Here is a 57671-nt window from a genome sequence, read left to right as displayed (position 1 = left end):
CCGGGTTCTGGTGCCATCCAGGCGCCCGTCATGCTCGAAGTACCGGTTCGCCGCGTGCCCGCCCCCGCAGAACGCGAAGTACTCACAGGAGGCCCGGCAGGCCTCCACGCCGCGCCACAGCTCCCCCAGCCACGGTGTGCGAGCCTCCGCCTCCGCCAGAAGGACGCCCAGGGGAGCGGTGAGGACGTTGCCGGTGGTGAAGTCGCCGAGCCGCTCATCGTGGTATCCGGCGAGCTCCGGGGAGAGCAGCACCACGGAGCCGTCGTAGGCGACGGTCGGCAGCGGGTCCCACGGGGCGGCGGCAGCGACACGGCCGCTGTCGTCGAGCACGGAGCGGGCGAAATCCAAGACGCGGGAGATCTCCCGCACTGGTGTGACCGGGTTGGCGGTCCAGGCCGAAGCGAGCGCCTCCCAGAACCGGGTGACTTGGCCGGCATCACGGTCCAGAGTGACGTTCTCGCCTTCCTGCTCCTCGATGTTGACGCCGACCGAGGTGACGCCCAGCTCCGCGAAGAACCCGTAGAAGTCCTCCGCGAGGGCGGGGTCCGGGTCCGAGACGACCGCGATGGCAGAGAAGGGGATGCCGTGGTGGCGCAACCGGTCGATGCCCCGCATGATCACCCTGAACGCCGAATGCCCCGCGCTGGTGACCCGGTGGATGTTCATGTGCTCGGGGCCGTCGATGCTCACGCCCACGGCCATGTCGTGCTCACGCAGGAACTTGCACCAGGCGTCATCGATGAGGACCGCGTTGGTCTGCACGGTGTGCTTCACCCCGCGGAAGGGCGCCATGAGCGCGGCCAAGTGCTCCCGGCCGACAGCAAGGGGCTCCCCGCCGTGCCAGACCACCTCGAACCCCGGATCCGAGGCCGCCCACCGGTTCACGACCGTGGCGACCGCCTCGGCAACGCGCACCGGCATCAGGTGAGCCACCTTGCGGAACGGCAGGTAGCAGTACGAGCAGTCCAGCGGCAGGCAACGCGTCCCCGGCTGCATGATCACGGAGCGGGGCCGGGCGGCCAGCCACGTCACTGGTGGTCCTGAATCCAGTGGGCCAGCTCGAAGGCCAACTCCGACGCACAGCCGCCGAGGTTCACGTACGGGATGCCGTCCGCGCTCTGCTCAGCGCGGATCGAGGGCAGGGCGATGCCGATCGAATCCAGTGCCGCGATCAGCTCCTTCGCCGCGTTCACGGAGATCGTGTCACCGCAGGGGAGGCCGGCTTCTGCTGTTTCTGCCACGCGAATCACCACCGTTCTAGAAGGGGGGCGTTGGGGGTGGTGACAGCATCGGGAAGATGAGGGCCCGGACTCAAGAAACTTGCAGTTGTTTGCAGGCGGTCAGACGATCATTCGAGGGCGTCGATCGCGGCGCTGATCAGAGCGCGTGCGGGCTTCCCGAAGCAGGCGAGGCCTGCCAGCTCGCGGAACACCCGTGCGTACGTGGCGATCTCGCTCGGCTGCTTCACCGTGACCTGCGCCGTGGCCAGTTCGATGATGACCTGATCGTCATCGAAGATCCAGAATCCCTCGTTCGGCCACATCAGCCGGTCCGCAGTCATGGGGATGATGCCGATGCTGACCTGCTGCAGGACGGACACGGTCAGCAGGTGCCCGAGCTGGGTGGCCATGGTCTCCGTGTCACCGAAACGGGACCGCAGTGCGGTCTCCTCCAGTAGGAAGCCGAACTGGCGGCCCGCATCGCGAAGGACCCGTTGCTTCTGCACGACCCGAACCTCGGCCGCCTCTTCGGCGTCGTCGGGGATGCCCCAGAAGCTGATGATCCGGCCCATGATGGCGCGCGCGTACGCGGGAGTCTGGAGGAGGCCCGGGATCACACCCGGCTCGTAGACGCGGAAGTGACGGGTGCGTTCGTACAGGGGCAGGTGCACCTCCTGGGCGGGGGTCAGCCCGTTCCCCTTCAGGCGCAGCCACTCCACGTACATGTCGTTGATGTTGCTCGCCGTCGCGAACAGATCCTCGTACAGCCGCGGATTGCCCGAGACCTCGGCGTAGCACCGCAGGTCATCCTCGTTGGGCGAGGTGTGCCCGTGTTCCAGGCGCGACACCCTCACCTCGCTCCAGCCGGCGCGGGCCGCGAACGCCCGCGCCGTCTGGAACCCGGCCTGCTTCCGGATCTCACGCAGTCGCATCCCGAGGGCCTGCTTGGCCTCCTCGACAGCGGGAAGAGATGACGCCACGTCGCCCTCGGTCAGGAAGGCTTGTACTCGGAGTGCGGAACCCCTCGATCCCACACCGCCTCGAAAGAGCTCGAGCACAGATCGACAATCCGGGGGTTGTCCGTGAACTCCCGGTATTCCGGCGCTGGTTCTCCATCGCCGGTGTGATGGAGAACCAGGACCTTCACGCTGTCGATGACCCAGAAGTCATTCCCAGGGAAAGCGATGTCCGTCGCCTGCGGACGCGGCAGCCAACGGATCTGCTCACCGGCCTCCACGTTGGCGTCGGAGATGAAGTGCTCCCACCGGATGTAGTCCGACTCGGGGACAGAGAAGACGCGGGCCCGCCGCACGACAACGCCACGGGCCGTGACCTCGCGGATCAGGCTGAGCCACTGCTGGAACTCGGGATCGTCAGCGAGAAGATCCTCCCTCGATCCGGCTCTCCACGCATCAAGTGCAGGCTCTGCCCCGTACCCGTCGCGCATCTCCAGATGGACAGCGGAGTGGCGCGCGGAGGAGAGCAGTTCCTCAAACGACGGTGCCCCCACGGTCCTCCTCCTCGAAGAACTGGACCATCCGCCGCGGAATCTCGACGACGGTCTCGTGGCCAGGCAGGTCGAGCTGGTTCAGCCGCTCGTCGTCCTCAACGATCCAGCCCTGGACGAGGTACGTGTCCTTCTCCTCGTCCAGGTAGACGGTCGGACTGCCCCCGGACTTGCTCTCGGGGTCCTTGCCAAGCTTGCGCAGAGCCATGGTGCCCTCCTCGCTCGGTGCATCGGGATTGACCTCGCCGAGATTTTTTCACCGAACGCCATCTGCCTGCACGGAACTTGCACTCGGCGGCAAATCGGATGAAGCGGGATGAACGGGCCCCGGCCTGTGGCAGCGGGACCCCGGAACGGCTGCGTCACTGAGCCACCAGAGTGGCTACGTCACGTGCCACGGCTTCGAGGCCCAGGGCGTTCGAGCCCTTCACCAGCACGACATCCCCCGGCATCAGCCAGCTGTTGATCTGATCGGCCAAAGGCATGCCGGCAGCGGCCATAGTGGCGCTGAGGCCAGCCCCGGCGATGACAGCAACCATCTGCTCGGCCCGCTCTCCGCCCACGCTGATGACGTGATCCGCACCCAGACTGATCACCTTCTGCGCGACATCCTCATGCCACTTCTCTGCCGCGTCGCCGAGCTCGGCCATCTCACCCAGGACCGCCAGCCTGCGCCGAGTCGTACCGGCGATGTCGTACAGCGCGGCGAGCGCGGCGAGCGCGGCGAGAACAGACTCGGGGCTCGCATTGAAGGCATCGTTGATGACCGTCACCCCGTCTGGGCGGGTGGTGACCTCCATACGGCCTCCGCTGGAAATAGTCGCCTCCCGCAGACCCTGAGAGACACGGTCCATAGGGACACCGGCGGACAGAGCTGTGGCAGCCGCCGCCAGTGCATTGAGCACGTTGTGCCGGCCGTGGACGCGCAGATCGATTCGCCTCCTCCCGGCGCCGTGGACGAGGACGAAGTGCGGGCGCCCGTCGAGCTGCATCCCCACCTGCTCCGCCCGCACATCGCACTTCTCGCCGAAGCCGAAGGTGATCACCGTGGCCTCGGTGTCACCGGCCATGGCCGCCACGAGCGGATCGTCTCCGTTGAGGACAGCGATGCCGTGCGCAGGCAGAGCCCGGACGATCTCGGCCTTCGCGTTGGCGATGACCTCCCGGGATCCGAACTCGCCGATGTGCGCGGAGCCCACCCCCAACACGGTGGCGATCGACGGCCGGGCGATGTCGCACAGGCTGTCGATGTGCCCCAGGCCTCGTGCGCCCATCTCCAGCAGCAGGTAGCGGCTGCCCGCCTCGACCCGGGAGACGGTGACGGGGAAGCCGATCTCGTTGTTGAACGATCGAGGTGTCGCCACGGTCCGGCCGTCCAGTTCCAGGATGGACTTCAGGAGGTCCTTGGTACTGGTCTTGCCCGCCGATCCGGTCAGCCCGATCACGGTGCCGGTGAACTCGGAGGCGACGCGCGCCGCGATCCGGCCCATTGCCTCCAGGACGTCGGGGACCACGAGGGCGGGGACGTCCACGGGCCGGGTCGCGAGCACGGCGACGGCCCCGGCTGCCACCGCCTGGGCGGCGAAGTCGTGTCCGTCGACGGACTTGCCGCGAAGGCAGCAGAACAGGCTTCCGGGTGTGATGTCGCGGGAGTCGAAGACCAACGGTCCGGTGATCAGGCTGTCGGGATCGGCGGCACCGGAGAGGTGGCCGTCGGTGGCGAGTGCGGCAGAGGCCAGGGAGAGGGGGATCACGTTGCCCTTACTGTGCGTGGCCCAGTACGACCCCCCGGCCGGCGAAGAACCGGGCGAGGTCCGCCCTGGGAACCTGATGGAACTGCTGTGACGATTCCGGGAACCCGGAGGGGTTGTGGATGGTGATGTGGTCGGGACCGGAGCCCACCGCGAGCACCAGGTGCCCGCCGCGCTGCTCCGGTCGGGGATCGAGGGTGCGGATCGTCTTGTGCACAGACATCAGCACCAGACGCCCACGGACGATCTCGGCGTCGACCTCCTCAACGGAGAGCTGCGGACGGGCTTCGGCGAACAGGCCCCACCGGGCCGCCACCCACGCGGCGAACGGCGCGTAGATCAGCCCCCGAACCTGGTCACCGTCGCGCACGTACGCCCCGGCGGCCAGAGCCTCACGGACCAGCGGCACCGACGCGGGCACAGGCTGCCCGAAGAAACCCAGCGCCATCCGCAGGCACGCCATACCGCACATGCGCGGCGCCCAGAAGGCGTACTCCTCTGCGCTGTCGGCACCGGAGGACTCCCACAGCGGATCGGCGGCTGCGGCCGTGGTGCCCGACACGAAGTCGGGCACCAGGCCGGAGGACTCCCACTGCGAGAAGTACGGGACATGGTGGGTGGTGGCAACGGTCATGCCCCTACTCTGCCGCCGCCCGGGCGCTCACGGACGTCAGGGCACGTACGAGTCCTTCGTGAACGCCGTGTCCAGCACCCGCTTGATCAGCTCCACGTACGAGACGCCCGCCGCGGCCGCCATCGTCGCCAGGTTCCCGTGCTCCGACAGACCCGGCACCGTGTTCACCTCTAACACCGGGCTGCGTCCGTCCGGACAGATCAGGAAGTCCACCCGGCTCACGCCGTGCGCCCCGATCAGCCGGTGCACCTTCAACGCGGTCTCCACCACCCGCTGCTCCACGTCCTCCGGCAGGTCGGCGGGGCAGCTCTCACGACGAAGACCTCGGTCGTGCTTGGCCTCGTAGTCGTAGAATTCGCGGTCCGTCTCACAGGTCAGGAGCGGCAGGACGACGGGGCGGCCCTGGTCCAGGATGCCCACGGTGCAGGGGATCCCGTCGATGTACTCCTCGACCATGTACTCGGCGTACTGCTCGTCGCGGCGGGCCCGCAGCAGCGCCGCCAGCTCCCCGGCGTCGCGGGCGATGCCGGCGCCGAGGCTGCCGCCGCCGCCCGCGGGCTTGACGAATACCGGGTAGCCGAGGTTCAGCTCCACCGTAGTCAGGGTGCTCTCCACGGAGTGCTCCGCCAGCACGGTGACCGATCGCGGGGTGTCACGTTCAGGGCGGCGAGCAGCGTCTTGAACGTCGGCTTGTGCATGCCGAGCGCGCTGGCCAGGACGCCCGAGCCCGTATAGGGGATCCCGAGCTGCTCCAGCAGTCCCTGAACCTTCCCGTCCTCACCGCCCGGCCCGTGGCAGGCGAGCAGGGCGACGTCGATGCGGTCCCGGAGGTTCGCCCCGACCTCGGCCAGGTCGATCATCTCCGCCCGCATCCCGGCGTTCGACAGCGCCTTGAACACGGCCTCGGCGCTCGCGACAGACCCCGGTCGTTCCGGGGAGTTCCCGCCGTACAGGACGCCGATTCGGCCCGTGAAGTGAAGGGAGTTGGACATGTACGCTCCTCGTGGTTGGAGTGCTGCTCCGATCGAAGGCGTCCCGGCCCGGTGCCGTGCCCGCGTACGCGGTCGAAGGCTGAGCGGGCCGCATACCCGCGCCGGGACGCCGTAGATGCCCTGCGAAGGGGCTGCTGCTAGTTGGTCTGCTTGTCTGCGCTGAGGTGCCCCATCGCCCACCCACGCTTGATCGCGTAGGCAGGCCTGTCTGCGGCATCGAGGGCGGCCAGCAGGTCGCCGTACGTCTCGCGCAAGCGCCACTGCGTCCATCCCACCTGCGCCTGCATGTCCACGACCGTCAGCCCGTCGGCCAGGTAGCCAAGTACCCGAACCTGTTCGTCGGTCAGGGACACCGGCGGTTCAGGGGCGGGCCTGGACAGCTGACCGGAGGCGTACGCCGCGTGGACCAAGGCGGTGGTACGTGCCGAGCCGGTCTTCAGCCGGGCGAACTTCAGCCTGGACTGCACCGCTCCGGCGCTGACGGACAGACGACGGGCTATCGCGTTGATCTTCAGTCCCTCGGCGGCCAGGCCCACCGTCTGGACTTCACGCTCCGTCAGCCCGATCTGCCCAGTAGGATGTGCTCTGCCCGTCATGCCGCCGTCCTGTCCAAACCGACAGGTCGCTGTGAGGCGATGACCGTACCGTCGGGCAGTAGCTGCCCGTTGTCCTCGAAGCTCAGGATGCCGTTACACCGAAGGTTCCAGCCCTGCTCGGGGTGCGCGGACACGATCCGCGCCTCCCCCCGGTCATGGTCCTCAGCCCCTGGGCACAAAGGAGAATGATCACAGGTCCGGGGCGGGAGCTGATCCAAAAAAACGCCTTTCATGTTGAAGGCTGCCTGGGGCAGCGGGGGATAGGGGCCGCCGGCGCAGGCACGTCGCACCCGCGTCGCCGGGCGCCATCAAGGGGCGAGGGGCAGCAGGCGCACGGCAACCCAGACGACTACGTACCCCGAGTAGAGGGCCATCGCGCACGAGATGCCTGGTCCGAAACCCGAACGGTCCAGAATCCGGAAGGGGTGTCGGACCGCGACTCGGAGCCGGGGAAGCCTCTTCACCGGTGAGCGCCGGGCTCCCTGAAGTCGAGAAGCGCCGTTGGAAGCAGAACGGTGACGCCGAGGCATGTCACGCCTCCGGGGCCAGTCCAGCTTCCGACCGCGGGCGCCGTCTGTAGGTAGACCACGGGCCGGACCCCCTGACCGGCCCTTCTCCTCCGGCTTGGGGCTGCTCATCCGGCTGCGTGAAGTGGGGCATGGGCTGGAGGGCCTGTGCCTGGGTCCACGCGTCCTGCGGGCGACGGATCTCAAGCTGATCTGAGGGCGCGAGGGCCGGTAAGCCGTCGTGGGGTATCTCAAACACGCTGTTTCTCCTCGGAGATGGGGAAGGTGCACCAGGTGGTAGTGCCGTCGCGGCTGAACCCCAGTTCTCCGCCGGCACTGCGGACCGCCTGGATGACGATCCGCATCCCCCGCCCCCTTTCGGACGAGGAGTCCGCCGTGCGGACGTAGGGCGGATGCGGATTGCCGTCGCCCACGGACAGCCGGAGCCGGTCACCGTCCATGCCGAGACCGAACGTGATGGTGGAACCCCATCCGTAGCGCAGTGCGTTCGTCACGAGCTCGGAGACCACCAGCTCAAGCCAGTCGACCAGGTCCTCTTGGTCGGCCAGCCGGAGCCACGCCTTGCACAGGCGCCGGGCGCGTCCGGGAAACATCGCGTCCGCGTCGTCCATGGCACCCGAACCCGTCCGCCTGCCACGGACTTTGAATTCGAGGTCCAGGGAGGTCGGGAACAGTCGTCCCCTGCCTGATGTCGGGGTCTCGTCGGGGGTCTTGTGAAACGGCATGCCGCACCTCGTCTTGGTCGGTCGCGGTTCCGAGCGGCATGCGGTCCTGGGGGTACTTGAGGCACACCACACGCCGAGGTCACGCTGAGTCGGATCACTCGAACCCAACGTGCTCAACGAGGACCAGCATGACAGCGCAACGACTACCGTGGAAGCACTCTCACAGAATTCTGCGAGACGAGTTTTGTCGTCGAACTTCCGTGCGCAGCGCCGGAGTTGCGTCATCTGCTCGAACGTTCTGCGAAAAGCCGCAATGTGCATTGCGCAGCTCGAATCTTCGCCGTCAAACTGTGGGGGACATGTAGGGGAGGGTGATCGTGAACGACCTCAGCCCGACGGCTGGTGCAGGGGGCTCGGAGGGGCCTGTCATCGAGTCCGCGTCCCCCGCGCTATGCCGTCTTCAGCTCGGCGTGGAACTACGCGCGGCCCGCGTCGCCGCCAATATGAAGGCGACCGAAGTCGCCCGGCACTTCTCGTGGGCCGGATCGAAGCTCACCCGGCTGGAGACGGCGGACAACGGGCAAGTCGAGCCCTCGGACGTCGCGGCCCTGTGCGCGCTCTACGGCGTCGACAAGGACAAGGCTGCTGAGCTGGGTGGCTACGCGACGGTCACCAAAACCAAGAAGGACTGGTGGCAGCGGCAGGACGTGCGAGACGTCAGCCAGCCCGGTTTCAAGGCGTACCTGGGCCTCGAAGGACTCGCGGACCAAGTCGTCAATCTGGAGCTCGAATTCGTTCCGGGGCTGCTTCAGACGGAAGAGTACGTCCGCGTCATCATGTCCCGAGCCAGCGAGGGTCTGCCCGCAGATCAGCTGGACCTTCGAGTAGCTGTCCGTATGACCCGGCAGGAGGTGCTGCGCCGGAATGAGCCGACAGAGTTTACGGCCTTCCTCAGCGAAGCCGTCCTGCGCCGGCAGGTGGGCGGGCCGAACGTGATGCGAGCTCAGCTCGCGCACATCGCCAAGGTGGCCGACGAACTGCCGAACGTGAAGGTCCAGGTGCTCCCCTTCGACCGCGGCGCCCACGCCGGGATGAACGGCTCGTTCACCTACCTGAAGTTGCCCCAGCCGCTGAAGCCCATCGTCTACCTGGAGAGCCTGGGTGGCGCGGGCGTATCGCGGCGAGATGAGGAGGTCCGGAAGTACGAGGCGGCCATCCGTGACTTGCAAGCCATAGCTCCGGGATACGAGGAATCCCTGGAGATGATCAGGAAAGCCAGTAAGGAGATTTGATGTCCCACCGAGCCAACCAGCTGCACGTCAACTGGTTCTCGTCCAGCTACAGCAACGACCAGGGCGGCCAGTGCGTGCAGGGAGCCCACTGCGACAACGGCGACATGGCCGTGAGGGACTCCAAGGTCCCAGACGGCGCTGCCTTCCGCTTCGGCCCCCAGGCCTGGCAGTCCTTCATCAGCAACGTGAAGCACGCCGGCTGATCTCCACGACCCGACCCGTGACCAGGGCCGTCCTCCTCAAAACAGGTGAGGAGGACGGCCCCGTTCAACTCTGTACCGCCTTCCGGCTCGCGGCAACTGTCCAATGACCTCCCGGCCACGACGACGCCCGGGATACCCAGAGGTGACACATGAAGATCGCGCTCATCGACTCCGGAATCGGGCTCCTCGCGGCAGCAGCGGCCATCCGACGGTTACGGCCCGACGCCGACCTGATCCTCTCCTCCGACCCGGACGGAATGCCCTGGGGACCGCGAAGCGCCCCAGACCTCCGGCAGCGGGTTATCGCAGCCGCCCAAGCAGCGGCCGCGTATGCCCCCGACGCCCTGACTATCGCCTGCAACACCGCCACGGTGCATGCGCTACCCACTGTCAAGGCCCTGCTTGAACCGGCGATCCCCGTCATCGGCACCGTCCCCGCGGTGAAGTGAACCGCCCCGGGTTCGGTAGAGATCTCAGATTGTGGTTTTGATCTGGGGTTTCGTGGTCGTCAGGTAGTGGTTGGTCTCGTATTCGACGGGCGGAATGTGCCCTATTTCACCGTGGAGTCGGCGGTGGCAGTACCAGTCGATCCATTCAGCGGTGGCGAGTTCGACCTGGGCGAGGGTTTTCCAGGGCCGCTGGGGCTTGATCAGTTCGGTCTTGTAGAGGCCGATCGTGGACTCCATCAGGGCGTTGTCCTATGCGTCGCCGACTGATCCGATCGAGGCCGCGATCTGAGCCGCGTCGAGGTGCTCGGCGAGTTTGAACGAGGTGTGGCTGCCGGCGTCGGAGTGGTGGATCAGCTCGCGCGGGTTGTGCGGGCGGCCTTCCCGGTCTCGCTGCCACAGGGCCATCTCCAGTGCGTCCAGCACGAGTTTGGTCTCCTTGCTGGTGGAGGCGGACCAGCCGACGATGCGGCGGGAGAAGGTGTCGACGACGAAGGCGACGTAGGCGACGCCGGCCCAGGTCGGGGGGCCCGGGGGCAGGCAGAAAGGCCTGTGGCGGTCGCCTTATGCGTTCATGAAACCGAGTTGCACATCTGTTGGAAGGGATTCGATAAGAAACTCATTTGTCCCTTCAGGAGTTCTACTTAGGATGCGATGCAGAGAGGCTCCAATTTGGAACCCTGCGATATCCAAGAGATCGTCATCGGTAGTTGCGGATATTAGAGCGGACAATGCGCGACGGTCGTTCCAGTATGCGATGTCAGTGATTGCGTCGATTCGAAGTTCGAAATCGGCGGCGGTGTCAGACAGTGTGGATTTCAGAATTTCTGCACGCCCATCCCAGCGTAGAATCGCTGGGGAAGTGATTGCCGATAGAAATGACGGAGGTGGGCGGTATCCGTGAGATTCGACATAGTGCGAGATCATTGCAGGCGTTGAATACGAAATGCCGCTGGGGCAGTAGTAGTGATATTCGCCGTTGCTGGTGAACTGCGGACCTCCGCGAGGGCAGAATTCGCAAACATGTTCCCCGAGGGTGAGTTTCGACAGGAACTTCGAAGTCGGAACGGGGAACTCGGTTTCGTGACGGCCTATCTCCGCGTAGCCGACGTCTTGAATTCCGAGGTTTAGTCCGAGCCATCCCACGTTAATCATTGGAATGATTGCCGCCGAATACGAGTATGGCGAAAGATCGGAATATTCCATTGATAAGCTCTTTTCGCTTAGGGTGACTCGAGGTGGGGTGGCCTACCCCTGGGTAGGCCACCCCGATTTTGGACTTGGCTAGTTTATCCTCGACAGGACCGGCAGGCAGCCCAATGTGTTATTCCCATGTTCTCCCCGAGTAGGCTACTGAGTTGAGTTCGCTGCTCTACTACTGTCGACCCGTTACGGAAAGTGAAGCCTGGCCCCAAAGGGGCGAGCGTGTAGTTCGGTATCATGTCACCGGGGTAGAACACTTCAAGAGGTTCCTTCCGGATGCCAGCCGGTCCGGAAATTATCATACCTGTCGTCTGTGAAATCGTCCTGCCGTGAGGGCCATAGAATGCGATTGCAGTTCCGTCCGGTACTGCAATGTCTCCATTTTTGCTGTGGTAGCTTCCGTGTCCATGGAATACGGTCTCACCGTCTCCACGAAATTTGGCACTGGATCTGATGGCCCCGCCTGAGGCTCGTATGCCGTCATCAGCGAGAAGTAGAGAGGTGAATCTCGTTGCTCCCGAAACTTCCGGAGCGACGGGGCCGAGCGGGACCGACGCCACGGCGCTTCCCGCGCTCCATCCCATATCGAACGCCGCGCTGCTGGGATCTACGCCGTATTCGCTGGAGGCTTCTTTCCTCATAGCGTCGCCAGCGCATTCGACCTCTCCGAAGAGTTTGAACCCATAGCAGGCGAAGGTCAGCGTGTCTACGACTCCAGTCACCGCGCCTGCTAGGAGGTCCCGGTCATTCCCGCGTGGTTGGTTGACCCACTTGGTCGTGCAGCTGGCTCGGTTGCATGAGCTCTTGAAATGGCCCTTGGGTGCCGGCGGAGCGCCTCCGCCCTGTGAGACCTTCTCCGGGCCTGGTTCGTTTCCTGGGGTGGTGTTTTCGTGGCTGGGTGAGGGCCTGGTGGGGCAGTCGACTTCCGCGCACATGCCGGTGGGGTCGGCAGTGGTGACCGGATTGTTGTTGGCGTATCCGTAGCCGTTCAGCGACTGCGGAGAATCAGGAACCAGGAGTGGGTCGACGCTGATGAATTGGCCGGTGTCGGGGTCGTATTCGCGTGCGCCGATGTGGGTGAAGTTGGTGGTTGTGTCGGTGTCTCCGCCGATGAATCCCTTCTGTCCGGGCCAGAAGGCCGGGGTGGCTCCGCGCTGGTTGCCGTAGGGGAGGGATTTGCGGCGGTTGTAGCTGAGGGTGGCGGCGCTGATGGAGAGGGTGTTGGTGCCGTGGTGGTCGGCGGTGAGGAAGCGGACGCGTCCGTCGGTGCTGGAGCGGATCGCGCTGCCGCCGGGGACGGCGTAGTAGCGGTTTCCGGTGACCGTGTTGGTGGTCTTGGTCAGGATGAGTTCCTGGCCGCCAGGCAGGTAGAGCGTGGTGGTGGCCGGTTCACGCTTGAGGATTCGGGTGCCGGCCGTGTCGTAGAGGAACGAGGTGGCGGCGCCGGAGACAGTTGAGGTGGCGAGTCTGCCCTCGTCATTCCAGGTCATGGTCTGGGTGCCGCCGACGGCCGGGTTCTTGATGGTCATGTTGCCGGTGGCGTCGTACGCGTAGGCGTCGATGCCTGCGGTGCCGCCGGTGGCGGTGACCTTCTGCAGCTCGTGGCCGGGGATGGTGCCGGCGGGGTAGGTGTGGGTGCGCAGGGTGTCCGCGGTGACCGGGCCGGCCTTGTGCTGCTTCTCTGTGGCGCGCTGCCCGGTGTCGTTGAACGTCCAGGACGTCCAGTACGGGTCGACAGTCCCCAGGTTGGGGGTGCCGGTGCCGTTCACGGGCTTGGTGGTGCAGTTGTCGCCGGAGGTCCAGGCCTCGGTCAGCCGACGCGCCCAGTCGTAGGTGAAGCACTGGTCGTCTTCGACCGCGGCATTGTCCTGCTGGTCGGTGATCCGGGTGATGTTTCCGGCCGGGTCGTAGGTGTAGGCGATGGACGAGAGGGTGCTGGGAGAGGCGTCGCGCCTGGTGGCCGAGATCGCCACCTGACGGGTGTGCTGGTCGTAGGTGAGTGTGCTGGTGATCGTGGTTCCGGGGGTGCCGAGCTCAGCCGAATCCAGTTCACCGTAGGGGGTGTAGATGGCGCCGAGGAGGTAGACCTGGTCGAGGGAGCCGTAGACGGTCCTCAGCTTGTCTTGCTTGCCATACTTGTTGGTGACGGTTTCGGCGGGCAGGGCGGCGGTGGCCTTGGCGTTGCTGGTGCTATAGGTAGTGGTCTCGGGGAGGCCGCTGACGGGCGTCGCGGTGCCGGTAACCGTGTACGTGCCGGCGAGTTCTTCCTCTCCGGTGACCGTCGGGACGGTGACCTTTGTGCCGGTTGCCTGTCCGCTGGCGTCGTAGCCGATGACGGTGCTGGTGTAGGCGGCGGTGCCGTCGTAGCGGGTGGTGGTCGCGGGGAGGCCCTTGCCGCCGGTGGCGGTGTCGTAGGTCCAGGCGGCGAGCCTGGTACCGGTGACGGTGCCCTTGCGCAGACTGGTCGTGCGGCCGAGCTCGTCGTAGGTCGTGGCGAGCGTGACACCCCGCGCATCGGTGACGCTCTCGGGGCGGCCGTCGGCGCCGTAGACGGTGGTGGACTTGCCCTTGTCGGGGTCGGTGCTCTCGGTCTGGCGTCCTGCCAGGTCGTAGCTGTAGGTCCAGGTGTTGCGACCGGAATTGTCGGCGATCTTCGAAAGCTTGCCGGCGCGGTCGAAGGTGTAGGTGTGCTTCTCGTACAGGGTGGCCGCGTCGGCGATGCCGGGGGTTCGGTCCTTGTAATCACGCCGCTCGATGACGCGCCCGCGGGCGTCGGAGACGGCCAGCGTGGCGGTCCCGCCTTGGGGCGGGACGACGGCCTGCCAGTTCGGTCCGTAGGTGGTGGTGGTGCGCCACTTCTCGGTGTTCTGGTGCAGTTGCACGGCAGCGGTGACGCGGCTGCGGTTGTCGTAGAGAGTTTCCGTGGCGCTGGGGATCCCGTTGGCGATGGGGGCGAACATCGCCGTGCTGACCGGGTTCTCGTTGTAGTAAGGAGCGTTCGTCCGCCGGACGCGGCCGTAGTTGTCGTAGAACGTGTCGGTGATGATCCGCCCGGTGGCGCTGGTGATGCCGATGGATTCGCTCTGGATCTGGCGGGGGCGCAGCAGGGAGTCGTAGAGCGTCACCGAGGTGCCCCAGGTGCCGTCCTCGTAGAGCTTTTTTGTGGTGACGGTCGAGGGGGCGGTGGCGGACAGCTTGTAGGTGTAGGTGACGTTGGGCTGCTCGCTGGTCGGGCGGCCGGCGGCCCACCCCTTGACCAGGCGGCCGAGCGAGTCGTGCTGCGAGGTGGTGGTGCGGTTATTCGCGTCGGTAGTGGTGAGGACCAGACCCCGCAGCCCGTCGAGGGCGCTGGAAGCCTTATAGCCCTTGGGGTCGGTGACGGTGATGGTGGTGGGCTGTGCGCCGGTGGCCGGGGTGTAGCCAGTGGTGGTGGTCTCACCGTCCTTGCCAGTGGCGGTCAGGACCCGGCCGTAGGGGTCGCGCGTGCCCTGGCTCTGGGTTTCCCAGACGAGCTGGCTGTTCGCGTCCAGTTTGGACGCCTGCTCGGTTTTGGTGACGTTGCTCAGACCCGGTTTGGGGGCCGTACCGACGGCCTGGCCGTCGTAGGACATCCGGCCGGCGCCGGTCACGGCCGGTGCCGAGACGGTCCGTGTGCACGGCTCGGCGGTCGTGGAGGTGACCTGACGTGGGTAGGCGATCAGCCAGTTCTCCGTGTCAGGGGTCACATACTCGGTGACCTGGCAGGTCGCCTCGGTGGTGTTCGCCCCGTCGTTGCCCTCGGTCAGGAGCAAACCGTACGTCCCATAAGCCCGGGTCGTGGTCGACTCCTGCCAGGTTCCGTCGGCGAGGAGCTTGCTGGCGACGGTGGTGGTGGTTCCGGAGTACCGGGCGACCTTGGAGACCAGAGTCGGTCCGGGTGTGCCCGGAGTCTTCGGATCGGTGATGCCCACGACGCTTTGAGAGGCGTTGGCAGGCGATATCCACGGGGTATGGGTGGTCTTTTCCACCACGGGGCCGGCTTCGCCGTCGAGGGTGCGGGTCTCGGAGACCATTCCGGCGAAGTCACGCCGGTCGGTGACACCGTTGATCGTCGCGCCCATGCCGAGGTAGTAGTCGTTCTCGGTTCTGAGCCGGTTGGGTGCGAGGCCGGTCAGAGTGCGGACCGTGCGGTAGCCGCGGAAGTCGTTCCAGGTGCGGTGCTCGTCGAGGGTGAATTCACTCTCGTCGCGGGCCCAGTTCGCGGCGCCGATGTAGATGTACTTGGTGAGTTTGGAGGGGGCTCCGGTGCCGGTGGTGGTGTCCGCTTCCTCGACGCTGAGGACGGGGTACTTGTGGAAGTAGTCCTTGACCGGATCCTGGCCGCCGTCGCGTGTCCACCAGGAGGGGTAGCAGCGTCTGGTGTTGGTGTCGTCGGCGGTGGGTAGGCTGGTGGGGGTGCAGTCCTTGTCGGTGTAGGTGACCAGCGTGTCGGAGCCGGTCTCGCCGGTGACCATTTTGATGCGCCGCTTGTTGATCGGCGGCCGGCCCTCGGCCGAGTCAACCCGGTTCGCCATGAGGTCGCTGTAGGTGAACGTGGTCGTGAGCGGGGTGCTGTCGCCCAACGCGCCGGCCTTGCCGGTGCGCGTGACCGAGTCCAGCCACAGCGCCGGCTTGGAGGTGTCGCCGGTGGGCGGGTAGGACTGGTTGAGCGTCCAGGTGTCCACGGGCACGTGGACACCTCCGGACAGGGCAACGGTGTCGATCGAGATCAGCCGCTTGGTCGACCAGAACGACGGAGAGCCCTGCAGGCACTGGGTCGCGGCTTTGCAGTCCAGGTAGACGGGGACGTCAGGCCATTCCGTGGCGTGGTCCTCATCCAGGGTGCAGGTGGCCACGTTGCAGCGGTTGGTGATGGTGAAGTTGACCTGGGCCGGAGCCAGGGCCGGGGTGTAGACCTGGCCGGCACGCAGGCCGTAGGAGATCTTCTTCAGAGTGCTGTCACGGGTGTAGATGGCGGGGGCGTCGATCTTCCCGTTCTTCGCGTAGTACGCGCCGTACTTCGTGTAGTACAGGGCCATTGCGTTGTTGTGCGGGTCGACGACGTAGTCGAGGTTCCACCGCCAGCCCTGATTGACGGCCGAGGACGCGAAGTCCGCCTGGTGGCCGATCTCGCCGGTGTGGTTGCCGTAGACGGGGACCCAGTTGACGGAGTTGGTGACCTCATCGTCGGTGGTCCAGCCGGGCAGGCGGTTCTTGCCGAACCAGTACTGCGTGCCGTCGCCGGTGGTGACCCGCCAGTACTCGGAGTCCGTGTCGCCAGAGGCATTGCCCACGGAGTCGTAGATCCGCTCGACACGGGAGCCGTCATCGTTGGACAGCTTCCATACGCCCTTGGCGGCGTCCCAGAGCAGCTCGGAGCTGGAGCCGTTCAGCGACAGCGTCGCGTTCTCCGACTTCCAGCACAGATCACCGGACTTGACGGTGCTGTTGTTGCCGCCCTGCTTGTCGTTCTCACACGAGGCGTACTTGCGCTCGATGAACCCAGGGCTGTACTCCCAGCCCTCGCCCACCCAGGACGCCTGGTTGTTGGTGGTACCGGTACGCCCGTCCACGGAGGAGGAGCTGTAATTGAGGCCAACCTTGGGGGCCAGGCCGCCGGGCGCCGGAGGCACGGCCACGGGGATGTTCCAGGCGAACGAGCCGGAGTTCCCGCCCGCCGACCACGAGCCCGACGGCGACAGGGAAGTCGCCTTGAAAGACCCCTCGGAGCTGTCCGGGCTTGCATCCACCAGCAATACCGCCGTACCACCCGCGGGCGCGGCCAGCGTGCCGGGCGCCGACTTCAGCAGAGCCGAGGGCACGCCGGTCGCAGGCAGGTCCACGGAGGCGGTCAGCGTGGAGACCTTCTCATCGTTACGCGTCGCCAGCGGGGTGCGCTGGAGGCACTCCGGCTTCGAGGGCGTGGTCAGCGCGCAGGCGGGTACCTGGCTGAGGCGCAGTGAGGAGGACCAAGTGGCGCCGTAGGCGTCCTTGATCTTCGCGTAGTCCACCTCGAGCTGGGTACTCGCGGCTGCGGCGGAGCCGTCAGTTCGCTGTACTGACAGCAGCAGGCCGGTGATACCGGCCCGCTGGGTGGCCTTGTGGTCGGCGACCGTGACCCTCACCCGCGACGGGCCCGCCTGAGTGCCCTTGCCGGCAGCGTCGGAACCGGCGCCTGCGGGCGACGCGGTCCACGCGGCTGGCGCGGGCTGTGCGACGCGGACGGGCAGGGAACCGGCCCGGATCGGCGCCGTGTTCTTTGCCTTCGCCAGCGGTGCGACGGTGGGCAGCGCGACCTCGGCGGAGCCGGCGGCAGGCCAGTTGACGGCCCCGGGCTTCCACGTCGGGGGCTTGGCCGCGGCCTTCTTCGCGCTCGTCTTGAGGTCCTTGCCCGGGACGGACGCGGTCTTCTGCACAGGGCGGGGCTTGGAGACGGTGGGGCCGGCCCAGGCGGGCCCGGTGAGGAGAGAAACAGTCAGCGCGGCTGATACCGCCCCGGCAATTCCCGTCCGAAGGCTACGTTTTCTACGAAAACGATCACCTCCAAACAATTCGGACATCAGGTCCGTTTTTTTAAACACAGCAAACCCCCCACGGGAATTAAGAGACAGATAAAACCGCAGCCAACACGCCCTGATCGCACGGCGCAAGACCCATCTTGACCGGGTTGACCTGCTAAAACACGCCGATGCGTACTGAAGTGGATCATTCTGGCCGTCGGGCTGGTGGGAGGCCTGATTCACAATCAGGTCGTGCTATGCCAATGCGAATCACTTCGCCTACTCTGCGGTGATCCATGACCCTGGCACACTCTCCAGAAAGACTGACATCTCCATGAACCAACGAAGAGCCGGTGCGCACCCACCCCGCTCGCTCGCAGCCCTCCTCGCTCTCGCACTCCCCTTTACCGCGGCGACCCTGCTCACTGAGCCCGCGGCGGTTGCGACCGCGGCAGACAGTTCGACTGTGGCCTCGGGTGCCCCGAAGTCTGCGTCGGAGGTGAAGGCCGTCGGCCTGGCCCGGGAGTCGGGCGAGCGGGTTGAGATCATCGACCGCCGTACCGAGACCTCTGAGACGTATGCGAATCCGGACGGGAGCCTGACGCAGAAGCAGTTCACGCTGCCCGTCTGGACTCGCCACGACGGCCTCTGGCGCAAGGCCGACGACACCGTCATCAAGCGCGAGGACGGCACGATCGGCCCGACGGCCGCGTTCGGCATCACGTTCTCTGCGGGCGGGGACGGACCGATGGTCGAGATGGACAAGGAAGGCAAGAAGCTGGCCCTGGGCTGGCCCGGCAAGCTTCCTGAGCCGGTGCTGGGGGAGAACACCGCGCTCTACGAGTCCGTGCTTCCCGACGTCGACCTCAAGCTGATCGCCAAGGTTAACGGCTTCGCCCAGCACCTCATCGTCAAAACCCCCGAAGCCGCCGCCAACCCGGCCCTGAAAACCATCAAGTTCGCCATCACCACCGTCGGCGTCACCCTCGACGACGACGCCAGCGACCAGCTGCTGGCCAAGGACGCCGGCGGACGCGTCGTCTTCAGCGCGCCGAAGCCTAAGATGTGGGAACAGCCCGAACCGGCCGCCACCGAAGCACCCGCCCCACTGGCCAAGTCCGCGGCCCCCAGCCTCCTTCTCGCGGAGGAACCCGAGCCGGCTCCCAAGGGGGCCCCGGTTGCGGCGGACGTCACCGCCAACACCCTCACGCTGACCCCCGACTCCACCCTGCTGGCCTCCGCCACACAGTTCCCGCTGGTCATCGACCCAGACTTTGACGGCGGCTGGCGGGAGAAGTGGGCCGTCGTGTACTCCGATACACCGAATGCGGACTACCCCAACGGCAGCGGCTGGAACTCCAGCAACCCGGCGGATGAGCCTCGCGTCGGCTACAACGGAGACGGTGACACCGAGTCCTTCTTCGCGATGAACACCAACGGACTCCAAGGCGCCACCATCCAGGATGCCACCTTCGCCGTGGAGCAGACCCACTCCTGGGGCTGTGACCCTGCCGCTGCCGGTTACACCCAGCTGTGGACCTCGAAGGACATCAGCACGACACCCACATGGAACACCCGAAACAACTACTGGGGCTACAAGGTCGCCGAAGGCAAGTTCGCCCACGGCAACCCCACCTACTGCCCCGGCGTAGAAGGCTTCGACTTCAAGTCCGCGAGTTTGACCGCCTACGTGCAGGAAGCCGCGACCAAGGACTGGGACCCGCTCGTCTTCGGCCTACGCGTCCCCGCCACCGGCAACGCCAACACCTTCAAGCGCCTGCGCAACAACCCCGTCCTCCAAGTCACGTACAACTTCCTGCCCGAGGTACTCAGCAGCGGGGCCTTCGAAGGCTTCTGGGCAGCCGGCGCCGACGGCCTCAAGTCCGTGCCCTGCGGCGGTTCCATCGGCAACAGCGGCCTCGCGATGACCGCCACCCTCCGCGACAGGGACAGTGGCTACGTCACCGGCATCTTCAAGGTCAAAAACTCGGCCGGCGGCGACGTGTCCTTCCCCTCCAATTACAAGACGGTGTGGACCGGAGGCACCGCCTTCGCGACCGTGGACACCGACATCCTGTCCAGCGGTACCTACAGCTGGCAGGTCTACGCCCTCGACGAGGAAAACACCAAGAGTTACCCACCCACCCCTTGGTGCTCGTTCACCGTCGACAAGACAGGCCCTCCCCTCCGCGTCACCGTCACGAGGGAGGACAAACAGGACCTCGACACCACTGACCACAAAGCGCGCACTCCACTGCGCCTCAAGCTCTACAACCCGGCCACCGACCTCGCCGGCTTCTGCTGGCGGCTGGACATCCCCATCTCCATCTCCAGCACCCCCTGCGAAGGGAGCAACTGGGTACCGCTCGCCACCGGCGTGAAGGAAGCCGTCATCGAGGTCGTCCCCACCGGCCGGCCCCAGAGCACCCTCTACATCATTGCCTTCGACAAGGCGGGCAACCGCTCACCGACCGACGGCACAAAAGGCGTCACCCTCCTGAAAACGATCTCAGGCGGTTTCGTCTATCCGAACGGCAAGAGCCCCCTGGACGGGAAAGCGATCGAAGACCTCAAGGGCGACCTCAACGGCGACGGCCACGTCGACATGCTCGCCACAGGACCTGACGGCCGCTTGCGCTACTACTCCGGCAACGGCACCGGACATGTCAGCGGATCCATCGTCGGATCAGGGGGATGGGAAAATGCGCTGATCGCACATGGCGGTGATTTCATGAACTTCATCAGCCCCACCGCCGCTCCCGACGGCTACGAGGACGCCATCGTCCGCCTCGGGACCGACCGCCTCTACCGCTACCCCGGCGACGGGCAAGGGTCCCTCTCGTACGCAGGCCGCCGACCGTTGGAGGCACCCTCCAGGCTGGGCGCCGAGGGCTGGGCACGGCTCCGGCAGATCGTCGCCCCTGGAGACATCGACCAGCGCCCAGATGGGCTCCATGCAAAGGGCAACGACCTACTCGCGCTCGAATGTACCTACATCGATGGCGCGTGCTCGGGGAACGTCGCTCTTCGCATCTATTCCGGGAACCGGATCCCGGGTGGCCTTGCGGATCAGGACGAGCCCTTCGACCTGGACAACCCCGCCACACTGGCCGGGCCCACCGGCGGCTGGGGCAGAATGACAGTCCTGGGCGTCGGCGACCAGAACAGCGACGGCATCAAGGACATCCTCGCCCGCGACACGCTCAACAACACACTCCACCTCTACCTCGGCAAGATGATCAACGGCGTCTACAGCCTCGAACGCGGAATCGACGGCCTCGGCGACACATACGGCGCCAGTGGCTGGGGCGACGACACGCGCCCCCTGCTCGCCACCAGCGGCAATGCCCAGGGCGTCGTCGTCGACAAGACCGCCAACGACGACGGCACCCTAATCCCGTACAAGCAATTCCAGGTCAAGGCCGGCGATGAGCCCGGAGACCTGTGGGCGACCACACCGAACAGTGCTGACTACCCAGTCAGATACGTCGACAGTGCAGGGAACTCCCAAACCGCCAGCTGCCCCACCGGCTGCCTCCTCTTCTACCCAGGCGGCCCCAGCAGCAACAAGTCACCCCTCCTCGTCGGATCGAGTGGCTGGTCCAGCAGCATCAACGGTCTTTTCTGACCCGCACGGCTCAACCACCACCTGTGGCCCCCAGCATTGCTGGGGGCCACAGGCCCCTCCCGAAGATCCCATCACCAGCGCCTCCTCGACCAGCGCCGTCGGCGACGCAGGCCGGGCAACCTCGCACCGCTGAGAAGAGGGCCGAGCCCCCAGTTCCCCGGGGGCTCGCCGTGATCAGTCGTCCACGATGGTCAGCTGTCCGCCGCCCTCGTCCGCCCTCGGCGGGGGATCACTGCGGTACAGCCAGTTCGGCAGCAGGTTGTGTACGACGGACAGGGCCATCACCCGGGTGACAGCTCCGGCCACCGCCAGGGCGACGGCGACACCCGCCGTCGTCTGCGGGATCCCGCTCGCGTCGATAATCAGCGGGAGACCCGCAGCCAGACCCAGGAGAGTCTGGAAGACCGTCCGGACAGTTCGCTGGTTCGCGTCGAACGCACTCTTCTTGGTCACTTCGGCACCTTCAGGGTCTGGCCGGGCTGGATGACGTACGGGGAGGCGATGTTGTTCTCGCGGGCCAGGGCCAGCCAGTTCACGCCGAGGCGCCCGCCGATCCCGGACAGGGTGTCCCCGGCGCGCACGGTGTAGGTGGCCGAGCCGCCGCCCGGCTTGCCGTTCAGACGGCCGGCGATCCGCTGGCGCAGCCCGGACATCGCGAAGCCCTTCGGGTCGACCTTCCCGGGCTGCCACTCCAGGTGACCGATGACGCTCGCCGCGCTCCACTTGTGGGCACGGCACAGTGCGGCGGAGACACGCTCGATCGCCTCCAGCTGAGCCGCCGGCCACGGGTCTCGGCCGTCGCCGAGGTTCTCGCACTCCCAGCCGTAGAAGTGCGGATTCCCGTCCTTGTCAGCCTCGTTGGCCGCAGGCAGGGCACGTTCCGCGATGACCGCGGCCAGGACGTCGGAGTCGCCGGCGCCCGCATGGTTCGCCCGACCGTAGCCGACGAGATGGACTGTGCCGTCTTTCGCGATCACGCCGTGGCACAGCGGACCGGGAAGTCCCGAGTAGCCGTTCTCGCAGATGCTCACGGTGCTCGCTGTGCCCGACGTCACCGTGTGGTGGACCATCACGCCATGCATGGGGCCCCAAGCCCCCTTGGAGTTCCGGTTGTGGGTGCGCCAGCCAGGGCGCTCGACGACCCGCACGCCTTCAGCGCGCAGGGCCGCCACAAGTGCGTCAGCACTCAGGGGTGTTGCCATTGTCGAATCTCGGATTTCTCCCGCGCCCAAGATCGAAAAAGGGTGGAGCTACTGCTAGGAGGTGCCGCGCGAAACCAGCCACAGCTGCACGGCCATCAGCACAAGCGGAGCGACGAAGGAACTCACCACCAGCCGCCGGGTGGCCGCAGCCTGAAGTTGGTCCTCCCGGCGCTGCTGATCGCCCCGCTCCGTGATCTGGTCGTGCTCCCCACGCAGTCCCGCGAGTGCAGCCTCCACTTGGCCGATGCGCTGCTCCGTCGCACGCTGATCAGCCCGGTACACGTCCTGGGTGACCACCTGATCGAGACGCGCGGCGAGGTGCACGAGGTCACCTCGAAGGTCCTCACGGAGCTGCGACACCGCACGGTGCAACTCCCACAACGTGGGCTCGGCGCTCGGCGGCACAGACAACTCTGATCACTCCCAGCAGCCCCACGCCTGATTCGATCGTACGTGCGCCAACCGGACGCAGGGGCAGCTACTTCACGTACGTCACCTTTAGCTGAGGCGGGTACTGCTGGCCGACGCCATGGGCCCGCCCGTAGTAGGTGCTGCTCGTCGTGTTGGGGTCGAGGGCGATGCCCTTCTTGGACGCGTCGAAGAGCGACGTGATGTCGATCCACTTGCCCTCGTTGCGGCGCCAGCTCACCGTCATCGACGCGCTGTCGCTGCCGAAGCTTCCCGGCCTGGAGGTGTGGCCGTGGGGCTTGATCACCGCCGAACCGCCGGCCGCGAAGTACCAGTGCTCGAAGTACAGGTACATCATGACCTTCTCGATCTTGGCCCCGCTGAGATCCGTGGTGAGAGCCGTCGGGAAGCCCACCAGCGATGCGGTCGTGCCGTTGGTTGAGGAGTAGTAGCCCTGAAGCATTTGGTTTCCGTGGTAGCTGCTGTATCCGCTCCGGTTGGTGTAGGTGCCCGACCAGGATGCCCCGTACGTCTTCTCGTACCGCTGAGTCGCAGGCTTCGTCGGGTCCGTGCCACCGCCGCTCGTGCCCCGGTTCAGTTCTCCCGTCGACGCGATCGCCTTCCCGACGTCCTCGACGTACATGACGGCCGGGTACTCCCCGCCGCCGAACATCGACACCGTTCCGCCGGCCGCGCCCCACCTCCACAGGAAGGTGCTCAGCAGCCGGTGGGTGCCCGCGCCGAGGGAGGCACCTGAGCACGTGTGCTCCAACCGGACGCGCTGCCAGCCTCCGCCGGCGGGCACGATGATGCTCTGGATCTGCCGGGACGTCACGGTCGGCTCGCCGGTGCCCCCATCCCGGAGGAAGAGGATGTGCTCGCCGTTTCCGGCGGACGGATCCAGGTAGGCGTCCACGACGATCCGGTACTGCCGGTCGGATTCGATCCTGACGGGCAGCTCGATGTAGCCGGTCTCCGCGCCCATCGCTGCCTCCACGCCCTGGGTGGTGGAGTGGATGGCCACCACCCCGCGGGCCAGGTCGACGAGCTGCGCTTCCAGACGCTCACCCTTGATCGTCAACTGCCCTGCGACCGAGAGGTCGTTGAAGGATGCGTGCCCGTTCTCGTTGATCGTTGCGACGGGAACACCGTCGTTGGTGATGGTCAAATACTGGGGCTTGCCGGTGACGAGAGAGATCGACTCCTCACCATCCGCGTCGAACAGGCGCACGCCTTCCGGAGAGATCTCGGCCCGACCCCCCGGAGCCCCAGATGTCACGACTGGCCGGACTACCACGTTGTCGAACGTCACGGTGCCTGCGGTCCCCGCATCCACGGCGAGGCGCATCCGGCCCGTCGCCGTCTGCGCGGGCGCCGGCTCCGGGGCGGTCCCCGACATGAACAACCAGCCTTTGCCCGCCGAACCGGTGGCGCTGACGACTCGGCTGTAGCCGAGCGTTCCGCCCTGCGCGTCCTCCCACCGGATGTACACCTGGGCCCGCTTGCCCACCCAATCGGCGCTGACCTGGTAGTCCGCTGCCATCCACACTCGTGTCCCCGGCGTCGCCGCGAAGATCCCCAGGGTGTGGACGCGGTCCGTGGCCGTCGAGGCAGTGCAATCGGCCCGCAACGCCTTCGCCGTATCCCGGCCCGGGCTCACGATGCTCCAGCCACCCGTCGCGGCGACGCGCTTCAACGCCACCTCGCCCTCAAAGCTGCTGTCCGCCACCATGTTGCCGTCAAGCCCCAGCGCGATCTTGTCCGCCGAGATCGAGCCCGCCTTGATGTGGATGGCCTCAATGGCGCCCGCCGCGATGGCCGACGCCGTCACCGAGTTCGCCGTCAGCTTCTCCGCCGTGATCGACAACGCCGCCACCTTGTCCGCCGTGATGGCTGCGGCCGCGATCTTGTCGGCGGTCACCGCCAACGCCGCGAGCTTGTCGGTGGTGATCGCACCCGCGTACACCTTCGGTGCGGTGATCGCCCCGTCCGCGATCTGCACGCCGGCCACGATCGGCCGGACGCAGGCGTTATCCCACCACAGCGTGCCCGCCGTCGAGTTGCCGGACTCGGCCCGAACGCGTCCGCGGACTGCCCCGTCCGGTGCCGTGGCCGTCGCGGACAGCCGGGCCCACTGCGCCCGTACAGGGCTCACCGTACGGGCCTTGCCGTAGCCGAGGATTTTTCCGTCCCCGGCCTCCCACCGGACGTGAAAGCTGATCTCCGCACCCACCCAGTCCTCGGAGACGTAGTAGTCCGCAGCCAGGTACAGCTGATCTCCGGGAGTCGCAGGCAGCAGGGTGAGATCCACTGCCCGGTAGACCGCAGTCGCAGACACGGCGTCGATCCGCAGAGAGGAAGGAGACCCGTTCCCGATGGTCTTGTCCTGGGTCGCCCAGGTAACGGCTGCCACCAGGGCGACCGTTGGTGCGCCCTCGAAGCTGGGGTCGGCCAGGACGTTCGCGGTGCCGACGACGGTCATCTTGTCCGTCGTGATCGCGCCCGCGACCACATGCCCGGCGGAGATCGAAGCCGCCTGGAGCTCCCGGCCGCTGATCGTGTCCGCTGCGACCTTGCCCGCGGTCACCGAATCGGTCGCCAGGGCGCCCGTGGTCACCGACCCGGACACGATGTTGCTGCTGTCCACGATGCCGGTCTTGAGGATCTCGACGGTGACCGCGTCCACCTGCACGACCCCGGTGGCGCTGGCCGTACCCGTCGGAGTGGACTCGTAGTTGAGGTAGAGGTACGGCACCAGGAACCGCACCTGATCGTGAAGCTTGCCCGGGGCCCGGGGGTCGGAGCAAACCCCTGCCGAGCCTGACGCGCCCGCCAGCGCCCGGCCCCGCAGGTAGCCGGTGAACACCTGCCATCCGGAGCCTGCGGGGAGTGGCGTGCGGGACGCGGCGCAGTAGTAGTGCGAGCTGATGGTGTTCACCCCCGCCCGGTTCACCATGGTCTTGCCGTCCGCACCGAACCCCAATACGCCCACGTAGATGCTGTCCGTGCCGGAGTCGGACGGAGCAAGGGTCCGCACGCGGGCCGAGATCCGGTAAAGGGTGTCGGGGTCGTACGGGATCGGCGTGGAGCCGCGCAGCACGGTGTACCCGGTGGCCTGGCCTACGGTCCGCCCGGTCGGGGCGTCCGCGATACCCGTCAGGTGAACCCACTTCGCCCCGGTGCCGACGACGGCCGTCGTCCAAGCAGCAGGGTCGGCGAGCGCATCCACGTAGTGCTGGGTGATCCCGTCCGCCAACACGCCACCGAGTGCGTTCAGGGTGACGGCGCCGGAGCCGATCTTGTCGCCGGTCACGGACGCCTTCGCGAGCTTGTCCGCGAGCACGGCGCCGTCAGCCAGCGCGGCCGTCCCCACGGCGCCGATGGCGATCTTCGCTTCCGTGACGGCCTTCTCGGCGAGCTTGATCTCCGACACGATTCCGTCGAGGAGGTCCTGCCCGACAGCCTGGCGCGCTGCCGCGATCACCGGGGCGGACCCCGGCCCCGGAATGCCGGCGGTGCTGAGCGCCACCAGGCGGACATGCCGGGGTACGTAGTCGCTGACCGCGATCGTCACCGTCGCCCCCGACGCGCCTTCGATCGTCGCCGCCGGGTTCCGGATGTCCAACGCCTCGTCCGCGGCGAGCAGCAGATGCACCTGCACCCGGCCGAGGTTCAGCGGCGGGGACGTCGCATCGGTGAAAGCGCCGTCCCAGCCGACCCGTAGGCCGCCCAGCACGGGCACGACCTGCGGCATCGTCGGCGTCGGTGGCGGGGGACCGTTGAACGTCGCGACACCGGTCGTCCCGTCGAACTGGACACCGACGGTGCCCGTCAGAACACCGTCCTCGTCGTACACCTCGATCGCCCCGGCCTCCACCGAGGAGTACGCCAAGCTCGCCGAGCGGGCCTGCCCCGTCAGCCGCCGCTCAACATCGGCGAGCCGGGCCGCGATCTGCGTCAGATGGCTCGCCACATCAGCCCCCGTAGACGAATCGGTCGGCCCGGGCCAGTGACAGCGTGACCCGCTCCCCGTCGTCGCCCTGAGGAGGACGGATCCGCCAGCCGGTGATCCGGCACCAGCCGACCCAGTTAGCCCACTGGCCGTGGATACGGACCCGCACGTCATCACCGACCTGCCACGATCCGACCGGCGCCGACGGATGGTCGATGACGTGGATCTCGCTGACCTCTCCGAGAACCTGCCGGGCGATGCGCTCACGGCGGGCCCGGGCCGCCAAACGGTCGTTGCCCTTCTCCCCGGCCACCTCAAGGACCCGCTCCATACGCAGACGCCCGTTCCGGACAGCGTCGACGGCACGCCGACGCCCCCGCCCTTCGCCGGCCCCGAGCGCGATGACGACCTGCGCGTACGCGTCCCCGTCGTACGTCACCGGAGCGTCTCCGACGATGTTGACGCCGGAGGCGAACATGATGTCGCCGCGGCGGGTCCCCAGACGCGGCCACCCGAGACGTATCTGCCCAGACGGCCGACCGGCCGAGTAGTCCGAATAGACCGTGTCCTCGGTCCACTCCGGGCCGCCCTCGACCTTCGTCATGTCGTCGACGATGTCGCCGAGAACGGGGGATTCCCACCACTCGACCTTGTACGGCTCGGCAGGCGTACCCACCTTGGTCCGGCTCGGCGCCCCGTCGACTGCCACGTTGAGATTGCCGTCGGGCTGGGCTTGTGCGTACGCCCACACATCGCGGATCACCTGGCAGGCGTCCGCGTGGACGTACGGGCCGCGCCCGTCGAGCTGCCCGTGGACGTCGTGCCGGCGCTGAAGGTAGGAGCCCCAGCCGCCCGCCTCGATCGGGAACTTGTCGCCTTCCGGCTCGGCCCGCCAGATCAGACCGCCCCACAGCACGGTGTCGTCCCGCTCCACCACCAGCACGGTGTTCGCGGGGCTGATCGTGGAGCCCACCAGGTGCCGGAACGGCACGGGGACCTCCCCCGACAGGTCGCCGGGCTCCGAAAGACCAGGCCCGAACTCGACATCGGACAGTGGAAGATCCGGAACGACGACGTCGCCGGTCAAGGCGTCGTGGACGCGGTAGCGGTAGTCGGGCATGGTCAGATGCCCTCCTCGAACTCGATGTCCGCGATGACCGTCGTCACGACGTCGGCCTGCAGGGAGCCCGCGTTGTCCTTCGTGAGGAACACCAGCCCCTGGAGACGCTGCGTGGTGCCCCGCATTTCGGCCGGGACGTCGATGGTGTCCGCCGAGATCGCGTTGATACGGACAGACCCGTCGCCCTTCGTGCTGCCGTCGTCGATCTGGATCGACTGACCCTGCACGCCACCGAGCCGGAAGGCGGTGGAACCCCAGATACTCCCCATGACCTGGAGCCCGGAGACCGTCATGACGATGCGGGCCCGGCGCGCCCACACAGGCACGCGGACATCGAAGCGGGAGGCCAGCGGCCAGTCGGCCCAGCTGCCCTTGTTCCCCGCCCAGTTCTGATCCTCTCCCGGCGAGGCAGTGTGCAGCTGCCGTTCCCGCCTCGGGTTCGCGATGGTCCGCACATCCTTGATCATCGAATCGGTCACGACGCGGGCGTTCGCCGGAAGGTCGATCCGGGCGAGGGCGACAGCCGTCATCCCGGCGGGCGGCTTCACGGTGTTCGCCGTCACATTGGGGATCACGTGGAAGTACCCGATGTCGTCCTTCTCCGGGTTGCGAACACCCTCGTATTCGGGGTCCTCGACACGCAGCACTAGCAGGTCCGAACGGGCGGACACCCCGGTCGGGGCGACCGGCACGCTGTGAAAGCCGACGTTGTACTGCGTGTAGCTGCCCTGTCCCCACGCCATGGCTCCGCGGATGACCGCAGAGCCGTCCCCGACCCGAACACCGATGCCGGGCGTGGCGAGCTGGGTGACCTTGAGGTCGTCCGACTCCGTGATGCCCTGAGCGCCGTGGCTCAGGTCCCGCACCATCATGCGGAAGGCCCTGGCCGCGTGGGTGCCGCCGTGGACGAGGAGAGGAGGGTTGATCAGCGTCATGAGCGCGGAGTCCTTGAAGAGGAGGGTTACAGGGATTTGAAGGCGGCCCGCCAGGTCACCGACAGGCGGGAGGCGGATGAGTAGCCGCGGGCGGTCCACCACAGCTCGGTGGACCCCACCGGGATCTGGAAGCGGTCCAGCCGGGAGTCCGTCGACATGCCGGTGGCCACGTTCTCGGCGCCGTTGCGCAGCGCCCACCGAGTCCCGGGCCGGGTCTCGATCTCGATGTACTCGCCGGTGGTCAGCGACACGGACAGCTGGAGGAGCTGGCCCGTCTTCGGCATGTAGATGCGGGGGTCGATGCACGGACCGGTGATCCGCAGGGTCGGCCAGGCCGGGAGGGTGCCGTCGTTACGGACCCAGCCGCGTCGCTCGTCGGGGAGTGAGACGCCCGTGTTCAAGGGGGCGACCAGGGGGGCCTTCAGCCCGCCGAGGCCCTTCGCGGACAGCGACAGCGTCAGCGCGGACGTGGTGTCCGCGTAGAAGCGGGGGTCGACAGCGACGAACTCGATGTCCAGGGGTATCCAACCGACGGCGGCGTTCTCCCACGACGGATCGACCCGCCGCAGCCGTCCGAACAGGACACGCGTCTGGCGGCCGGGCCACTGGATGCGCAGAGGCATCACTGCGCCCGGAGCCGTACGCGCCTCAGGTGCGTCAGCGAGTTCTTGCAGGTCGGAGAGTATCTCCACCCCGGCCGCCGGATCCCCGGGCGTCCGGATGCCGCAGTCGATACGGATCGTCCGGGCCTCGTACCAGTCGGTGCCCGCCCACGCCCCGTCCGCACCCGGGCGGGGCACGACGTCCCCGCGCACCGGGGCACGGCCCAGGCCCTCGATCTCTGCGATCGGCACCCGTGTGCCGTGCCCGATGGTGACGCCGCCCAGCTCCACCTGGAAGTCCTTCAGCACGATGGTCATCGCAGACCTCCGCGCTGCGCCCGGCGCAGTTGGTAGGCCATGGACGCGGCGATGTCGTTCGCGGAGGCCGGGCTGTTCGACACGTTGATGGTCTGCGTGCCGATCGCGGGGGACTGCTGCACCACCACGACCTGCGCATGGCCACTCCCGGCATCCACGAGCTTGCGGGGCACCAGCCCGTACCCGAACTTTCCTGCTGTCGCTCCGAGTACGGCCGTGGCTCTGCCGCGCTTCGCCGCCGAGTGCGGGATGTACGACTCGCCTCGGGTTTCGGGCTCAGCAAACTTGATCAGGCCCTTGGTGGCCCCGGCGCCGCCGTACACGCCCGGCTCCCAGATACCGCCGTTCGCGTAGGCCAGCCCACGGTTCGCCTTCACCAGGTCCGCGAGGAACCGCTCACCCCGCGCGCCGGTACCCCGCAGCTGGGAAGCCGCAAGGTTGGCGACCTCGATCAGCCGGTCCTCGCCCAGCCCCGTCTGGTCCGCGACGTCGTGGATACCGCGGCCGGCGCTGAGCGCGCCGATCAGCTTCACCAGGTCGGTCAGCTGCTCCCCGTCGAGGGACTTACCCGCCGCCTCCGCAGCAGCGTTCGCCTTCTCCGCCTTGCCCCGGTCCCGAACCGCCTCCTGGGCGAGGGTCTCCGCGCTCCCGTCGTTCTGCTTCGCCAGGCGCTCCGCGAGCGCACCGAACCCGCTCGTCGCCAGCTGCGTCAGCGCGCTCTGGAACGCGGTGTTGTCCTTCACCGCGTTCTGGAGCTGCGCCGTGTAGTCGGCCAAGCTGGCCCGCGCGGTCGCGGAAAGCTTCTTCAGCTGGTCCGCCATGTCCTGCACGTAGCGCGTCGACCCGGTGGCCATCTTCCGCGTCAGCTCAACGCCGTCGTCCCCCATGTCCTCCAACGCCTTGGCCACATCCGTGCCGGCACGCTGGGCGACGGTGGTCAGGTTGGACCGCCAGGACTGCGCCGTGGATACCGAACTGCGCAGGTTCGACTCGAACAGGCCGAGGTCGAAGACTTCCTTGTCGCCCTGCTTCTTCTTCGACTTGGAGACGACATCGCTGACGGAGAACCCGGAGCCGCCGAGCGCCTGGTAGGACCAGTCGGACAGCCCACCGGACGCGTTGTAGGTGACCTCGCCGCCGAAGCGGCGCGCCACCTGGTCCAGGATCGACTTGGACCGGGCCCGCTTGCCCGACGCGAAGGGGATGTACGCCTCACCTTGGGTTTCGTCTTCCGCCCACACCCGCCATTCGCCGCCGCGCGCGATCTGTGCGACGTGGTTCTCCCGGACGCCGCCCGACGCGTACGTGAGGATGCCGCCGCTCGCGAAGCGGTAGCCATCGGCCCACGGGCCCGGGCCACGCTCCTGCGACGTCCGGAAGATGTCGTTGTGGACGGTGGTCACCGTCACGGTGCGCCCGTAGATCGAGTTGATGGCGCCCTGGATGGTGGCGGCCCCGCTCGTCGCCGACCCCGTCGGCACGGTCACCGACACGTTCTTGCTGCCCGGCACCGCATCGATGGAGAACCCGAGGTTCACCAGCTCCTGCCGTGCTGTCTCCGTCGGCGCGCTCATGACGATGGACTTGCCGCCGGGAACGCCTGCGATCGCCGTCTTGACGTTCTCCAGGCTCGCGATCGTTTCCGCCGTCGATGAGGACACGGCGACGTGCTTCGCGCCGGGGGTCTGACTGATCTTCGCGATCAGCGCGTCCAGGTCGGTGCGCGCCAAGTCCGTGGGCGCGGTCACCTGCACCCGCCGGTCCTTCAGGTCGGTGATGGAGAACCCGAGCTTCTTCAGGTCCTCACGAGCCTCGTTCGAGAGCGTCGCGATCGTCACCGTCTTGTGGTCTGGTGTCGCCTTCAGCGCCTGCTGCACGGCGATCAGCTCGGACATCGACGCATCCATGCCGGCGGTCTGGAGGAGGATCGACACCTGCTCTGGCACCAGGCCCGCCGCATCGGCCAGCCTCCCCGCCTGCTCTGCGGTCAGCCCGAAGCCCTCAGCGGTAGAGATCGCGGACTCGCGGGCGGATTGCATCTGCTTCTGCGCCGCTTGCAACGCCTCCGGGACGGTCTTCCCGTTGGCCTCCGCGAACTGGTAGGCGGCCAAGGCGGCGTCCGCACTGTTCGTGGACAGTCCTTGCAGGACATCGAAAAGCTTCTGACCGTTGCGGGTGACCGTGGACAGAGACCCGTCCATGTTCAGCAGGACCTTGCCGTACCCCTGCGCATGGTCCACGCCGCCCTTGAACGCCTCGTTCGCGTCGGAGATCTGCCGGTTCAGCCGGGCCTCGGCCGCCGACAGGTTCACCGACCCGCCGGCGAGGATGTTCAGCGCGTCGTGCAGCGCACGGGCACGGGTGTCCGCATCAGCTGTGGAGTCCGACAGGCGGCGCATCGCGTCGGAGAACTTCCCGAACGGGCCGACAGAGTCGGCCGCCGACTTCGCACCGGACCCGGTGGCGTCGGCAAGGTCCTTCGCGTCCTTCACGGCCTGGGACATCTCGCCCTTGACTGAGCCGATCGCGTCGGCTGCCTTCGCGTAGGCGAAACCCTGGGTCGTGTAGGTCATGGCGGCGCCACCGTTGGTGACGATCATTTCCCGGCTGGCGTCCGCAGTTTCCTTCAGCCGCTTCTGGAGGGCGTTGAGGCCGCCGTCCTGCCCGAGGTAGGCGTCGGTGAGCTGGCGGGTGTTCACCCCCGCCTTCGACATCACGTCGACCAGGCGGGCTTTCCCGTCGAAGACCTTCGCGTCCATCACGGCCTGAGCTGCCGCGCCGCGCACGCTCTCGGTGATCGCACCGTTGGAGTCGCGCAGGGCCTGCGAGAGGCTGCTGATGCGGGACTGGTGTTCGGCTGCCGCCTGCGCCGCCTTCTGTTGGTGGGAGGCCAGCATCGACAGGCCAACACCAGCGGCGGCAATCGCTACGCCCCACGGCCCGCCGAGCGCACCCATCAGGCCGCGGGCGGCCCCACCGAGACCGACACCGATCGAGCGCGCCAGGCCGGAGGCCGGTCCCTCTGCGGACCGGAACGCGGCCGACATCTGCCCGACGATCGGGATACGGGTCTGGAGGACGGCGAGTGCCTGTCCGATCCGGCCCACGGACTGCCCTTGCGCGGCGGCCAGGCTGGCCTGCACGCGCATCTGGTCGCCCCACGACCGGTAGGCGCCGACGACCGGGCCCGAGACCGTCTGGCCGAGGCTCTGCATCATCGGTGCGACACGGCGGGCCAGCATCATGGCGACGATCGCGGTCTGTACGGGGCCCGGCAGCGCGGAGAACCCGCGCACCAGCCAGCCCACCGCCGCACCGATAGGCACCAGGGCCCCGGACAGGCCGGAGGCGGCAGTGCTCGCCAGGTTGAACGCGGTGACGATGATGTCCAGAGCCGTCGCACCGGCCCCGCTCTCATCGGTGACTTCGGCCAGGGCGTCCGCGACGGGCCGGGCCGCGTCCACTAGGTTGTTGAAGATGTCGACGCCAGCCCGGCCGACGTTGACCAGAACGTTTAGTCCTGCGGCGGCGACATCGAACGCGAGGTCCTTCGCTGGGCCGCCGAGGCTGCTGACGGCATCCCACAGCTCGCCCAGTCCCTTGGCTGCGGCGGCCGACGCGGACGGCTTCGCCAGGGTGTAGAGGTCGTGGAGGTAGTCCAGGGCCCCGGCCACTGCCGGGGTTCCGGCGCTCAGCATCTTCGTGGTGAGGCGGGTGAGCTTCTCCAGGCCGGGTGCGGCCGCCGTATACAGGACCTGCCCGGAGTTCTTCGCCTGACTCTTCAGCTGGTTGAGGGCACCGGCGAGGCCCTTCGTCTGGGAGGCGGCGATCTCACCGGCCGCACCGGTACGGCCGATTGCCGTCCGCATCTGGTCGAAGCTTTCGACGCCCTGATGCGCGAGGGCCATCGCCCCGGCGAGCGCAGGCTTACCGACGACCTTCGACAGGGAGGCTGTGAAGTCCTGCTGACTCAGGCGGTGCTGTGCCTTCTCGAAGCCTTCGACGACGGTTCGCAGGCCCTTGAAGTTGCCCTGCGTGTCCCACGCCTCGATGCCGAGCTCGGCGAGGCCTTCCTTCATCCGCTTCGTCGGCGCGGCCAGGTTCGTGAAGATGCCCCGCAGCGACGTTCCTGCTTTGGAGCCGAGGATGCCCGACCGGGCCAGCATCGCTACGGATGCCGCTGTGTCCTCCAGAGAAATGCCCAGTTGGGCGGCGACCGGGCCCGTGTAGGACATCGCGTAGTAGATGTCCTGGAGGCCACCGGAGGCCGCGTTCGCGCCGGCCGCGAGGACGTCGGCGGCCCGGCCCGCATTGTTCGAGCTCAGCCCGAACTGGTCCATCACGTCCCCGAGATACCGGGCGGCGTCGGCCGCCGAAAGGTTGTCGGCCGCCGCGAGCTGCATCGCAGCCCGCGCGTTCGCGATGGATGAGGTGCTCGTCTGGCCCGCCTTCGCGAGTTCGAGCATGGCGGCCGCGGCCTTGGAAGCCGACGTGCCCGGGATCTTCAGGTCGGCGCCAAGTTCACGGGCCTTGGCGGCCGCCATGACCATCTCCTGGCCGGAGGCGCTCGTGACCGCGCCCCACTTCTGGATGGCGCGCTGGTACTCGTTGCCCTCGCGGGCAATCTCGGCGAGACCGGCGACGAAGCCGCCACCGGCCACCAGGTTCCGCAGGTGGTGCGCTTCTTGCCGGGCGCCGATGAGACCGCGCCGCAGCTGGCGCATCGACGCGTCGCCATCCGAGCCGACCTGACGAAGGGAACGCCGGGCGCCGTCAGCGTCGGTGGAGATCCCGCGCAGGCCCGCCGAGCCGGAGCCGACACGGCCGAGCGTGCGGTGTAGCGAGTCGACATCGCGGCCGAGGGACCGGAGTGCGCCGGAGGCGCCCCGGATGCTGGACAGCAGTTGCGCCGCGTCGGCGCGCATCTGCACGCTGAGCGTGTAGCTCGACACCTGGCCGGTGCCCTTACTCCCCGCGCGCCTACCTCGTGCGCCCCACCGCCCCCAAGCGGTGCGTGCGGGCCGCTAACGGCCCGCACGTCCAACTCAGTCCACCGTAGTGCTCCCCGCCGCACGGTCCCCGGCCTGCGCTTCGACAGCAGCACGGGAGATCAACCCGATCCGTACGCCGTACCCGTCCGGCCCGTCCGGTACCTGCTGCTGTTCCGTGGCGATCAGCTCACAGCCCACGCACCGGACCGTCGTGCTTACGTAGGCGTGCCGGTCTCCGCCCGCTTCCTCATCCCACTCCGCGCCCCGCGTGCCGCACTGCTCGCACACGCTCCGCCGGTACGCCTCGTAGGCGAGCGCCTTCGCCCGGTCGCTCTCCGACCAGCGGCCATCCCCGGCACCGAGGAAGAAGGAGTGCGAGATCCGGTACCGGTCGCACACCTCCAGCTCGGCCCGGAGCTGACCGTCAGCGATCAGCCTTTTCCCAGCTCCGTGACCGTCGACCGGTTGATCTGCTGCGCCTGCCAGGCCGCAGCGAAGAGGGCGTTAGCCTCCGCGATCGGCCAGCTGTCCAGGAGGCCCTGCGCGTCCTCCACGGTCAGGCCCTCCACCACCTGGCCGTCCTCGTCACGCTCGATGTGCGCAGCGGCCACCAGCGCCGGCGGGAAGCTCTCGGGGTTCCAGGCATCCCCGCTCTCCGCCTGGTCCTCCGTCGGAGGGTTCTGCCGGATCAGCCCGTCGAGGACCGGACGCGGCAGCGCCCTGAACACGAGACGATCCGACACCTCGTCGAAAGCGGCCTGCGCCGCGACCAGCTCGGCCTGCGCCGCCTCAAGTTCGGTCTGCTCACCGCCCGTCTCCGCATCAGCCATGCGCAGACGGGCCAGATTCAGCTTCGCCTGGTCGAGACGCTTCTGCGTGGCCGCGTCGTCGCACAACTGGAGGACCTGCTCCGGGAGCTGTCGGGCACGGAGACGAGCGAGCTTGCTGGCCCAGTGGGCATCACGGGCAACAGCAGGCTCGGGCGGGACAGGGGGCGTGGTGGTGCCGGACATCAGGGGAGTCTCCAAGGTGAGGGGGAGGTGCCCGGCCGGGCCTGCGTCGTGCGCACGCCAACAAGGGATGGGCGCAGGGACGCGGCAGGGTCGGCCGGGAGTTCGGGGAAGAGGAGCTACGGCGTCTTCGGGGTGGCAGGCGGCACGGGCGCGTCCTGGAGCGGCTTCTCCGTGATCGAGAACGCGACCGTGAACTTGGCGGCCTCGTTGTCGACGGAGTACTGCGGGGACCGGGAGCCGATCCGCACCGGGAAGACATCCATGGACCGGCTCGCGGGGATGTCGCCCTTGCGGAGGATCACCACCCAGCCGGTGGAGTCCTTCGTCAGGAGCTGCTCAATCTCGTCGGCGACCTTGTCCTCGTAGAACCCGAGGGACGAGTCATCCGCCTGATCAGTGCCGGGGATCTTCGACTCGAACGTCGAGCCCAGGTCCGGGGTCTCGATCGCCTGGTTCGACAGCGACCAGCCGTCGATCGCCGCGATGGCGCCCGTCAGGTCGGTGCCGGCGGTCAGCTCCGCCCGAGTAGGTAGGTTGCCAGTGTCTTTGACGGCCTTAAGCCACAGGATGCGCGTGATGCCGCGCCGCGAATACTTCTGGATCTGCAAGGGTCTGCTGTCCGATTCCGGGACGGCAGCCGCACATTAGGGAGGCCCCGTCCCTCGACGATGTCGGGGAACCGGCCCACCCGTTCATCGGGTTGGGCGTCCGCGAGTGGCCTCCGCGGTAAGGGTGAGACCTGCCGGGGGTCACCGGCTGGCCGTATCTGATCAGCCTACCGGTGTCCGAAAGATGCTCGGATCCGATCCGAGTTGATGGAGCTGGACCGCTAGAATCGCCTTGTGACCGATCACGGCCCTCACGCCGACCAGGGAGTGCCCATCAGGGCCGCTGAGGGCTGTGCTGCTCCGCTCCGGCTTCAGCCGGATTGGGCAGACGCACAACAGCCACCCGTCGTCAGGGCCGCCCTCTGGCTCTCCACGCAACCGGTGCTCGTGGTCAGCGGCCCACCCGGCACAGGTCGGCGCACCAATGCCCTTCGGCTGCTGGCTGCAACGGAACGCAGTAGTGGTGCGGTTGCGGCAGAGCTGACTGACCGCCGGCTTCGTGATCTTCGAGGGCGGGGTTGGACCATTCGTGGTCCGCAGAGCCCGGCAGCCACCGCAACCTCAAGTCGTGCGCTGGACAGTCAGGGCCTAGCGGGCAGCCTGGCACTGCACGAGCATCTACATCAGCACGGATTCGGCGTCGGCCAGGGGCAGCTGGTTCGCACCCTGCGACAGCTGTCGAACGCCGAACTCGCCCGGCTGGGCCGCCGGCTGGCCCGCCTAGGCCGACAGATCCAACGAGCCCTGGACCGGCTTCTGGGGATCGACAACTACGAGTTCGTCTCGCACGCGCCTCCTCACGACAAGTCGCCATGCGGCTTGCTCAGGATGGCTTCTCCCGAGGTTCCGCGCGGGCCGCAACCCGCTCTCCACATCGATGCCCCCACATACCCCTGGGCGCTCGCTGCCTGATCTCCAGATCGGGCGCCGCCGCGCCCGATCCTCGACATGGAGACGCAGTGCAGACCATCACCATGACCCTGTCCGTGGTCACGGAGAACCGCCTTGGAACGACCCTGATCGGGATTGGCGCGCTCATCGTCGGCCCGCCCGTCATGAAGCGTCTGACCGGGCTCATCTGCGAGTTCTGGGGGCCCCGGATCACTCGACTCCGCCGGTTGATCGCCGAGCGGGTCGCCCCGGACGAGACGCCGGCCGCCGCCGAGGAGGTGGACGAGGAGATCGTCCGCCTCCACGACCGGTCCTGACCCACAGGATGCTGGCGGCCCTCCGAACCTGGGGCCTGCCAGCATCATGTCGATGCCGACGTGGCGAGCTTGTACCGCTGGACGTACGTCACGACGTCTCCGCCAGCTGGGTCGGCGCCTTCGTCCACGAGCAGCTCCCGAGCCCACACGTTCAGGCCTGGGGCGGCGACCGGTTGCTCCCAGTCGCCCGCCGGCGTGCGCTGGAGGAAGGCGCGACGTACCCGGTCGGCCAGCCATTCGGCCTGATCGGTGCGGACGCCGACGATCGTCACCTGAAAGGCGGGGTACGCGTCCTCGGAGGCATCAGTGAACGGCGAGCCGTCCACCAGGCCGCCCAGGGGGTAGAGCACGCTGTACGGCAGCGGCGCCGGTCGGCCGTCCACCAGCGGGAGCCCCCCGACCCCGCAGGGCCTGCCGGTTGCCGTGCTCAGCATGGTGCGCACGGCGGCCGTGAGCGGAGCCCTGTCGATCACTCGGAGCCTCCCGTGAAGTGGGAGGCTGCGGGCCCCTCGATGGACAGCACGCCGTACCGGCACATGCCGAGCCCGTCCCATTCCGTGACGCCGGGCGTCGTGATGATCGAGAGGGTGCGTTCGCCGTCCGCGTCCAGGAGCTCGGCGACGACCACGGCCCGGGACAGCATGCCGCGTTCGTGCCCACCCAGGACGTCGGTCAGGGCCTCCTCGATGTCAGCGGCGAGATCGGTCACAGGGCACGCTCCACCGCAGTACCGAGGATCCGAGCGACGACCGGCCCGGAGGCCTCTACGGCGGGCCCGACGTGAGAGAACGGGGGCTGCGCGTACCGGCGGCCGAGGCTGTCCGTCCCGACGAACCCGTACTCCAGCCTCCGGGCCTGCGGCGCGTTCGAGCCGATCTGCGCGACGAACACCGGCCCTGCTGCTGTGACCTCGGACTGCCACGAAGCCCGGTACTTGCCGGTGATCACCCGCGGGCCCGGCCGGCCGGACGCCCGCTGCCGGATCGATGCCACCAGCAGAGCCGCGCTGACCCGGGCCGCAGCCTCCGACTCCGAGCGCAGGGTGAGCCCTTTCTGATCGAAGAGGGCTGCGAGCGCCGCCGGATGGTTGAACGATCCCTTCCCCCGGCTCACTGGGCACCCCGGTCACGCTGCTCCAGCCACACGGTCCGCAGAACCGGGAACGACGACACCTCGCCCAGCGTGGTCACCTCGTACGTACGACCCTCGGCCTGCCGGTCACGGGCCACAACCACCAACACCACATCGTGGTCCTCCAGCTCCGGCGCCGACAGTGGCAGCAGCAGCTTGTACCCGGCCCGGATCTCCTTCACCCACGCCCCGTCCCGGCCCCGACTGCGGATCTTCTCCTGCTGCGGATACAGCCCGGCGTTCCCGTCGTAGACCACCAGCGGCGGCCCGTCGATCAGCTGGCCGGTCTTCGGGTCGAGGACCTGCTCACCGACATCACGCGTCACCTTCACCGTGTCCGGCATCAGATGCCGCTCCGCGAAGCGCGCAATCCCAGTTTGATCAAGCACGATGGGCCCACTCCCTCAGCTGCGCCAGCACTCCGCGGGTCAGCTCACCAGGCCGGCCATCAAGGTCATCGCGATTCAGCACGGCCTCGTCGAGCTTCTGCGAGTCCACGGCATTGAGGAAGCCGATCACGACATGCCTCAGATCGGACGGCTCGGCCATCACCTCCGCCAGCCCGTCGAAGGCCATCCCCTCCCAGCCCGGAGTCAGATACAGCGTGACCTCGGGACCTTCGTCCACGGTCTGCGTGATCCGGTAGGCCTCCACAGTCGAGGCCACGTCATGCCCGTCGATCTCGATCACGGCGGGCTCGCCCGGAGAGGCAGAAATTCGGACACGTTGCGCCTGATCCACATCGCTCATATTCAGCACAGTAAGTGCGCAGACGTCAGGGTCGCGAGCGACGAAAGAGGTAGGGACCGGCAGCCCACTGAGTGGCGTCCTACGCTGCCCAGACACGTGAACGTGATCATGAATCGGAATGGCGAGCTACCTGTAAGTGATCACCGCCCACGCAGCTTGAGGTGACGTATTCGCGCTGGTGAACCGCCATGCCGAAACAGCTCCCTCAGCATCTCGGCAGGCGAAATTCTCGCACGCCAGTTGGAAACCTGGAGTTAGGGTCGGCGCTCCGAACAAGCAATGAACGTGGAGGAACTCTGTGAAGCAACACGGCGCAAGGCGCATCGCGTTACGCCTTGCAACCGCTGCCATCGTGCTCCTGGTCGGCTCAACGAGTGTGGCGTCAGCACAAACGCCAGAAGCAAACGAGCGCCCCGCAACGGCAGGCACGGCGCGCCCCGTACCAGAGCCGGTAAGTCTGGGTAACGAGCCCGTCGGCAAGCCAGAGGCCCAGCCTCTGGCGGCTCCCGACGGCGCGAAGTGCTCAGAGCCGAACGCAAGCGGTGCCAGCACCTGCATCGAGGTGAAGCCGGGCACTCCGGTACCTGCGAGTGCGCTCAACCGCGGCCCCACGGCTCTGTCGGCGATCACACCCCCGCAGTGGTGCGACAAGGCCAAGAATCGCGTGTATGGCACGCGCACTCAGGCGTGCATATGGACAACCGTCACATACACCACCCAGCGCATCGTCAACGGCCAGAGGACGACCACGGGTCAGGCCAACTTGATCGTCATGCAGTACAACTACACATCCACCGGTCTCGGCAGGTACGCCCACCAGATCGAAACGTCCATGTACAGCGGTTGGGGAGACGCCCCGAAGGCCGCGATCGATGGCCAGGCCACCCTGACTGGTTCCTGCAGCCGCGAGAGCGCAACTTTCCCGAGGAAGAAGCTTTCTCCTGCCAACTCGTGGCAGCAAGGCGAGTCGTTCTGGGACACCACCGCCACGGCTTCAGGCGCCATCGGCAAGTGCCGAACCACCTGGTACCTCACCTTCACCAACGCTCCCTATAGCGCCGCCGTCACCAGCGTCTCCATGAACGAGGTCCGGTGCGACAACGCAACAGCCGGGCGCCCCGGCGCCGGCTGCGTGGTGCCCTGGTATGCCTCCGAGCTGGTATACCTGCGCGCCAACACCCCTGCACTCGCAGCCCATGTCACCAAGGCCCAAGCTTCCGGACTCCCCGGAGCGACCTTCGCCAACCCGCTCACCCGGACGGAGAACGCCACGATCATCGCCAGCAACCGGACAAAGGCCTGCGGCCGTGCCCCGAGCATCCCGGGAAAGTCATGCGATGAATACCCCATCGCGACTTCTCACCAGGGCCTCAATGTCGGAGGTACCCGCCGCACCCAGACCGGCTGTGGCTTCACAGGCGTCCCCACGGGCACAGGTCCGAGCGGGGTCAGCGTCTGCATGATCGCCGTGGCCGACAACAACTCACAGGGCGGAACGAACACCCAGTTCTTCCGCCGCGAGCGGGTCCTGGAGAACGACCCCTTCCGCGTCGCAGTCAGGTAAGGACACCAGCCCGCACGAGGCTGCGGCGGCGCGACGCCGCAGCCCCACTGGCAGACGAGTCCTCAAGTACCGTGCTCCACATCGGTATCCGAGTGCCGCCGCGGAGCGAGGAGTAACACATGACCGTCTCAGCCCGGATCTTCGTCAACGAAGGCACCTTCGGCATTCTCGACGCCGGTGAAGTACCCATCGAAACAGCTGACTGGTCCCAAAGCCTGCTAGTGCCCATGGCGCAAGGGGCCATTGTCCTGACCGGCATCAACACGGGACACGTCACCGTCCAAGTAGACGCGATCCCCCAGCAAGGTGACGTCGACAACGGCGGCTGGGAAGAAAACGCCCGCGCTCGCCTTTGGGCACCGACGGGCGGCCTTCGCGTCGAATCGCTCGTCCACGGAGCCCACGAAAGCCTTTCGCTCCTGAGTGAGGCAGGACCTGGCTGGTACGAGGTTGAGATCAAAGCACGCGGTCGCCATTTCGAACCCGATGGCACGAACCTCGAATCAGCCGAGGCCTACCTGATCTCCGCGTGGCCGTCATCCGACACGCTACCGCCGTCCAACACCGCATCACCCTCCCTGCAAGCAGACGACACAGAGGCGGACGACCAGCAACAACGTCTGCTCCGCGGAGGAGCAGCGATGTAGACCGTCCCGTTCGCTGCCGTAGCGTGAGCCACGTCCATTAATCAAAGCTGGCTGCTGTGCTTATCGGACCCGAGTGTCCCGCCCCTCTTCGGGGGCGGGACACCGCCGTTTTCACCCCGGAGGGCCGTGGACGCCCTGTCCGTTTCCTCTTCTGCCCGTTACGCCGTCCCGGCGGACCGGACCGCCGTGGTCCGTCAGCGACGGGGGCGCGCGACGAGCGGGACGCTCAGGATCATTTCCGGCGCCCCCACAGGTCCGTCGTCGGGTGCGGTCTGTGAGCTGAGCTGGCCAAGGCGCCGCTCCAGTGCGGCCACGTTCGAGGCGTGATCGATGGTCGCGACGCCGTTCACGGTTACCCGCAGAGGCTCAGCGAGCAGCGTGGCGATCCGCTCGTGAAGCATCTCGTCGGCAACGGCACGCGCTGATCCGAGTCGCTCGTACCGTTGGGCCAGATCGACCGGATCTGCGTCGGGGCCGAGCTGGGCCGCCAGCCAGTGAAGGACATCGGTGTGCACGAAGCTCCTGTTCGGTACGTAGGAGGCGGGGAGGAGCGGTGTGCTCCTCCCCGCCGGGGCGGTCAGGCTGAGGGCGTGCCCTTACGGGCGGGCTTCGCCTTCGGTGGCTCGTCGTTCTCCCAACAGTTGGGGTTGGTGATCTGCTCGGCGATCTCCGGGTCCGTGACCTCCGTGCCGGCGGTCAGCACGAGCGGTACGCGCTGCATCGGGTCAACGACGTGCACGGTCGCGGTCAGGACCCCGAGGGCATGGACGGCCGCGCTCACAGGACAGTCGCAGTGATGTGGCAGTCCGGGGCGGCCAGCACCGGCATGGCGACGGCAGCGCCCTTCGTCCAGATCTGCACGGGGTCGTCCTGAGCACCGCGGGTGATGATGATGCCCGGGGCCTCCTCCCGTTCGATCTGCGCGCCAGTGCCGCGGGACAGGGCCAGGGACTCGGCGGTGGTGCCGTACTGGGTCTGTCCCCACTTGGCGCGATCCGGCGGAAGCAGAATCCACTTGTCCTCGGGCAGTACGCGCTTAGACACGTCGTCCTGCCAGACCTGCGCCTTGTAGAGGGTGATCGGCGGCAGCCCGTACGTACCGCGCACGCTGTTGACCTGCTCGGGGGTCAGGACCGACGTGGGCGTCTGGGCGCCGGTCGGGGTGCCGTGGTAGGCGGCCCGATAGGAGCCGTTCCCCGCGAGGTGCGACCACGCCCTTCGGGAGGTGAGGACCATCTCCGGGGCCGGGGCGCCGATCGAGTCCAGGTAGTCGATCCAGCGCAGCTCGTCCGCGAGCGGGTCGGAGGTCGGATCGGACCACGGCTTCGGGGCGGTCGGCATGTTCGCCGCCGGGACGCCATAGTCGACTTCGACGGTCAGCCCGTTCTCGCCGGCGAGGGAGAACTTGCCGTCGAGGAGCACGTCACCGGCGGCCAGCTCCAGGCGCGAGCGGATCGCTTCGACGTGCCGTTCGACGTCGTCATAGAGCAGCTCAACAAGCCGGTCCTCGTCGGCGCCGCGCGCAGCGTCGAGCAGGAGCTGTTCCATCTCGCCCACCAGGAGCTTCTGGCCGAGCGCGGGCAGGGTGCCCTCGGTCTGCGTGGCCTCGGCCTGGCGCTTCGCGAAGGGGACGCTCGTGTCGTACGCACGGTAGGAGGCAGTGTTGACGCGCCGCTTCGAGTTCCGGATCCGCCACTTCACGTCCTGGACCTGCGTCTCCGTGAACACGGTCTGCGTCAGGAGGAAGTCACCCGGGTTGGGGATCGAGCGTGCGTACACGGTGAGGTCCGCGACGGACACGCCCTTGAGGAGGTCGGAGATGCTCATCAGCTCACCGCCAGGAAGCGGATCTGCGCGCCCGCCGGGTTCGCGGCGATCTTCGACGGATCGATGCCGCCGGGGATCTTCGCCGTCTTCACCGTGCCGTGCCAGAACAGCGCAGCCGGGACCTTCACGGTGCCCGGGGTGAACGCGGCCTCCGCGTAGACGAGGCCGGCGAGGACCTGGCGGCCGTCGGTGGCCGCCGGGTCGTAGGCGCCGTACAGGCCGGAGGCGGTGATCCGGCCGACGGGCACACCGGAGCGCACGAAGCCGTGTGGGGCGGTCGCGGTCGGCTCGGAGTAGTGGGTGCTCTTGGTGAGCTTGGCCAGGTCGATGGTGATCGTCTCGGTGGAGTCGGTGCCGTGGCGGGAGGCGAGCCAGTCCCGGTCAGCGGTCACGGTCACAGAGGTCGTGTACGGCTGTATCAAGCCGCTGTCTCCTGTAGTGCTGGAGGCGACACGCACTCACCGGAGTTGGTGGAGCGGTCCACGAGGAGAGAGCGGGGCGTGGTCCCCGCGGCGTGCAGCTGGCGATGCGTGCGGCTAGGTGGCCGGGGGAAGGATGCCGCGCCGCCGTGCCATCGCGAGTCCGGCAGAACCGGGCTTGCTGGTCTGGTTGCCCGGGCGGGGCGGAGGGACGGACGCGGGTGCTCCGCCGGGCGCCGGCGGGATCGCTCCGGGGGTCTTCGGGACCGTGGTGAACAGTTCGGGGCGCCGGTCGCGGAGATCGCTTGCGGCCTGGGCCACGGTGGTGTCGTCCGCGTCGTCCGGGACGCGGAGCAGGGCCACGGCGTCGTTGAGGTCCTCGCCTGTCGCACCGAGTCCCGCGAGGGCGGCACGACGTGCGGCGTCCCGCTCACGGCTGCTCGCCGCCGCTTCACGCTGGACGGTTGCGGCCTCGCGGGCGTCGAGCTCCTGCTCACGACGCTGGGCTTCGGTGAGCTGCGCCTGTTCAGCCTCGCGCTGCGTGGTGACGAACTGCTCCAGCTCGCTGGCCGAGGTGAAGCCCAGCTTCTCGACGAGTGCGCGGGCCCCGGAACGCTGCCCCTGGTCCTTCTCGCGGGCCATCAGCTGCTGAAGCTGCTGCTGGTCGAAAGAGACCCTCACTGGAGCGTTGGACGGATCTTCGGACGAGGCGCCCAGGATCGGGAAGATGGGGCGGCCGTCGCGGCGGTAGCCGAGGACGGCACCGGGAGTGGGCAGGGTGCGGGACATCAGGACGTGCAGCTCCTCGACGTCCCCGCGCCGTCACCGAGTCTACGTAAGCCAGCGTGACGCCCCTCGGCCTTCCGATCCCCTCACCTGGCATGATCAACACGACTATCCAGGTGGGGGCATCTTGGAAGAGATTGACGGCGTATCGCTGGAGAAAGCGACGGCGGTTGACTGGCGGCCGAAGAAGACACGGTTGGCTGCCGGTGCGGTAGCTGTCCTCATGGTGGGTGGCGGCCTGTGGCTGTGGCAGCCGTGGGTGGACCGCACACCGTTCACCGCGTATACGGCCGCCCTCCAAGAGGCCGAGTACACAGTCCCCGGGTCCTCACCCGGGTCCCTGCGTACGGGCGGCTGCATCCCAGGAGGAGCGTGTCATCTACGACGAGGACGGTAGGCGGCTTGCCGCCGGGCGGGACCCGAAGGAAGGCCAAGTACTGGGGCCTGAGTTCGGTGAATTCGCAGGCGACTGCCTGTTCATCTCCCACATCGACAACGTCCCCGGCGGGAAGGGCACCTATCTGACGCAGTGGGGCGGAGGCGCCAGGCAGGAGGTCTCTGAAGAGGACATGCGCGAGTCGGCAGAGGCCCAGAGGGAGCGGTTCAAGACGAAGCGGAAGTCGGACTTCAAGCTCCCTCCGGAGAGGTAGCGTCTTCCTCCTCACCCGGTTCGGCGGAACGGATCCCGGCCGGTGCTGTCTCCACTCGCCTCACTGTGATCCGTTGTACCTCTTCACGGGCGTCCTCGATCGGGTAGCCGGCATCCTGCAACATCCGTACGCCGGTCTCCAGACTCAGGACATCGGCTCCGACACCGCGCACCACTTCGTCCAGGACGGCACTGCGGTCCGTAGGCGTGTGCGGCCCGAAGGCCAGTCGTACCGGAAGGTTTTCACCCGCGGGCCAGCCTTCCGCCTGCCCGGCCTGGTGGAGCCGCTGCACCATCTTGAACAGCAGCCCGTACTTGTGCGCGCGGGCCAGGCGCATGGAGTCGACGAGGGAGTCCAGCGGGCCCAGGGACAGCTGGAGGGCATACCCGCTGGGGACGTCAGAAGGGTTAACGGTGCCCAGGCTCACCGCGGGGAGACGGGCGTTGACGGCTGCCCTCTCCCGGATTTCCTCCACGCGGGCGCGGAGCTCTGCCAGCTGCCCGGAGGTGTCCAGGACGTCCATGCGCCCGCCGTCGGCCAGCTGGAAGATGGTGCCCGGCTCGACCGACAGCGGCTTGGGCCTGCCGGTGACGCGGTCCACCTCGGCGCGGGCGCCGGCCAGGCCGATGATCGGGGCACCGGTCGTAGCCGAGGCGCGCGCCGAGTCGGTGTCCGTCTCCGCGAGCTCGTCCAGCACCTGCATGACGGGGGCCAGCGACGACTGCCCGAAGTGCTCGCCATCGGCCACGGAGTTGCTGATATGGATGATCGGCAGGAAGTCCAGGCGCAGGTCGAGGCGGTGCAGGACCTCCCCGTCCGAACGGGTCCGGAACCGGGCCTTGTCCGTGGGCAGGTCATCGAGGCTCTGGCCGTGGCGCAGGTCATCGAGGGCCCACTCCGCGTCCGTGAGATAGCAGGTCGTGCTGGAGGGCCGGTCCGCCCACGGGTAGGTCCGCTCGATAACCCCGCCGTCCGCGAGGAGCACGTCGCCGGTCTCCAGCAGCCACCCGCCAGTGCCATCAGCCACCAGGTCCCGGCCTGTACGTCCCGCGTCCGGCGTCGTGCTGCGCGTCGCCGCTGTGATCGGGCCCAGCTCGTAGGTGATGCGCCGGATCCGCGCTTTGATTCCGCGCTCGGCGTCCTCGGGTATCTCCCAGGCCAGATGGACCCGCCGCGGGTAGTCGCCCGGATCCGCGTCCTCATCCAGCACGGGGAAGTAGAAGCCGGGGTCGAAGGTCCGCAGCCGCACCCTGCCCTTGTCCGGATCCCAGGCCAGCAGGTACACCGCATCGCCGAGCAGCACCGCCTTCCGCTCGGCGGCCTGCATCCGCAGCGGCAGCAGCTCCTTCTCCGCCCAGCCCCGCAACAGCTGCTGTACGGCGGCCGCCGCCTGCGCCTGCGGGTCGAGCTCCTCCGCCCCGGCATGCTCGGCGCCCGCCACAACGATCTGCTGAGACTTGCCCAGCAGGTGCGCGAGCGCGGTGTCCACGAACACGGCGGCGTCACCAAACTCGCGACGCTCGGCGCCCGCGTTGTTGCCAGTGAGGACGGCCAGCTCCCCGGCCTGATTCGCGTCGTACGCGGCAAGAATCTTGTACGCCGCCAGCCGGCGGAGAGCCTCACGAGGAACCCATGTCGCCTGCATCTGGGGCGCAAGAGACCGATGAGGCTGCCCGCCACCGGCCGTCATCATCGGCTTGTAGTTCAGCCACGACCAGGCGTCGGACACGAAAGTGCGCAGGCCCAAGAGAAGATCACCCTCGACAGCCCCGCGCCGCCTTCAGCGTAGGGGAGCGAACCGCGCGCACCCGTTTTCGCTCACCTCGCCCCGAGGCCTGCTGCGCGACGGCGGCCCGGGACGAGGGGCGGTGCGCCGCAGCCGCCGTGTCCGGGTGGCTGGGCCCGACCACTCCACACCACTGCCCTCGTGACGGCTTGCGCCACACCGCCCTCAGTTCGGGCGGCCGCCCCTTTGGCTCTGTTCACCAGAAAGCCTGTAAGGCAGGCTTCCGGTCGGGCGCCTGCCGGAGCATCGGGCGTAGTCAGGCCGCAGCGGTTACACGAGCCGCATTCCGATTGCCCACACCTTGATCAAGTTCTTTGAAAATTCCACGTGATCCTTCATGGAGGCACGCGCACCGTAGCTCGACGGATTCGGTGTTTTTCCCTCATTCATGATCGGTACGAGTTCCCAGAGCATGTTGCCGGGTTCCGAGGGCGGAGTCTCGGCGCCGAGGCCAGTCAGGACATATGTGTTACGCAGCGCCGGCGGCGGGGGTGAAAGTGGGAGAAAGGCCTCGATTGTGACCTGTTGGCCAGCTCCGCTCCAGTCGGTTGTCGACCGGACGTCCACATTGAAAGTCTTTGGGATGGGAGGCATTCCCTGCATGACCGTGATTAGCTTCTTGATGCTGATAGCGAAAGACGTGATGGTGGCTTTTGAAGGTGTAACGTGATCTTTAGATCGGGCTGTCCACTGCTGGGCGAAGTCCGGAAAGGATCCGGTGGCGAGGTTGCCAGGATCATTTGAGTCCATGTTCACGCGGAACCCGCCGCTGATCAGTGTGAAGCCCCTGTCCACAGGAACAGGCGCCCACCAAATGGGATGCGACACCTTAGAGGGGCTTGTCTCCTCCGCGAAATTCAGAAGGTTGAGAATCTCCTGAAATCCCATGCCGCTGATGGACAGTCCGATGGCATAGCAGGTAAGTACATGCTTATCCTCGATCAGGTGATCTTTTGAAGAGGCCAGCCATGCCTTGCGGTCCTCTCGTGGAAAGGATGCGGTGAGCAAAGCACCGGGGCTACCTGATCCGCTTGCCCCACCCCCGATGACGACCATGTCGTCGTCAACTTCGCACTCCACCTCGGTGTGCTTCGATGCGGGCGTTGTTGCGCGGTCACGGAAGACGCTAACGGTCAGAAGCCCTGACGAGTCGTTCATGCTGAAGATTTTCGTAGCCACGAGATACCCTTTCACTGACAGGGAAGGTCACTGCCTCCCAGCCTCCGGCGAGTGAGGCATGGTTCGGCCTACCTATTCCCCATGGTGCGACGCTCTTATATAGGCCAAGTGGGTATTTATGGAGATGATTTGGATTTGACGGCACACTCGCATCAGATCAGAGGCTGTGATCCTGGCAAGTGGCAAGTGGCAAGTGGCAAGTGGCAAGTGGCAAGTGGCACGCGCAGGCGCGGGACGCGCCTCCAGTCTTCGTGGCTGGTCACCCAGCAGGCAGTGAGCCTTTTCCAACCTCACGTTGATGCGTGGTGATGGTGCAGGACGAGGACGGCTTTCACCATCACCACGCATCAACGTGAGGTTGGAACAAGCTTATGAACAAAGCCACCCTTCTGTCCGATCGCAACGAACTCAGTTGCGAGGCGACCTGTCTCAACGAAGACAGTCGCCCCAGGTCAACGACGCGAGAGCGGCGGGTCGCACGGAGGACAACCGTCTCAACGCAGTTGGTCCGCCCTCGCCAGGAGACCGCTGACGACTTGGTTCGTTGAGAACGGTCACCTTCGATGCCCGTTCATCGGCGTCCGGTGAGCCTCCCGTCTTGGTACCCGGACGAAGCGGAGCCGCTGCGCTGCGGGTCGGCGAGCTCGGTCATCGCATGTACAGCGGCGTCCATTCGGTCCGGGGAGTCCATGCCCGCAACCCAGGTCACCATCTGCTGCTCCAGCTGCGGCCACTGCCCGACGTGATGGACGCGGCCCTGCTCGTACAGCTGGGCGATGGGCTCGGCTCTCAACCTCTTGCCGTGCTTCGCCGTGACCGGGAGCACGGCGGGCATCAGCATGTTCTCCGTGCGCTGCTCGCGCTGAAGTTCCTGCCACGCCTGAAGCAGAACCTGCTTCGACATGTCACCGCCGTAGTTGGCCTCCACGACGATCGCGTCCGCCCGAAGCTCGATCGCGAGCAGGCACGCCTCTCGTCCCCAGGCGTCGGCTCCACGGTTCCCGGATCGGTCGTCCAGGAGGTACATGTGGCCCTCGGCGTCGCGGGCCGCCGCGACGATGCCGGTCTCGTCGCCTACAGCGGACTCACCGCCTGCCGGGTCGACCGCCACGACGATTCGGCTGAGGTCGATGCCGCGCAGCTGGGCGGCGCTGATCCGGGTGCCGGTGATCCATGCCCAGTCCCAGACTCCGCCGTCCTGCGGCCGGGGTTGCTGCTGGTAGAGGCTCCACCAGACGCGTTCACCGACCGAGCGGCGGATCTCCGCGAGCGCGGCTTCGTTGTACCGCTCCGGCCAGAGCGGGCCGCCGACCCGGCGCCCGAGGGCGTCGTCTTCGGACAGGGCGAGCGCGGGCAGGTCGATGACGGTCCAGCGGCTGCCCTCGTCGGCGAGGACGCGTCCGGCGAGGTCGTCCTCGTCCCAGCGGGTCTGGATGAGGATGACGGAGCCGCCCGGCTCGATACGGGTCAGGAGGACGGCCTGCCACCACTCCCACAACCGGCGGCGCATGGTGGGGGAGGAGGCCTCCGCGGCATCCTTGATCGGGTCGTCCACCACCGCCAGGTGGGCGCCCTTACCGGTCAGGCCACCGCCGACGCCAGCCATGACGGCGCCGCCCTCGGTCCCCAGCAGGTCGAAGCGGTTCGCCGCCGAGGAGCCCGGCCGCAGCGAGATGCCGATCTGCGGCCCGTAGGTGAGGATCGCGTCGCGGATCCACCGGCCGTGGTCGTCGGCCAGGTCGGAGGAGTAGGAGGCGATCATCACCCGGTGCTCCGGGCGCCGCCGCAGGTACCACAGCGGCGCCCACCGGGCGGCCCTTCGGCTCTTGCCGTGCCGGGGCGGCATGGTGAGCAGCAGCTTCGTCGGGACGCCGGCCGCGACCCGCTCGAAGGCAGCGTCGATCAGCCCCAGGTGCGGGGCCTGCATCTCCCGCCCTTCGGTGAGGACGGAAGCCATCGCCCCCGGGGAGCGATCCATCGCCATGTTCCGCTCGATACGAGCGAGCTGGGCACGGAGCTGTGGTGTGGAGGCGGCGGCTATCTCACGGCGGCGCGGCGCGGGAAGCGACCGGTACAGCTGGAGGACCGCAGCCTCATCAGCCCTGGCCACCCTCGCCCGGGTCGCCGGCCAGAGCAATCAGCCGCTGAAGTTCTTCCAGGCCTGTGGCCTCTACCTGCACTGCGCCGCCGTCCGGGCCGGACACTTCGGTGCGGACCGGCCGGTTGAGGCCCAGAAGGTGGCTGCTGCGCTCGATGATTCGCACGGCGCGGTCGACGGCCTGGAGGTCACCGTTGCGGATCGCGGACCGGTAGACGCCGAAGAACAGCCGCTCCAGCCGCTCCACCATCAGCTTGCGCAGCTCGTCCGCGCTGTCGTCCAGTACGGTGCTGCGCTCGGCCAGTGCCTTGGAGACGTCCTTGCACGCGAGCTCGATCAGCCGGGAGTCAGTAGGGGGCTCGTCGCCCCGCTTGTACGTGTCGATGCCGTACCCCTGCGGGTAGGCGACGCCATCGCTGTTGATCGACGGATCGGCGGCGAGCTTCCGCCCGATGGTCAGCCAGTCGACACCAGCGAGCTTCAAATCGATCGCGTCGGCTCGGCGTTGGGTGATTGCAGCACGCACGGCCCGGGTGGGGCGGCCCATGAACACAACTCCTGGGCCCCGCGCCACCCTCCCATGATCCTGTAGCGAAGGGTGCCGCCCGGCGGCGTGGCCCGGCCCGCCCCGCGGCCAGGTGCTTTGGTGGACGCAGGGCCGGGCTGGGGAGGGTTAGCTCTGGGCCAGGGTCCACTTCGTGAGGCGGTCCACGATGTCGAGGAGAGAGCGGCGCGGTCCGTCCGCGATGAAGGCGAACACGAAGAAGGAGGGGATGAGGGCGATCACGACGAACAGGGCCGGGATGATGCGCACGACGATCGTCAGGAAGTCGACGACGGCGCGAAGCGTCTTGGCCTGGGCGAGTACGTCAACAAGGCGGTCGAACAAGGTGTCTCCTCAGTGCGAGTCGGGGCGAGCAACCTGGCTTCCGTCCTGAGGGCATAGATCTCCCTCAGTTCGGGGTTCCGCCGTCTCCGGCAGAACGTCCAAGTCGACAACCGCTCCGCTGACTCGAACTGCGTGAGTCAGCGGCGGAGTAGGTCTCGCCGCACCTGTCCCGCCCTTTCTGGCCTCGAAGGCCCTTCGACCCGTTCCTCACCAGGCATACGCCTGGCGGCCCAGAAATGCTAGCGGGCCGCCAGGCTGCTACACAAGAGGTTGATCAAGCCACTGGCTGAACAATGCTCGTTAGATCACTGGAAGGTGAGTTGTTCAGAGTCGCCCCCCGACTCCTGCCGGTGCGGCTTCTCTGGAGCGTCAGGGGCCTCCCTGTGTTGCCGAAGCCACCAGCCGAATTGCCAATTCCGGCACGTCCTATAGAGCCGCGCCTGCCGCATAGGAGCCTTGGCAGGGATGGAGTGCTCACCCCAGCCGGTAATGGGCCGGGCGTTGGTCAGTCGTACGCCGAGCCCAGGCACTAGCGCGTCCCCCTCCCACGTCTCGCCAGGTGCGTGCTCGAAGGCCAAGTGGGCGTTGCGGCTCCACTGCCAAGGGATGGGCAGTGCGCACAAGTACCAGGCAACCGGCGGCGAATCCGCCGGCAGCAGCAGGGTTTGCTGCTTCAGCCGGCGGTCCACCTTCGGCCGGTCGCACTCGGCGAACGTCTTCAGGCAGTGCTGTGTGAGATCGATCTGACGTATCCCGGCCAGCCACATGATGCCGTACTTGTCGCGCGAATCTATTTCTACGCGAACCCTTTTGGAGTCCGCCCCCGATTCCATTTACTACCCCTCCAATTAACTATTCCTACCCTTGATCAATTCTATCAAAATTTCCACGATTCCTTCATGTTTGTCATGCCGAAAGCCGTTAGGGTAAGGCATGTTGAATTCATTCCGGAAAGCCTCTTCGTATTCCTCGATGGGGAAGGGGCGCGGCTTGCGGCAAACGGCCTTGACCGTCGCCCGCGTGGCGTCACTCAGCTCCACTTCCTCGAAGTAGCGGGACAGGAGCCCACGCAGCGACTCCGGGGTGTGATATCGGATCCGCTGCCACTTCCCGCGTACGAACCGCATGTCCACGTTCTCGCTGTCCAGGAACGCCAGGCGGGTGGAGTCACGGCTGATGGAGTGCCCGGAGTTCTCGTACGCCATCTCGCGCTCCAGGTTCCGGGTGCCGATGCACACCTGCCCGTCGGCTGCGCAGAGCGCGTTCACAGTGAGCAGCACCCAGTGCTGGTATTCGAGGGAGGTGGTCGCGTTGATCACCGAGTCCAGGATGACGACCTCGTACAACCCGCGCTCTCGAAGTTCCCGTTCAATCCCGCGGATCATGGACACGATCCCGCGGACGTCGAGGCTGTATTTGCCCTTGAGCGTCCGGTACGGCTCGTAGTCCTGGACCTGGTAGCCCTGTGCGCGCAGGTGCTTCGCGTAGTCGCCGTGTCCGGCCCCGAAGTCCACGACCCTGTGCGAGGTCGTGAGCCACGGCAGGACCAGCCGCTCCCACACCTCGGACTTGTAGCGGACCTTGTCCGCCTTCGCCTTCGAGGAGTGCTCACGGAGCCGGTTCGGCTGGACGATGTGCTGGTTCCAGACGGGGGCTTGATCCTCCAGCCCGGTCCAGTCGTAGACGCCGTACTCGCCGGTCAGGTCTTCCACGAGCTGGCCGGCGTCGAAGGAGGCGACGGTCCAGGCAAGGATGTCGAACCGCTGTGCCTTCGCGACGGCCGCGTACTCGGCGTTCAGGACGACACGGCCTTGGTCGTCGATGACGACAGACCCCCACGGGCCGTGAGCTGCGGTCATGAAGCCGATGGCCTGCTGGAACGGCAGGTTGCGTGAGGCGATGACCTCGATGCTCTGCCACGGAATCCAGCACCATTGGCCGATCGGCCCGGCCTCCGCGTAGACGACGCTGCTGTCGGTCTCGACCCGGTTGTGTAGGAGGTTGAACTTGATCTCGTCCTGGAGGCGGACCTTCTGGGGAAGGATCATCGCGGGCACGGTGGTCTGCCCGATCGCCTTCAGGCCCTTGGTTCTCTGGTGACCGGCGACCAGAGTCCCGTCCGCGTTGAGGATGACGGGCTTCACCACGCCGTGGCGGCGCAGTGATCCCTGGAGGCGCACGAACGAACTCTCCGAGAGCCGCCGCGGGTTGTAGTCGGCCGGGCGGAGCTTATCCAGTGGGTAGGCGGGATCGAACCGTACGTCGAGGGGGTTCACGCCGTGGCCTCCTCGGAGGCGTGGTGTTCCTCGTTGAGGACGTGCCAGCCGAAGCCGAGGTCGGTGTCCTGCTCGTCCACGTACCGCTTGTAGATCGCGTTGAGGAACTCCACTTCGTCCTGTGTGATCCGTACGCGGGTGGATGACCACTGGAGGTAGCCCCATTGGAGGTAGTCCACCGTGGCGGCGGCCCCCGTGCCGGCGCCGTCGCTCGGCAGCTCGATCGGCGCGGGAAGCGAGGTGTCGTCCAGGAGATCGTCCAGCTGCTCCTGGTCGTAGCCGGTCCCCTCCAGGTCCGGGAGGTTGGTGAGGATGTCCGCGAGGAGGGCGGTGTCGTACCCGGCCAGGTCGCTGGTCCGGTTGTCGACGATGACGATCTTCGCGGCCGTGGCTTCATCCACGTCCAGCCAGGTGACCGCGATCTCGTCCCAGCCGAGTTTCCGGGCGGCCTTCGCCGTGTGGTTGCCCGCGAGGATCTCGTTGGGGCGTCCGGTATGCGTGCCGCGGTTGACGACGATCGGCTTGTACTGCCCGTGGGTGGCCAACGACTCCGCGATGGCGTCGAGATCGCCAGTGCGCGGATTGCGGTGGTACGGCGCCAAGTCGGCGAGCGAGACGGTCAGGTCCGCGAGCGAGGTGGGGATGCGAGGTGAGGCAGTGGACACGAGGGCTCCAGCCCCCGCGCCCTTCTACGAGCGTAGGTGATCCGAGGTGGCGCCTCTGGTCTTGGTGCTGCCGGTCAGGCTGGTGATCCGGTCAGTACCAGGGCGCCCTCATGGGTTCTGCGGGTGCCCTTGAGCGCGAGCTGTGGTGAGGAGTACAGCAGTTGTCCCTTGATGTAGAGGTTGTACTGGTACTCCTTGCTCCACTCCAGCTGTCGCCGCTGCTGAGGATCGGCGTCAGGAAGGGTCAGTTCGACGAACCCGCGACCGTTCTCCGTGATGCCCTGGCACGTGACGGTCCCGGTGATCGTCACCGAGAAGGTCGCGGTGGTGATCGCGACGCTGTCCCCAACCATCGGGCGGGTCCCCGGCCACGGGTTCACAGCGTCACCCCCGCGAGAGGTACTGCGGCGACGGGGTGCCACATGATCTTCGCTCCATCGTGCCACTGCTCCACGAGGTGCAGACGGTCCACGTGGACGGTGCCGGAGAGCGTACGGTTGATTGCCGCCAGCTCGGCCTTGAGGCTGACGGCCTCGATGCTCTCGGCACCCTCGGAGGTGTAGGCGACGGACATGTGCGGGTACCGGCTCGGCGCCGGACGGAAGGAGGCCCCGGTGCGGTCCATGATCCGGGTGATGTCGTCCACGAGCTGCGTGAACGGGCCACCGGGCCATCCGCTCATCTCCACGGCGACGTTTCCGATCGTAGGGCGGTCGAACGTCAGGGTGAAGGGCTGGACCGTCTGCGCGTACTCGGCGGCGTCCTTGAGGAGCGCGCCCAAGTCGACGTCAGCGAGAGCCAGTCCGATGGTGTGCAGGAGCGTGCAGTGCATGCCCTCCGCCCCCACGCCCGTCAGCCCCGGCCGGTCGAATCCGGAGTTGTAGGCCCTCATTTGGAATGTCCCGTTCCGTTGTGGCGACCTGCGGGTTTACGGCATGTCTCATTGGTGGGCCACGGCTTTCAGTCTCACGATCTTGGCCCTTCGGTCCCGGCCGAGGGGGGCCTACGTCGATGCGCCAGTGAGTGGAATCGTCGCAAGGGTTTCCCGCGTGATGGTCTTCTAGGCGTCGCTGACGACGACGTCAACCAGCGCCATGGCATCGAGATGAAGCGGCGCATTACTCGGGCCGGCGTACGCGGCGGTGGATCTGGTGGAAGTGCTCCAGGGTGACCTCGGCCGTGGCGTACGACTCCGTCAGGTGGAGGACCCCGGTCTCGTAAGCGGTGGCGCCGGCCCCGCGCGTGACCTCGAAGGCCCGGGTCGTGGCGGCGCGCAGCGCGGTCAGTGGTTCGTCCGGCCCAAGATCAAAAATTGCCCGCTGCTGTACGGGGCTGGGTTGCCGACCGTGATGGTGAAGGGGCGACGGCCCGCATCTGCCTGGTCAGCTTGGCGATCAAGGCTTGCTGCTCTTCCTCGGGGATCTTGGCGGCCGGCTTCTGGGACAGCTGGTCGAGCGTGATGTGGAACCGGTCCTCGCCGACGGCGTGAGCGGGTCGCCCACGGTCGCGGCGCGGACACCCCGGATGTTTGTCGTCGGCACGGACTGGGTGCGCGATGGCGGGGAGAGTGATCTGGATCGCCCATTCGATCCTTCGATGCCCCTGATATCGGCGCCGTCTATGGCTGCGGCGATCCCGGGCGGTGAGTACTTCGATGACGAGCCCATCCGGCGGATGGTTACAGAAAGTGACACGCCGAAAACAAGTGGAGATTGGCATTGATGGCGCACAGGCATAGCGTGGCCACGTTATGCGCTCCATGTAACGACGCCATCATCTAGGGTGATATTGCGTGGTTGAGTCCACCAGTGCACCCTTCGGCGGGGACATGCGGCGCCCGTACTTTGCACCCCTTGGGGGTTGCTATGCCCATGCTGCTGATCCAGGGCTCGTTCGACATCATCGGGGCCCAGCCGGACGGGGACTCCATCCACTTCACCCCCGACGATCCGAGCGAGTGGAACCTCGTCGGGGGCAGTCATCCGGTGCAGCACAACGGCGTCGGCACCAACCAGCTGCGGCTGGACGCCATCGATGCCCTGGAGACCCACTACAGCCCGCACCGGGACCACCAGCCGCTTCAGTTCGCGCACGCCGCCCGCAACGAGCTTCTCGCCTGGCTCGGCTTCACCGGCGTGCAGCACAACGACGAGACCGTCACCGCCGCCACCCCAGCCCAGGTGCCCGGGTTCATCCTCACCCGGGGAGCCGAACGCTTCGGCCGATGCGTCGCCCTGGTCGGCAAGGGCGCCCCGCCAGCCGCGAGCGGTACCCAGGTCGTCGTGGATGTCCCGCTGCTGAGGACCACAGTCAACCACCACCTGCTCGCGACCGGTCTGGCCTACCCGACGTACTACCGCAACCTGTTCCCCGACCTGCGCGACGAGCTCACCGCCGTCGCGCAGCAGGCCAGGGCCGACGGCAAGGGGCTGTGGCCCCAGGATGTGACCACCACCGGCGCGAAGATCGCCGGCCTGTCCTCGATCACCAACAACGTAGTGATCCTCCCCAAGCTGTTCCGCAGACTCGTCGACTACCTGCACCTGGGCGACCCGTCCCTGGCCGGCTTCCCCGCCTTCCTGGCACAGAAGCAGGACAAGTACTTCATCCTCTCCACCGGCCACCCCACCACCGGCCTGGACTTCATCGTCCAGGTCACCAACGGGCAGACCATCAAGATGACCCACCCCGCCGAAGACCTCGTCTTCGACGAGGGCTGAGCGAGAGAGGCCACACGATGACCGACTCCGCCGACTTCGTCGCACTGTCCGAACTCCTCATCGGTGAGCCGTCGCTAGACACCTCACTTGCCGACGCCTACCGCGGGCGCCTCACCGGCGCCTACCCCGCCGACCTGCCCCGCCTCCTCGACGCCTACCGCGCCGCGGCCACCCAGCCGGACCCCGCCGCTGCCCTGACCGCCGCGCTCAACGCCGACACGGCGCTGGCACGGGTATGCAGGGAGACGATCACCGTCTGGTACACCGCCCAGTTCACCCGCCCCGACGGATCCCAGGACGCGCCGGGCACCCCCGCGCAGTACCGCTCCGGGCTGGTCTGGCAGGTCATCCAGGCCCACCCCATCTCCGCCGCGCCGGTCCCGGGCGGGTACGGCTCCTGGTCCCAGCACCCCTGACCGAGACGAGGACACGCAAATGGTCACCTCCTACGATGTCGTCATCGTCGGTGCCGGCGTGGCCGGGGCCCTGTGCGCCTGCCAGATCAAGACCGCCAAGCCTCAGGCGAACATCCTGCTGATCGACACCGGCAACAACGCCCTGGACGACAGCCAGCGCACCACCTTCGTCGATGCCTACCAGGTCTCGACGGCCAAGAACGTCCCCTCCCCGTACGCCGCCCTGCCCAACAACAAACTCGGCTACGCACCCTCCGCGGACGGTACCGGCGACCCCGTCGCGATGAACCGGTACTACGTGGAGAGCGGCCCGGATCTGCTCAAGAGCG

At 67.3% G+C, this 57671-nt stretch carries 57 protein-coding genes and 1 pseudogene (2 of these 58 running past the window's edge); 11 read left to right on the top strand and 47 right to left on the bottom strand.

From position 1 onward, the window contains the following. The 12 genes from amcB to OTB20_RS25505 all read right to left on the bottom strand — a co-directional run. Nucleotides 1-1032, bottom strand: the 5' portion of a protein-coding gene (gene amcB / locus OTB20_RS25560; protein WP_267820859.1) for a cyclophane-forming radical SAM peptide maturase AmcB. The gene continues 75 nt to the left of window position 1, outside the view; 1032 of the gene's 1107 nt are visible here — the first part of the coding sequence; the start codon lies at nucleotides 1030-1032; the stop codon falls past the left edge of the window. Further along, the gene (locus OTB20_RS25555; protein ID WP_267761865.1) at nucleotides 1029-1241 is read right to left on the bottom strand and encodes a hypothetical protein; all 213 of its coding nucleotides are present in this window, start codon (nucleotides 1239-1241) and stop codon (nucleotides 1029-1031) included. Before OTB20_RS25555 ends, amcB begins: the two co-directional genes overlap by 4 nt. A gap of 107 nt (nucleotides 1242-1348) precedes the next feature. Beyond that, nucleotides 1349-2200 carry a helix-turn-helix domain-containing protein gene (locus tag OTB20_RS25550; protein WP_267761868.1) on the bottom strand — a complete coding sequence of 284 codons (852 nt, stop codon included), beginning with the start codon at nucleotides 2198-2200 and terminating at the stop codon, nucleotides 1349-1351. Between the two features lie 11 nt (nucleotides 2201-2211). Further along, entirely contained in the window at nucleotides 2212-2730 is a 519-nt protein-coding gene (locus OTB20_RS25545) for a DUF6879 family protein (RefSeq protein ID WP_267761870.1), read from the bottom strand. Continuing rightward, nucleotides 2711-2935, bottom strand: a complete 225-nt coding sequence (locus OTB20_RS25540; protein ID WP_267761873.1) for a hypothetical protein — start codon at nucleotides 2933-2935, stop codon at nucleotides 2711-2713. The genes OTB20_RS25545 and OTB20_RS25540 overlap by 20 nt, the downstream gene beginning before the upstream one ends. A gap of 154 nt (nucleotides 2936-3089) precedes the next feature. After that, nucleotides 3090-4481, bottom strand: coding sequence for a UDP-N-acetylmuramoyl-tripeptide--D-alanyl-D-alanine ligase (locus tag OTB20_RS25535; RefSeq protein ID WP_267820857.1), 1392 nt, complete (start codon nucleotides 4479-4481; stop codon nucleotides 3090-3092). A 7-nt stretch (nucleotides 4482-4488) separates the two neighbouring features. Then, nucleotides 4489-5112, bottom strand: coding sequence for a C39 family peptidase (locus OTB20_RS25530; RefSeq protein ID WP_267820856.1), 624 nt, complete (start codon nucleotides 5110-5112; stop codon nucleotides 4489-4491). Between the two features lie 36 nt (nucleotides 5113-5148). Beyond that, nucleotides 5149-5745: a D-alanine--D-alanine ligase family protein gene (locus OTB20_RS25525; RefSeq protein ID WP_267820854.1), complete on the bottom strand. Its 597-nt coding sequence runs from the start codon at nucleotides 5743-5745 to the stop codon at nucleotides 5149-5151. Continuing rightward, the gene (locus OTB20_RS25520; RefSeq protein ID WP_267820852.1) at nucleotides 5712-6104 is read right to left on the bottom strand and encodes a hypothetical protein; all 393 of its coding nucleotides are present in this window, start codon (nucleotides 6102-6104) and stop codon (nucleotides 5712-5714) included. The genes OTB20_RS25525 and OTB20_RS25520 overlap by 34 nt, the downstream gene beginning before the upstream one ends. 137 nt (nucleotides 6105-6241) lie before the next feature. Continuing rightward, a complete protein-coding gene (locus tag OTB20_RS25515) occupies nucleotides 6242-6700 on the bottom strand; it encodes a hypothetical protein (RefSeq protein ID WP_267820851.1) in 459 nt (152 codons plus the stop codon). Next, nucleotides 6697-6933: a DUF5999 family protein gene (locus OTB20_RS25510; protein WP_267820850.1), complete on the bottom strand. Its 237-nt coding sequence runs from the start codon at nucleotides 6931-6933 to the stop codon at nucleotides 6697-6699. Before OTB20_RS25510 ends, OTB20_RS25515 begins: the two co-directional genes overlap by 4 nt. 524 nt (nucleotides 6934-7457) lie before the next feature. Beyond that, the gene (locus tag OTB20_RS25505) at nucleotides 7458-7952 is read right to left on the bottom strand and encodes an ATP-binding protein (RefSeq protein WP_267820848.1); all 495 of its coding nucleotides are present in this window, start codon (nucleotides 7950-7952) and stop codon (nucleotides 7458-7460) included. 317 nt (nucleotides 7953-8269) lie between these two features. Between OTB20_RS25505 and OTB20_RS25500 the strand changes: the two genes are divergently transcribed. The 3 genes and pseudogenes from OTB20_RS25500 to OTB20_RS25490 form a co-directional block, all read left to right on the top strand. After that, a complete protein-coding gene (locus tag OTB20_RS25500; protein ID WP_267759963.1) occupies nucleotides 8270-9184 on the top strand; it encodes a helix-turn-helix domain-containing protein in 915 nt (304 codons plus the stop codon). After that, nucleotides 9184-9387, top strand: a complete 204-nt coding sequence (locus tag OTB20_RS25495; protein ID WP_267759965.1) for a DUF397 domain-containing protein — start codon at nucleotides 9184-9186, stop codon at nucleotides 9385-9387. The genes OTB20_RS25500 and OTB20_RS25495 overlap by 1 nt, the downstream gene beginning before the upstream one ends. 149 nt (nucleotides 9388-9536) lie before the next feature. Continuing rightward, nucleotides 9537-9833: pseudogene (locus tag OTB20_RS25490) on the top strand (glutamate racemase); the annotation flags it as partial. Nucleotides 9834-9860: 27 nt separating this feature from the next. On the opposite strand, the gene OTB20_RS25485 reads toward OTB20_RS25490, so the two are convergent. The 4 genes from OTB20_RS25485 to OTB20_RS25470 form a co-directional block, all read right to left on the bottom strand. Continuing rightward, nucleotides 9861-10073, bottom strand: a complete 213-nt coding sequence (locus OTB20_RS25485; protein WP_267759966.1) for an IS3 family transposase — start codon at nucleotides 10071-10073, stop codon at nucleotides 9861-9863. A 12-nt stretch (nucleotides 10074-10085) separates the two neighbouring features. Further along, a complete protein-coding gene (locus tag OTB20_RS25480) occupies nucleotides 10086-10373 on the bottom strand; it encodes a DDE-type integrase/transposase/recombinase (protein ID WP_267759991.1) in 288 nt (95 codons plus the stop codon). A 24-nt stretch (nucleotides 10374-10397) separates the two neighbouring features. Then, nucleotides 10398-11039, bottom strand: a complete 642-nt coding sequence (locus OTB20_RS25475; RefSeq protein WP_267759968.1) for a hypothetical protein — start codon at nucleotides 11037-11039, stop codon at nucleotides 10398-10400. A gap of 83 nt (nucleotides 11040-11122) precedes the next feature. Then, nucleotides 11123-17470 carry an RHS repeat domain-containing protein gene (locus OTB20_RS25470; RefSeq protein ID WP_267759970.1) on the bottom strand — a complete coding sequence of 2116 codons (6348 nt, stop codon included), beginning with the start codon at nucleotides 17468-17470 and terminating at the stop codon, nucleotides 11123-11125. A gap of 550 nt (nucleotides 17471-18020) precedes the next feature. On the opposite strand from OTB20_RS25470, the gene OTB20_RS25465 reads away from it, so the two are divergent. After that, a complete protein-coding gene (locus tag OTB20_RS25465; protein WP_267759972.1) occupies nucleotides 18021-21182 on the top strand; it encodes a hypothetical protein in 3162 nt (1053 codons plus the stop codon). A gap of 174 nt (nucleotides 21183-21356) precedes the next feature. Here the strand turns inward: OTB20_RS25465 and OTB20_RS25460 are convergent, their stop codons facing one another. From OTB20_RS25460 to OTB20_RS25410, 11 genes are all read right to left on the bottom strand, one after another. After that, nucleotides 21357-21635 (bottom strand): hypothetical protein, encoded by a 279-nt coding sequence (locus tag OTB20_RS25460; RefSeq protein ID WP_267759974.1) that lies wholly within the window; start codon nucleotides 21633-21635, stop codon nucleotides 21357-21359. Next, entirely contained in the window at nucleotides 21632-22213 is a 582-nt protein-coding gene (locus OTB20_RS25455) for an N-acetylmuramoyl-L-alanine amidase (RefSeq protein ID WP_420716484.1), read from the bottom strand. The genes OTB20_RS25460 and OTB20_RS25455 overlap by 4 nt, the downstream gene beginning before the upstream one ends. 225 nt (nucleotides 22214-22438) lie before the next feature. Next, nucleotides 22439-22708 (bottom strand): hypothetical protein, encoded by a 270-nt coding sequence (locus OTB20_RS25450; protein ID WP_267820846.1) that lies wholly within the window; start codon nucleotides 22706-22708, stop codon nucleotides 22439-22441. Nucleotides 22709-22862: 154 nt separating this feature from the next. Then, the gene (locus OTB20_RS25445; RefSeq protein ID WP_267759978.1) at nucleotides 22863-26765 is read right to left on the bottom strand and encodes a hypothetical protein; all 3903 of its coding nucleotides are present in this window, start codon (nucleotides 26763-26765) and stop codon (nucleotides 22863-22865) included. 1 nt (nucleotide 26766) lies between these two features. Further along, nucleotides 26767-27864 carry a hypothetical protein gene (locus OTB20_RS25440; protein WP_267759979.1) on the bottom strand — a complete coding sequence of 366 codons (1098 nt, stop codon included), beginning with the start codon at nucleotides 27862-27864 and terminating at the stop codon, nucleotides 26767-26769. Nucleotides 27865-27866: 2 nt separating this feature from the next. Then, on the bottom strand, nucleotides 27867-28799 hold the full coding sequence (locus OTB20_RS25435; RefSeq protein ID WP_267759980.1) for a hypothetical protein: 933 nt from the start codon (nucleotides 28797-28799) through the stop codon (nucleotides 27867-27869). Between the two features lie 26 nt (nucleotides 28800-28825). Beyond that, nucleotides 28826-29719, bottom strand: a complete 894-nt coding sequence (locus OTB20_RS25430) for a hypothetical protein (RefSeq protein WP_267759982.1) — start codon at nucleotides 29717-29719, stop codon at nucleotides 28826-28828. After that, nucleotides 29716-34671, bottom strand: a complete 4956-nt coding sequence (locus OTB20_RS25425; RefSeq protein ID WP_267759984.1) for a phage tail tape measure protein — start codon at nucleotides 34669-34671, stop codon at nucleotides 29716-29718. Before OTB20_RS25425 ends, OTB20_RS25430 begins: the two co-directional genes overlap by 4 nt. A gap of 93 nt (nucleotides 34672-34764) precedes the next feature. After that, nucleotides 34765-35109, bottom strand: a complete 345-nt coding sequence (locus tag OTB20_RS25420; protein WP_267759986.1) for a hypothetical protein — start codon at nucleotides 35107-35109, stop codon at nucleotides 34765-34767. A 32-nt stretch (nucleotides 35110-35141) separates the two neighbouring features. Next, the gene (locus tag OTB20_RS25415) at nucleotides 35142-35723 is read right to left on the bottom strand and encodes a hypothetical protein (RefSeq protein WP_267820845.1); all 582 of its coding nucleotides are present in this window, start codon (nucleotides 35721-35723) and stop codon (nucleotides 35142-35144) included. A gap of 116 nt (nucleotides 35724-35839) precedes the next feature. Beyond that, nucleotides 35840-36331 (bottom strand): hypothetical protein, encoded by a 492-nt coding sequence (locus tag OTB20_RS25410; RefSeq protein WP_267759989.1) that lies wholly within the window; start codon nucleotides 36329-36331, stop codon nucleotides 35840-35842. A gap of 959 nt (nucleotides 36332-37290) precedes the next feature. Here OTB20_RS25410 and OTB20_RS25405 point away from each other — a divergent pair. Next, a complete protein-coding gene (locus OTB20_RS25405) occupies nucleotides 37291-37539 on the top strand; it encodes a hypothetical protein (protein ID WP_267758987.1) in 249 nt (82 codons plus the stop codon). 44 nt (nucleotides 37540-37583) lie between these two features. Here the strand turns inward: OTB20_RS25405 and OTB20_RS25400 are convergent, their stop codons facing one another. Genes OTB20_RS25400 through OTB20_RS25380 form a run of 5 tightly spaced genes read right to left on the bottom strand, consistent with a single transcriptional unit; the run spans nucleotide 37584 to nucleotide 39420 of the window. Next, entirely contained in the window at nucleotides 37584-38012 is a 429-nt protein-coding gene (locus tag OTB20_RS25400; RefSeq protein ID WP_267758989.1) for a hypothetical protein, read from the bottom strand. Beyond that, nucleotides 38009-38248: a hypothetical protein gene (locus OTB20_RS25395; RefSeq protein ID WP_267758991.1), complete on the bottom strand. Its 240-nt coding sequence runs from the start codon at nucleotides 38246-38248 to the stop codon at nucleotides 38009-38011. Before OTB20_RS25395 ends, OTB20_RS25400 begins: the two co-directional genes overlap by 4 nt. Further along, nucleotides 38245-38652, bottom strand: a complete 408-nt coding sequence (locus OTB20_RS25390) for an HK97 gp10 family phage protein (RefSeq protein ID WP_267758993.1) — start codon at nucleotides 38650-38652, stop codon at nucleotides 38245-38247. Before OTB20_RS25390 ends, OTB20_RS25395 begins: the two co-directional genes overlap by 4 nt. Continuing rightward, a complete protein-coding gene (locus OTB20_RS25385; protein ID WP_267758995.1) occupies nucleotides 38649-39059 on the bottom strand; it encodes a DUF6093 family protein in 411 nt (136 codons plus the stop codon). Before OTB20_RS25385 ends, OTB20_RS25390 begins: the two co-directional genes overlap by 4 nt. After that, entirely contained in the window at nucleotides 39052-39420 is a 369-nt protein-coding gene (locus tag OTB20_RS25380; RefSeq protein WP_267758998.1) for a hypothetical protein, read from the bottom strand. Before OTB20_RS25380 ends, OTB20_RS25385 begins: the two co-directional genes overlap by 8 nt. A 298-nt stretch (nucleotides 39421-39718) precedes the next feature. Between OTB20_RS25380 and OTB20_RS25375 the strand changes: the two genes are divergently transcribed. Together OTB20_RS25375 and OTB20_RS25370 are read left to right on the top strand one after the other, a co-directional pair. Beyond that, nucleotides 39719-40984 (top strand): NucA/NucB deoxyribonuclease domain-containing protein, encoded by a 1266-nt coding sequence (locus OTB20_RS25375; RefSeq protein ID WP_267759000.1) that lies wholly within the window; start codon nucleotides 39719-39721, stop codon nucleotides 40982-40984. A gap of 119 nt (nucleotides 40985-41103) precedes the next feature. After that, nucleotides 41104-41631, top strand: coding sequence for a hypothetical protein (locus OTB20_RS25370; protein WP_267759002.1), 528 nt, complete (start codon nucleotides 41104-41106; stop codon nucleotides 41629-41631). Nucleotides 41632-41825: 194 nt separating this feature from the next. Here the strand turns inward: OTB20_RS25370 and OTB20_RS25365 are convergent, their stop codons facing one another. The 15 genes from OTB20_RS25365 to OTB20_RS25295 all read right to left on the bottom strand — a co-directional run bounded on the left by OTB20_RS25365 (nucleotide 41826) and on the right by OTB20_RS25295 (nucleotide 55098). Beyond that, nucleotides 41826-42146 carry a hypothetical protein gene (locus OTB20_RS25365; RefSeq protein ID WP_267759004.1) on the bottom strand — a complete coding sequence of 107 codons (321 nt, stop codon included), beginning with the start codon at nucleotides 42144-42146 and terminating at the stop codon, nucleotides 41826-41828. 62 nt (nucleotides 42147-42208) lie between these two features. Then, a complete protein-coding gene (locus OTB20_RS25360) occupies nucleotides 42209-42412 on the bottom strand; it encodes a hypothetical protein (RefSeq protein ID WP_267759006.1) in 204 nt (67 codons plus the stop codon). Continuing rightward, complete coding sequence (locus tag OTB20_RS25355) at nucleotides 42409-43458, bottom strand: major capsid protein (protein WP_267820844.1); 1050 nt, start codon at nucleotides 43456-43458, stop codon at nucleotides 42409-42411. Before OTB20_RS25355 ends, OTB20_RS25360 begins: the two co-directional genes overlap by 4 nt. Next, entirely contained in the window at nucleotides 43458-43856 is a 399-nt protein-coding gene (locus OTB20_RS25350) for a head decoration protein (protein ID WP_267759009.1), read from the bottom strand. The genes OTB20_RS25355 and OTB20_RS25350 overlap by 1 nt, the downstream gene beginning before the upstream one ends. Nucleotides 43857-43994: 138 nt before the next feature. Next, on the bottom strand, nucleotides 43995-44666 hold the full coding sequence (locus tag OTB20_RS25345) for a hypothetical protein (protein WP_267759011.1): 672 nt from the start codon (nucleotides 44664-44666) through the stop codon (nucleotides 43995-43997). A gap of 624 nt (nucleotides 44667-45290) precedes the next feature. After that, entirely contained in the window at nucleotides 45291-47060 is a 1770-nt protein-coding gene (locus OTB20_RS25340; RefSeq protein ID WP_267759013.1) for a hypothetical protein, read from the bottom strand. Between the two features lie 309 nt (nucleotides 47061-47369). Beyond that, entirely contained in the window at nucleotides 47370-48257 is an 888-nt protein-coding gene (locus OTB20_RS25335) for a hypothetical protein (RefSeq protein ID WP_267759015.1), read from the bottom strand. 592 nt (nucleotides 48258-48849) lie between these two features. Continuing rightward, entirely contained in the window at nucleotides 48850-50262 is a 1413-nt protein-coding gene (locus tag OTB20_RS25330) for a terminase large subunit domain-containing protein (RefSeq protein WP_267759017.1), read from the bottom strand. 112 nt (nucleotides 50263-50374) lie between these two features. After that, on the bottom strand, nucleotides 50375-50923 hold the full coding sequence (locus OTB20_RS25325) for a hypothetical protein (protein WP_267759019.1): 549 nt from the start codon (nucleotides 50921-50923) through the stop codon (nucleotides 50375-50377). Between the two features lie 126 nt (nucleotides 50924-51049). Then, nucleotides 51050-51265 carry a hypothetical protein gene (locus OTB20_RS25320; protein ID WP_267759021.1) on the bottom strand — a complete coding sequence of 72 codons (216 nt, stop codon included), beginning with the start codon at nucleotides 51263-51265 and terminating at the stop codon, nucleotides 51050-51052. A gap of 305 nt (nucleotides 51266-51570) precedes the next feature. Beyond that, nucleotides 51571-52098, bottom strand: coding sequence for a hypothetical protein (locus tag OTB20_RS25315; protein ID WP_267759023.1), 528 nt, complete (start codon nucleotides 52096-52098; stop codon nucleotides 51571-51573). A 15-nt stretch (nucleotides 52099-52113) separates the two neighbouring features. Further along, nucleotides 52114-53541: a ParB N-terminal domain-containing protein gene (locus OTB20_RS25310; protein ID WP_267759025.1), complete on the bottom strand. Its 1428-nt coding sequence runs from the start codon at nucleotides 53539-53541 to the stop codon at nucleotides 52114-52116. Further along, nucleotides 53538-54206 carry a ParB/RepB/Spo0J family partition protein gene (locus OTB20_RS25305; RefSeq protein WP_267759027.1) on the bottom strand — a complete coding sequence of 223 codons (669 nt, stop codon included), beginning with the start codon at nucleotides 54204-54206 and terminating at the stop codon, nucleotides 53538-53540. Before OTB20_RS25305 ends, OTB20_RS25310 begins: the two co-directional genes overlap by 4 nt. A gap of 74 nt (nucleotides 54207-54280) precedes the next feature. After that, nucleotides 54281-54559, bottom strand: a complete 279-nt coding sequence (locus OTB20_RS25300; protein ID WP_267759029.1) for a hypothetical protein — start codon at nucleotides 54557-54559, stop codon at nucleotides 54281-54283. A 23-nt stretch (nucleotides 54560-54582) separates the two neighbouring features. Continuing rightward, nucleotides 54583-55098 (bottom strand): 2'-5' RNA ligase family protein, encoded by a 516-nt coding sequence (locus tag OTB20_RS25295; RefSeq protein ID WP_267759031.1) that lies wholly within the window; start codon nucleotides 55096-55098, stop codon nucleotides 54583-54585. A gap of 509 nt (nucleotides 55099-55607) precedes the next feature. Between OTB20_RS25295 and OTB20_RS25290 the strand changes: the two genes are divergently transcribed. From OTB20_RS25290 to OTB20_RS25275, 4 genes are all read left to right on the top strand, one after another. Further along, on the top strand, nucleotides 55608-55928 hold the full coding sequence (locus tag OTB20_RS25290) for a hypothetical protein (RefSeq protein ID WP_267759033.1): 321 nt from the start codon (nucleotides 55608-55610) through the stop codon (nucleotides 55926-55928). A gap of 143 nt (nucleotides 55929-56071) precedes the next feature. Next, nucleotides 56072-56926: a thermonuclease family protein gene (locus OTB20_RS25285; protein ID WP_267759034.1), complete on the top strand. Its 855-nt coding sequence runs from the start codon at nucleotides 56072-56074 to the stop codon at nucleotides 56924-56926. A 17-nt stretch (nucleotides 56927-56943) separates the two neighbouring features. Beyond that, on the top strand, nucleotides 56944-57342 hold the full coding sequence (locus tag OTB20_RS25280) for a sugar dehydrogenase complex small subunit (RefSeq protein ID WP_267759036.1): 399 nt from the start codon (nucleotides 56944-56946) through the stop codon (nucleotides 57340-57342). Nucleotides 57343-57361: 19 nt separating this feature from the next. Beyond that, nucleotides 57362-57671 carry the start of a GMC family oxidoreductase gene (locus tag OTB20_RS25275; protein ID WP_267759038.1) on the top strand. Its footprint extends 1391 nt past the window's final position, so only the first 310 of its 1701 coding nucleotides appear in the window; it begins with the start codon at nucleotides 57362-57364; its stop codon lies off the right edge, out of view.

Source organism: Streptomyces sp. H27-H1 (assembly GCF_026627445.1).
Taxonomy (GTDB): Bacteria; Actinomycetota; Actinomycetes; order Streptomycetales; family Streptomycetaceae; genus Streptomyces.
Note: the sequence above shows the minus strand (reverse complement) of the source record. Positions and strands in the feature narration are given on the sequence as shown.

Bases quoted from the DNA above. Each gene is read 5' to 3' on its own strand.
- OTB20_RS25540 (WP_267761873.1), bottom strand. From the start codon at position 2,935: ATGGCTCTGCGCAAGCTTGGCAAGGACCCCGAGAGCAAGTCCGGGGGC.
- OTB20_RS25530 (WP_267820856.1), bottom strand. From the start codon at position 5,112: ATGACCGTTGCCACCACCCACCATGTCCCGTACTTCTCGCAGTGGGAG.
- OTB20_RS25520 (WP_267820852.1), bottom strand. From the start codon at position 6,104: ATGTCCAACTCCCTTCACTTCACGGGCCGAATCGGCGTCCTGTACGGC.
- OTB20_RS25515 (WP_267820851.1), bottom strand. From the start codon at position 6,700: ATGACGGGCAGAGCACATCCTACTGGGCAGATCGGGCTGACGGAGCGT.
- OTB20_RS25510 (WP_267820850.1), bottom strand. From the start codon at position 6,933: ATGAAAGGCGTTTTTTTGGATCAGCTCCCGCCCCGGACCTGTGATCAT.
- OTB20_RS25505 (WP_267820848.1), bottom strand. From the start codon at position 7,952: ATGCCGTTTCACAAGACCCCCGACGAGACCCCGACATCAGGCAGGGGA.
- OTB20_RS25495 (WP_267759965.1), top strand. From the start codon at position 9,184: ATGTCCCACCGAGCCAACCAGCTGCACGTCAACTGGTTCTCGTCCAGC.
- OTB20_RS25485 (WP_267759966.1), bottom strand. From the start codon at position 10,073: ATGGAGTCCACGATCGGCCTCTACAAGACCGAACTGATCAAGCCCCAG.
- OTB20_RS25475 (WP_267759968.1), bottom strand. From the start codon at position 11,039: ATGGAATATTCCGATCTTTCGCCATACTCGTATTCGGCGGCAATCATT.
- OTB20_RS25440 (WP_267759979.1), bottom strand. From the start codon at position 27,864: ATGCCCGACTACCGCTACCGCGTCCACGACGCCTTGACCGGCGACGTC.
- OTB20_RS25435 (WP_267759980.1), bottom strand. From the start codon at position 28,799: ATGACGCTGATCAACCCTCCTCTCCTCGTCCACGGCGGCACCCACGCG.
- OTB20_RS25430 (WP_267759982.1), bottom strand. From the start codon at position 29,719: ATGACCATCGTGCTGAAGGACTTCCAGGTGGAGCTGGGCGGCGTCACC.
- OTB20_RS25415 (WP_267820845.1), bottom strand. From the start codon at position 35,723: ATGTCCGGCACCACCACGCCCCCTGTCCCGCCCGAGCCTGCTGTTGCC.
- OTB20_RS25380 (WP_267758998.1), bottom strand. From the start codon at position 39,420: ATGAGCGATGTGGATCAGGCGCAACGTGTCCGAATTTCTGCCTCTCCG.
- OTB20_RS25370 (WP_267759002.1), top strand. From the start codon at position 41,104: ATGACCGTCTCAGCCCGGATCTTCGTCAACGAAGGCACCTTCGGCATT.
- OTB20_RS25355 (WP_267820844.1), bottom strand. From the start codon at position 43,458: ATGAGCATCTCCGACCTCCTCAAGGGCGTGTCCGTCGCGGACCTCACC.
- OTB20_RS25345 (WP_267759011.1), bottom strand. From the start codon at position 44,666: ATGTCCCGCACCCTGCCCACTCCCGGTGCCGTCCTCGGCTACCGCCGC.
- OTB20_RS25335 (WP_267759015.1), bottom strand. From the start codon at position 48,257: ATGAACGACTCGTCAGGGCTTCTGACCGTTAGCGTCTTCCGTGACCGC.
- OTB20_RS25330 (WP_267759017.1), bottom strand. From the start codon at position 50,262: ATGGCGATGGATCGCTCCCCGGGGGCGATGGCTTCCGTCCTCACCGAA.
- OTB20_RS25325 (WP_267759019.1), bottom strand. From the start codon at position 50,923: ATGGGCCGCCCCACCCGGGCCGTGCGTGCTGCAATCACCCAACGCCGA.
- OTB20_RS25315 (WP_267759023.1), bottom strand. From the start codon at position 52,098: ATGGAATCGGGGGCGGACTCCAAAAGGGTTCGCGTAGAAATAGATTCG.
- OTB20_RS25300 (WP_267759029.1), bottom strand. From the start codon at position 54,559: ATGGTTGGGGACAGCGTCGCGATCACCACCGCGACCTTCTCGGTGACG.
- OTB20_RS25295 (WP_267759031.1), bottom strand. From the start codon at position 55,098: ATGAGGGCCTACAACTCCGGATTCGACCGGCCGGGGCTGACGGGCGTG.
- OTB20_RS25285 (WP_267759034.1), top strand. From the start codon at position 56,072: ATGCCCATGCTGCTGATCCAGGGCTCGTTCGACATCATCGGGGCCCAG.
- OTB20_RS25280 (WP_267759036.1), top strand. From the start codon at position 56,944: ATGACCGACTCCGCCGACTTCGTCGCACTGTCCGAACTCCTCATCGGT.